Raw genomic sequence first — 41,155 nt, forward strand, 5'->3', positions numbered from 1 at the left:
ATGCCGGGGCGGGGCCGTCGGTCCCGTGCGGTGGGGGGCGTTTCCGGGGAAGTAACCGCGCCCCTCGGGTCACTTCGTCGGGGCCGCCGACGGCGAGAACGCGGAGCCGGGGGTGGTGCCGGCGGCCGCCCCCGGGGTCTGGGTCGCGGTCGGGCCGGGGGTGGGGCAGCCCGGGAGGGGCGTTGCCGTCGGGGTGCCGGTGGGCGTGGCGGTCGGCGACGGGGAGCCCGTCGGGGTGGGCGTGCCGGTGGGCGTGGCCGACGGGTCCGGGCAGGTGGTGGGCGTACCGGTCGGGGTGCCCGTGGGCGTGCCGGTCGGGGTGCCCGTGGGCGTGCCGGTCGGGGTCGCCGTCGGGGAGGTGCCGCCGCTCGGGGTGGTCGTCGGCGTCGCGGAGGGCGAGGCCGAACCGCCGGGCGTGGGCGTGGCGGTGGCGCTCGGGGTCATCGTCGGCTGGGCGCTCGGCGACTGCTCCGGGGCGGGCGTGACCGGTACGGTCGGCTGCGGGTCCGTACTGGGCGCGGTCGTGGTCGGGCCACCGCCCCCGGGGAGGCTCGGGAGCCCCGGCGGGTTCGGCGTGGGCAGCGAGATGGGCGGGACCGGGGACCCGGGGCGGTTCGGGACGGTGGTCACCGTGCCGCTGCCGTAGTGCGCCATCCAGTTGCGCACCGTCCGCAGGTACTCGCCCGAGTTGTTGTAGCTGAGCACCGCCCGGTCGAGCTGCGCCGGGTCGGCGAGGTCGCGGCCGCCCGCGCACAGGTAGCGGCCGGCCGTCTCGGCGGCGTCGAAGACGTTGTTCGGGTCGGCCTTGCCGTCGCCGTTGGCGTCCACGCCCCAGGAGGCCCAGGTGGACGGGATGAACTGCATCGGCCCGACGGCGCGGTCCCAGCGGGAGTCGCCGTCGTAGCGGCCGCCGTCGGTGTCGGATATCGCGGCGAAGCCGTTGCCGTCCAGCGCCGGGCCGAGGATCGGCGTCAGGGTCGTGCCGGCGGCGTCCACCCGGCCGCCGTTGGCCTGGCCGGACTCGACCTGGCCGATCGCGGCGAGCAGTTGCCAGGGCAGGTGGCAGCCCGGCGAACGCTGCGCCAGCGAGGCCTCGGCCCGGCGGTAGGCGGCGAGGACGGTGGCGGGCAGTGCGGGGCCGGTGGCCGCGAACGGGCCGGCCGAGGGCAGGCCGGGCAGCGTGCCGGGCGGCTGCGGGAGCTGGACGGTGCCGCCGCCGTCGGCCGGGATGCCGGTGCCGAAGGTGCCGGGGACGTCCGTCGAGGGGCTGCCGTCGGGCAGGGAACGGCCGACGCCCTGGCCGTCGGCGCCGTTCGCCGGACCGGCGTCGGCGACCGCGACCGGGGCGAGCCCGATGCCCGTCACCTGAGAACCGGTCAGCGCGGCCAGTGCGACGAAGGCCGCCGCCGTGCCCGTGAGCCGCTTGCCGATCCGGAGCTTCCGTCCGCCCTCGGCCTTGCCGATCCGCACCGTCATCCGCTACCCCTCCCCGTCGCCGCCCGGACCATCCCGGAACGGTTGAGCTGTCGTCATCGTGCCCGTCCGGCCGAGGGCCGGGCCCGCCGCCGGGACGATTAGTATCACGACGATCTGACAGGGACAGGGTGACCGGGAGGCCGACCGGGGCCCTCCGAGGGGTTAACTCGGCACTTCAGCGGGGGTGCGGCCGGGTGCCGCGCCGTTCCGGGGCCCCGTCGCCGGCCGCCCCCCTTCCGCCGTCCAGTGCCAACTCACCTTTCGGTGACGAAAGTTGACTGAAGGTCCACCGCGGTGGGACGGGCGCTCCCGGGCGCCGGAACGGCGGTTCGGAGCACAGGGGTGGTGCGTGCGCGGTGTTTCGGGCTCCCCGGCGGCGCCCACCGCCCGCCCTCCTGACCTGCCGGAACGTCGGGCGCCCGGCCCGGCGCCCCCTACCAGGGCGGGCGCCGGGGCGCCAGGGCGCCGCCCCGACTCGGCCCTGGACGGGTGACGTTCTGGTGAAAGTGGGCATGCCAGGAATCACCGCCCGGCATGCTGTGCCGCGTGATGATGCGGATGGAGGTCCAGACCGTGAGCGCGAACCTGCCGGAGACCCTCGCCGAGGGAGCGGTCGTCCTGCCGGCGCCCCCTCGGGTGGTGGACGACCTGGCCCGTGACCTGACCCAGGCCGCCGCGGCCGTCCGGGCGGTGTCGCGCGCCCGTCGCACCGGTGGGGACGTCGCGGTCGCCGCCTACACCGCCGTGGTGTGCACCGGGCGGTCGGCCGCCACCGTCCTGGAGGAGGCCGCCGCCTGGTGCCGGCAGGCCCCCGAGGCCGAGGTGCACTCGCTGGCCTGGGCGCGGGTGCCGGGCCACCGGGAGGACGTCCACGAGTACCGCGTCACCCTGGCCGTCAGCTTCCCCGACGGCGAGACCGGCGAGCACCTCGGCGACACCCACCACGCCTGCCGCTGACGCGTATGATCACCCCATGACTGTGGGGGACACGAACGAGATGGTGAAGAGCCCGACCGGCGAGGCGGACGACGCGACCGCGGGGGAGCGGGCCGACGGCCCGCGGGAGCTCTCGCGGCCCGCGGCCGTCGCGGTCACCGTGCTCGCGGCGGTGTGCGGTGCGGCGGTGCTGCTGGCCGTGTTCCACTGGCTGGGCTGGTCCGTGCCGTGGATCGGCTGGATCGTCGCCAAGGCCGGGATCAAGCTCGCCGTCGGGGGCTTCGCCGGGCTGGCGGTCGGGCTCTCCTGGCTCCGGGCCAGGCTGCGGTCCCGGCCCGGGAGTTGAGCACCCGGTTGGTCAACCGGCCTGCGGCGAGGGGCAGGTGAGGTCGCGAGCGGGCGCCTCGCCGTCCAGCAGGTACCGCTCGACCACCCCGCTGACGCAGGTGTTGGACGTGGGGTACTGGCCGTGGTCGCCGCTCCCGGTGACGGTGACCAGCCTGGAGCCGCGCAGCGCGCGATGCGCGCCGAGCGCCGCCTCGTAGTACGTCGCCGGATCGTGCACCGAGTTGAGCATCAGCGTGGTCGGCAGGTGGGCGCCCGTCACCTTGACCTCCGGCGCCGGGGCGACCGGCCACGCGGCGCAGACCGCGCTGAAGGCGAGCGTCCGGGCGCCGGCCAGCGGCCAGCGGGCGGTGTTCTCGGCGCCGCGCTCGATCCAGGTGTCCAGGTCCCTGGTCCACGGGGTGTCGTTGCAGGTCACGGCGAAGTACTCGGCGAGGAACTCCGGGGAGAGGTAGCTGCCGAAGACCTTCGCGGCCGCCGCCCTGGTCGCCGGGTCGAGGCCCTGCCAGTTGTCGACGGCGGCCAGGATCCGGGCCAGCTCCGGGAAGTCGGACGCCCGGTAGATCGCCGACATGGCGAGGCTGTCCAACTGGTTCGGGCCGATCGTCACCGAGCCCTCGACGATGGGGGAATCGTGCAGCGCGGCGCGCCGCTGCTCCCAGTGCGCCCGCACCTGCTCCGGCGTCGAGCCCCAGTGGTAAGTGGTGTCCCGCGCCGCGAGCCAGGGCACGAAGTCCTCGTCGAAGCGGCGCTGGAAGCTCATCGGCTGGCCCAGCTCGTACGTCTCCCAGGTGCCGTCGAAGCCGATGTTGCTGTCCAGCACCATCCGTTCGACCCGGTGCGGGAAGAGCGTCGCGTAGTAGGCGCCGATCATCGAGGCGTAGGAAGGACCGTAGTAGCCGATCTTGCGCTCGCCGAGCAGGCCGCGGAAGAGGTCGATGTCGCGGGCGGTCTGCTCGGTGGTCAGGTAGGGGATCAGGTCGCCGCTGCGCTCCTGGCAACTGGCTGCCAGTTTCCTGGAGTTGGCGATGACTCGGTCGATCGCGACGGGGGACTGGTCGCGGTAGTCGCCGGCCAGGAACTCCTGCATCTCCGCCTCGGTCTGGCAGACCGCCTTGGTGCTCTCGCCGACCCCGCGCTGGTCGAAGCCGACGATGTCGTACGCGGCGGCGACCGCCGGGGCGCCGGCGGCCAGATTGGCCGGGCGCAGCAGGCCGGTGCCGCCGGGGCCGCCGGCCGCCATCAGCAGGGTGCCCTTGCGCTCGGCCGGGCCGGTGGCGCGGTGCCGGGAGACGGCGATGGTCAGATCGGCGCCGACACCGGGGTGGTGCCAGTCGCGCGGGGCGGTCATGGTGGCGCAGTCCAGGGCGGGCTGCCGGGCGCAGGGCTGCCAGTTCAACGTCTGGTGGGTGTAGCGGGCGGGCGCCGGGGCGGCGTCGCCCGGGTCGCGGCCGGTGGCGGCGCCCGCGGTGGTGGGCACGGCCAGGCCGGCCAGGACGGCGGCCGCCACGGCCAGGGCGGCGCGACGGGCGTGCCGGGCGCGGGGCGGGGCGGCTTCGGTGTGCTGGGCTGCGGTCTTGGTCTTGCTCTTGGTCTCAGGCTCGGTCACGGGAACGATCCTGTCCGGCCCCGGCCTGATGATCGATCATCCCCACTACCGTCTTCGGGGTGGTGCTGGGTGCACCCCCGCCGTGGCGGGGGCTCCAGGCGGTCGAGCGCTCAGTAGGCGGCGGTGAACCGGGCCCGGCGGTGGACGGGCTGTTCGGCCTCGTCGAGGAGCGCGACGGCGAGGTCCTCCATGGAGATCGCCGAGTTGCCCTCGGCGTCGACCAGCAGGTCGTCGTGGCCGGTCCGGAACCGGCCGGTGCGCACGCCGGGTTCCAGGAGCGCGGCCGGGCTCAGGTAGGTCCAGTCGACGTCCGGGCCGACGGCACGGTAGAGGCCGAGCTGCTCGTCGCAGGCCTGGGCGATCGGCCGGATCTCGTCGGGGAAACCGGGGCTGTCGACCAGGGTGGTCCCGCCGCCGCCCGGGACGAGCAGGCTGCCCGCGCCGCCGACGGCCAGCAGCCGTACGCCGGTGCCGGCGATCCCGGCCAGCAGGCCCTTGGTGGCGACGGCCAGTTCGTGCTCGCTGCCGGGCAGCGGACGGGTGGCGGTGATCACCACGTCCTGTCCGGCCGCGATCCGGGCGACGTCCTCGGGGTCGCGGGCGTCGCCGACGACCAGGGCGGCGGCGGACGGCAGGCCGTGCGGCTTCGCCGGGTCCCGTACGACGGCGGTGACCTGGTGGCCGCGGGCCAGGGCCTCGGCCACGACCCGGCTGCCGACGTTGCCGGTGGCGCCGAAAACGGTGATGCGCATGGGGTACTCCCTGTAGGTGGTGGGGATCGGTGGTGGTGGGGAACGGTGGGATCGGTGGGTGCGGGAACGGTGTCGGTGGGACGGGGTCAGGCGTTCTCGCGGACGGGCCGCGGGGTGTCCGCCGGCCCGGTTCCGGGTGCCGGCTCGGGCGCGGTGCGGGTCCGTCGGGTCTGGGCGGCGATCAGTGAGCCGAGCACGACCAGCGCGCCGAACGCCTGGAGCGGGCTGAGGTCCTGGCCGAGCGCCAGCCAGCCGAGCAGGGTGGCGACCACCGGGCTGAGCAGCGAGAGGAAGGAGACCGAGGTCGGCGGCAGCGCGCGCAGCCCCCGGAACCAGAGCGCATAGGTGACGGCCGCGCCGATCAGGCACAGGTAGGTGTAGCCGAGCACGTTGGCGAGCGTGTAGTGGGACGGCGGCGCGCCCTCGGAGAGCAGCGTGACCGGCACCAGCAGCAGTCCGCCGGCCGTGAGCTGCCAGCCGGTGGTGGCGAGCATCGGCGCGGGGGAGACCCAGCGCTTGGAGAGGACGATGCCGGCGGCCATCACCACGGCGCCGCCGAGCGCGGCGAGCACCCCGATCGCGTCCAGCTGGGCGTTGGCCCGCAGCACCAGCAGGCTGACGCCCGCGACGCCCGCGATGCCGGACAGCACGGTGCGCAGGGTGAGCCGGTCGCCGAGGACCAGGGCCGAGAGCCCGGCGGTGACCAGCGGCTGGACGGCGCCGACGGTGGCCGCGATGCCGCCGGGCAGGCGGTAGGCGGCGATGAAGAGCAGGGCCTGGAACACTCCGATGTTGAGGGCGCCGAGGACCAGCGAACGCCACCACCAACTGCCCTGCGGCAGCCGGCGGGTGAGGGCGACGAGGAGCAGCCCCGCGGGCAGGCAGCGGATGACGGCGGCGAGCAGCGGGCGGCCGGGCGGCAGGAGTTCGGTGGTGACCAGATAGGTCGTGCCCCAGACCGCCGGGGCGAGGGCCGTCAGCAGGACGAGGGCGAGGCGATTTCTTAGCACTAAGGCAATGTATCTCAGCGCTAAGGCATTCTTCACCGCATCGAGTGAGTGATGTGGCTCACAGTTACCTCACCACTAAGGAATCCACTGGGGATCGCCTACCCTGAACCCGTGGCAGATCATGTGGACCGCGTCGTCGCGCAATGGGGTGCCGAGCGCCCCGACCTGGACGTCTCCCCGATGGAGGTGTTCGGCCGGCTCAAACGCCTCTACCGGCTGGTGGACGCGGCACTCAACCGCACCTTCGCCGAGCACGGACTGGACGCCGCCTCCTTCGACGTGCTCGCCACCCTCAAGCGCAGCGGCCCGCCCTACCGCCTCACCCCCTCCGGACTGATGCAGTCCGCGATGGTCACCTCCGGTGCCATCACCCAGCGGCTGGACCGACTGGAGGCCCGCGGCCTGGTCACCCGGACCCGCAGCGACCAGGACGGCCGCAGCCGCGAGGTCGCCCTCACCCCCAAGGGGCACGCCCTGATCGACCGCGCGCTGCCCGACCACCTCGCCACCGAGCACCGGATGCTGGCGGGCCTCGACGAGGCGCAGCGGACGGCGTTCGTCGAGGTGATGCGCACCCTGCTGGCGGACTTCGGGGACAGCCCGGAGTAGCCCGGCCGGTGCCCGTGCCGTCCGGCCCGCGTCCGTACCCGGTGGGGCGGTGGCTCCCGCGGGCGCGGTCGAGACCCCCGTCCACGACCCCGCCCGCGGGCTCCGCTCCGGCCCGAGCCCGTCCCGACCCGAGCCGTCCTGCGTGGCGACTACGGGGTGACCGCCACCGCCTTGAAGAAGGCGTAGTGGAACGTCCCGCCCGGCCCGGCCGCACGGCGCAGCTCCGCGATGCCCCGGTCGAAGTCCTCCGGGGTGGTCAGCCCGGCGGCCACCGCGTCCGCGCGGACGGACTCGACCATCGCGACGAAGGTCCGCCGGGTGAACCCCTCCACCAGAGCCGGGTCGGCCTCGTCGGCGTAGACCGTGCGCGGTCGGACCGACACCCGGGTGAAGCCGGCCGCGGTCAGCAGCGGGTGGAGGCGGCGGCCGAGCAGGCCGTCGCCGCCCGCCAGGGCCTGCAGCCGGACGAGGTGGTCGACGGTGCGCCGGGCCGCCGGGCTCTCCGGGTGGAAGAAGGCCGAGCCGTGGTCCCCCTCGATCACCGTGATCGTCCCGCCCGGCCGCAGCACCCGGCGCAGCGCCGCCAGCCCGGCCGTCGGGTCGGGCAGGTGCTCCAGCACGAAGCACAGGAAGACGTGGTCGAACGAGGCGTCCGGGAACGGCAGCCGGTGCAGGTCGCCGTGGTGCCAGGTGACGTCCGCGGCGGGTGCCTGTGCGGCGACCCGGGCGCGGGCCCGGGCCAGCGACTCCGCCGAGAGGTCTGCCGCCGTCAGCCGGATCCCCGGGTTGCCGGCCAGCAGGTGCACGGTCTGCGCCCCCACCCCGCAGCCCGCCTCCAGCACCCGGCTGCCGGCCGGGTACGCGGTGCCCGCGTGCAGCAGGTCGGCGAGGGTGTCGGCCTGGTCGCCGAGGCGCCGCGTCTCGGTCCGCGCGTAGCCGTGGACGTAGCCGGGGTGGTCGTCGGGGCGCTCCGATGCCGCTGTCCCCGGGGTCATGGGCGATTCCGTGGTCGTGGGCGTTTCCGTGAGCATGGGTGTTTCCGTGGTCATGGCCCCACCCTCGCCGCCACTATGGTCCGGTGAACAGGTCCAAAGCCGAGGCATTCGACCGGTCCAAAGAGGCCGGCGCCGACTTCCTGCAGCTCGACACGGCCGATGCCCCGCCCGGCGGGCTCACCGACTGGCTGACCCGCCGGCTGCGCGAGGCCGTCGCCGACGGGCGGCTTCCGGTCGGCAGCAGGCTGCCCGCCGGCCGGGTGCTGGCGGCCGAACTCGGGGTCTCCCGCGGTGTGGTGACCGACGCCTACCAGCGCCTCGCCGAGGAGGGACAGGTCGTCGGCCGCGGGCGGGGCGGCACGGTCGTGGTCGCGGCCCCCGCGGCGCCGCACCGGGCGCCCGCGGCGGAGCCACCCCGCCCGGCGCCCGCGCTGTTCCGGGCCGATCCCGACCCCGAGGTCTTCGACCTGCTGCGCGGAGCCCCCGCCCGGATCGACCTCACCCCCGGCGTGCCCGACCTCGCGGCCTTCCCCCGCGCCGCCTGGCTGCGCGCCGAACGCGCCGTCCTCGACGACCTGGCCGCCTCCGACCTCGGCTACGGCGACCTGCGCGGCACCCCGGCCCTGCGCCGGGCCGTCGCCCACTGGCTGGCCCGCAACCGGGGCATCCGCGCCGACCCGGACGAGGTGCTGATCGTCGCCGGCACGGCCCAGGCGCTCGCGCTGCTCGGCCGGGCCCTCGGACGGGCCGGCATCGGCGAGGTCGCGGTCGAGGACCCGGGCTCCCTCGGCGCCCGGCAGCACCTCGCCCACTGGCTCGCCGCCACCCCGCCGGTCCCGGTCGACGCCGAGGGCATCCGGGTCGACGCGCTGCGCGCCACCGGCGCCCCGGCCGTCCTGCTCACCCCCGCCCACCAGTACCCGACCGGCGTCGTACTGGGCGGTGACCGGCGGCGCGAACTGCTGCGCTGGGCGGGGGAGGGCGGCCTGGTCATCGAGGACGACTACGACGCCGAGCACCGCTACGACCGGCCGCCCGTCCCGGCCCTGCGCGCCGCCCTGCCGGACCGGGTCTGTTACGCGGGCAGCATCTCGAAGCTGCTCGCCCCGGCGTTGCGCACCGGTTGGCTGCTGGTCCCGGCCCGGCTGCGGGACGCCGTCCTGGACGCCAAGCGTTTCGCCGACCTCGGCAACCCGGTCCTGCCCCAGCTGGTGCTCGCCCGGCTGATGGAGTCCGGCGACCTCGACCGCCATCTGCGGCTGCTGCGCCGCCGCCACCGCCGCCGCCGGGACGCCATGATCGCCGCCATCCGCACCCATCTGCCGGGAGCCACCGTGCACGGCGCGGCGGCGGGCCTCCACCTGATGCTGACGCTTCCGGAGGCACCCGGCCGCACCGACACCGAGCTGGCCGCCGCCGCCCTGGCCGAGGGGGTCAAGGTGCAGCCGCTGTCCTGGCACGCCCGACTTCCGTACCCGCCGGGCCTGGTGCTCGGGTACGCGGCGGGTTCGACGGCGGAGATCGCCGAGGGGCTCGCCGTCCTGGGGCGGCTGGTCCGGCGTTCGTCGTCGGTGTGAGGACGATGAGGATATTAAGGCGGATTATCGGATTAATCTGGTGCAAGGGGGAGTGCCCCGCCGCACCCCTGGGTACGTTGACATGCCGAAGTCAAATGTCGGCCCGGGAGGCGTGATGGCCCTGTTCCGAAGTGTCGCCCAGTTCGGGGTGGTGCTGGCCGTGATGGGGATCGCGCTCGGTCCGGTGCCGCTCGGCGCGCCCGCCCGGCCGCACGGTGCTCCAGGCGTTGTGGGCACTCCGGGCGTTGCGGGTACTCCGGGTGCTCCGAACGAGAGGGGTGCGGCGATGGCCGGCCAGGAGCAGGAGGACGCGCGGGCGCTCGCCGGGCGGCGGATCGTGCTGTCGTACCCCGGTCCGACGCCGCCGGCCGGGGTGCTCCGGGCGATCCGGGAGGGCCGGGCCGCCGGGGTGATCCTGTTCGGTGAGAACGTCACGAGTCCGGAGCAGCTCGCGGAGTCGGTCGCGGAACTGAAACAGGCCGCGGCCGAGGCGCCGCACCCGCGCACCCTGCTGCTGATGACCGACCAGGAGGGCGGCAAGGTCCGCCGGCTGCCCGGTGCGCCCGAACTCTCCGCCCGCCGCGTCGGGTTGGCGCCGGACCCGCTCGCCGCGGCCGCGGAATCCGGGGCCGGCGCCGCCCGGACCCTCGCCGACGCCGGGCTGAACCTCAACCTCGCCCCGGTGCTCGACGTCTACGACAAGCCGGACAACTTCATCGACCACCCCGAGCGCTCCTACGGCCAGGACCCGGCCAAGGTGGCGGAGTTGGGCAGCGCCTTCCTCACCGCCCAGCAGGGCCTCGGCGTGGCCGCGACCGCCAAGCACTTCCCCGGCCTCGGCGCCGCGCCCCGGGGGGAGAACACCGACGAGCGCCCCGTCACCCTGAACGTCCCGCTGTCGCAGCTCCGCTCCCGGGGCGAGGCCCCGTACCGGGCGGCCGTCGCAGCGGGCGTGCGGCTGGTGATGGCCTCGTGGGCGGTCTACCCGGCGCTGGACCCGGACCACCCGGCAGGGTTCTCGTCCACGATCATCCAGGGCGAGCTGCGCGGCCGGCTCGGCTTCGACGGCGTGACCGTCACCGACGCCATGGAGGCGGAGGCGCTCGCCCCGTACGGCGGCACCGGCGACCGGGCGCTGGCCGCCGCCGAGGCCGGGATGGACCTGCTGCTCTGCTCCGCCCGGGACCCCCGGCAGGGCGAGGAGGCCACCGAGGCGCTGGCCGCCGCGCTGGACGACGGCCGCCTGGACCGGCACGCCTTCGCCGAGGCCGTGGCCCGGGTCGACGCCCTGCGCGGCTCGCTGGGGTGAGCCGACGGGGCCGGTCGGTGCCGTCCGGCACGGCGCCGCGAGGCGGGGCGGGGCCGGCCGCGGGGTGGGGTGGCGTCGGCGGGCAGGGGCGGCGGTGGTCCGCTCCCCGGGCTCCCGTCCGGGCGGGTGACGCCGGGGCGCGGAAGGCCCCGGCCGGTCACCGGTCGAGCAGGGTGCGCAGGTCGATGACGCGGTAGCCGCGGGCGCGGGCGCCGTCGAGGATGCGGGGCAGCGCCTCGGCGTCGAGGCAGGTGTCGGGTCCGTCCTCCTCCGAGGCGCCGACGTGCAGTTGGAGGACGGCGCCCGGGGTGAGCGCGGCGAGGGCGCGCTCGACCGCGCGGTCCGCCGTCATGCCGTGGGCGGGGCCCAGGTAGCCGTTGGTGTCGGCGGTGAATTCGAGGTCGGCGTAGCCGAGCCGGTTGACGGTGGCGATGCCTTCCGGCGTGGTCGCGCTGTACGGGAAGCGGAAGAACGGCAGGGGTTCGGTCCCGGCGGCGCGGCGGATCGCGGTGTCGGCGCGGCGCACCTCGGCGCGGGCCCGGTCGGCGTCGAGGGTGGAGAAGTCGGGGTGGCTGTAGGAGTGGTTGCCGAGGCCGTGCCCGGCGGCGGCGATCGCGCGGACGGCGCGGGGATGGCGGTCGGGAAGAAGGTGGCGGGGGCGTCGCGGTCGCGCAGGACGGCGAGGACGGTGTCCAGCCCGGTCTCGTTCCAGGCGGCGTTGAAGGTGAGGGCGAGGACGCGTTCCGCGGTGGGCAGGCGGCGGATCTCGGCGCCCATGAGCGTGGCCGGCGGCGAGGCGGCGGCCAGCAGCGCGAGGAGGACGAGGACGGCCGCGGCGGCGGCCCCGGTGGCGGTTCGGATGCGGTTCATCCGGGCTCAACGTGGGCGTTGCCTGGGAGGGTGCGGAAGTTCGGCCGTTCGAGGGTGATTGCGCCATCGAAGGTCTGCTTTCGGACGAGGCCTCGTATCCAAGGGTAAATCGGCGTCACCGCATAGGAATCGCATGGCAAAGTTCCTGTCGTGGGCCTATGAAATGTCATATGTGCCACGCCACCTGTCCCAGTCCGTCCGTCCCCTCCAAGGAGGAACCCATGAACCGGATCGCCCGGATCGCCGCCGGCGCCGTCGGTGCCGCCGCCCTGCTCTCGGCCCCCGTCCCCGCGTTCGCCGCGGCCCCGGCCGTCGCCACCACCACCGTCACCACCTGCGGCTCCTACAGCCTCCAGGCGGGCCTGGCCACGTACGCCTGCGCCGACGTGACCGGTGACGGCGTCGCGATCTACGGGAAGATCGGCCTGGCCGGTCCGCCGTCCCCGGGCACCCCGTGGCCGCCGGCGCCGAAGGAGCTGGTGACCCACCTGTCGGCCAACGTGACCGGCGGTGCCTCGCTCGGCACGGTGAACGGCCGCACGGTGTTCCAGGTGTCCACGGTGCGGGTCGACGGCATCTCGACCACCGTGCCGTGCGGGTCCACCGTGCACGTGTCCTTTGACGTCGAGGGGTTCTGGAGCGGCCAGGTGCCGGCCACGGTGGATGTGCCTGTAGTCTGCTGACGGCGCGTCACCGTGACTGCCGAGCCCGGGAGTTGGCAGCATCCCGGGCTCGGCTTCTGCATGTCGCGGTCCGGTCGGCGGGCGGTCGGGGGGAGCGCCGGGCGGCGGCCCGCCGAGGGTGGACCGGGGGTCTGTCGAGGGCCCGCCGGGGGTCTTGCCGGCGCTCGACGCACTGTGACGACTTGAAGAAATCTTCATCTGTCGCGATGATGCCTACCGGCCGCGGCATCGATCCCCGCCCGGCCGGACGACCACCGAGCCGGAACCGAGGGAGAACGCGGACGATGCCGGTGCCGCTGTACCAGGCCAAGGCGGAGTTCTTCCGCACCCTCGGCCACCCCGTGCGGATCCGGGTCCTGGAGCTGCTCCAGGACGGCCCCCGGCCGGTGCGCGAGCTGCTGGCGGAGATCGAGGTCGAGCCGTCCAACCTCTCCCAGCAGCTCGCGGTGCTGCGCCGCACCCAGCTGGTCACGGCGACCCGTGAGGGCAACACCGTGGTGTACGCGCTCAGCACCCCGGACGTCGCCGAGCTGCTGCGCGCGGCCCGCCGGATCCTGACCGAGCTGATCACCGACCAGGGCGCGCTGCTCACCGAGCTGCGCGCCTCCGGTGGCCGGCTCCGCTGAGCCGCGCCCGGCCCGTCCGCCCGATCCGAGGAGAAGCACCACCATGAGCGACAGCACGAGCGACGAGAAGAGGCGCCGCAAGGCGATGCTGATCCGCGCGGGCATCTACATCTTCGCCACGCACCTGTTCGCCGGTTTCGTGCTGCTGCTGTTCGCGCTCGGCGGCCGGAAGTAGCACACCGGGAACCGGTGGCTCACCGGCGCCGCCCGTGGTCCGGCACCAGGTACCGGTCGCTGGTGCTGGTCCAGGCCAGAACGCCGGCGACCAGCTCGCGGGTGCCGTCCAGGTACCAGCGCCCGGCCGGGTGGCGGCGCAGCAGGTCGCGGCGCAGCTCCTCGCTCTCCTGCTGCAACCGTGCCACCCGGGCGCGCACCGCGTGGACCGCCCGGCCGCGGGTCCAGCCGTGGGCCCGCTGGAGGGTGAGCACCGTGTTGAACGCGGGCCCGGCCTGCCGCTCCTCGCGCCGCAGTGAGTAGAGGTCGTTGATCAGTGTGGCGGCGTCGGCGGTGTTGGCGCGCAGCCGGTGCAGCGCGGGCTCCGCGTGCAGTGCGGCCGGGGCGTCGGCGCCGTGGACCCGTTCCAGTATGTTCATGAACGGGTAGAGGCAACTGCCGTGCCGGCGCAGCTTCATGGTGTCGGTGAGGTCGAGGCCGAGGGCGGGCACGGTGCCACGGGCGCGGTGGTCGGCCTCGGCGGGGAAGGTGGCCAGGCAGGCCCGCCACTCCCGGGCCGCCCGGGCCCGCCACTCGGGGGACGTCGAAGCGGTCTGCCGCTTCCACAACTCCCGCCAGGAGACCAGCATGTGGCTCTCGGACGGGCTCTCGCCGCGGGTTCCGCCGAGGACCGCGATCAGCGGGTCGACCACGGCGTGGGCCGCGGCGGGGTGGCGGCCGGGCGGGCCGTCGAAACGGTCGTCCAGGATGGTGAACCAGCCCAGCATGTCCACCAGGAGGTCGAGTTCGGCGCCCCGGACGCGGGGGAAGGCGTGGCCGATCAGCTTCTGCAGCCCGTAGGCCCGGTAGCGGGGCAGCTCCGACGGGGTGAGCAGGCCGCGGCGGACCACCCAGTCGGCGTGCCGGTCGGCGGCGAGGCGCAGCTCGTCGGACGGGCGGGGGCCCGCCGCAGCGACCGGACCCGCGGGGGAGGCTGGACCGGCCGGGGTGGCCGGACCCGAGGGGCCGGTCGTGGGGCCGGTCGTGGAGGCGGTGCCGGTGAAGGGACACCGGACCGGCGGCGGCTCACCGTGCGAGGAGGGCACTGCGGCCCCCGGTGAGGATGCGGCATCGCCCTCTCGGGAGGCCGCCGCGGTGCGCCCGCGTGGGGAGCGCGCGCCGCGCGGCGCGAGCCGCACCCGAAGGCCGTGCGCCTGGACCGTCGTCCACACCACCTCGCGGGCCCGCGCGCCCGGCACCGCCGTCGGCCGCCAGCGGCGCAGGATCGTCGCGGCCGCGACGGTCAGTTCCGCCCAGGCGAAGGCCTCGCCGATGCACTTGTGCTTGCCCGCCCCGAACGGCAGGAAGGACGGCCGCCCGGAGCCGCCGCGGTCCTGCCAGCGCTCGGGCCGGAAGCTCATCGGCTCCGGGTAGCGCACCGGGTCGCGGTGCAGCGCGGTGAGGCTGTACAGCAGCTCGGTGCCGGCCGGGACGCGGTACGGGCCGAGCTCGACCGGCACCCGGGCGGTGCGCATCAGGAAGGCGTTCGGCGCGTGCAGCCGCACCACCTCCTGGGTGACGCTGCGGGTGTAGGTGAGCCGGGCCAGTGCCTCCGGGGTGGGGACGGTGCCCGCGGGCAGGTGCTCGTCGAGCTCGGCGAGGATCCGGGCCTCCACCTCGGGGTGGCGCAGCAGCTCGTCCAGCAGCCAGGTGAGCGTGGTGGAGACCGTCTCGGTGCCCGCGCCGAACATGGTGATCGCCTCGGACCGCACGTCGGCCTCGGTGAGCGGGCGCCCGGTGGCCGGGTCGGTCGCGGCGCGCAGCAGGGCGGGCAGGGTGCGCCGGCCCGCTCCGGGGCCCGTGGTCGCGGCGCGGCGGTTGACGGCCTGGTCGACCACCCGGTTGAGCACCCGCACGGCGTCGTCGAAGCGCCGGTTGACGGGCAGCGGCAGCCGGGCGAGCGCCGGGTTCGGGTAGAGGGACTGGACGATCTGGCCCTTCACCAGGTCCGGCAGCGCCCGGTGGAACGCGACGGTGGCGTCCTCGCTGAGCCGGGCGTCGAACAGCGTGCGGGTGACGATCTCCAGCGCCAGGTGGTTCATCTCCTTGGCCACGTCGAGGACCTGCCCGGGGCGCCAGCGTCCGGCCCGCTCCTCGGTGACCTGCTGCATCACGGCCAGGTACTCGCCCATCCGGTCCGGACCGAAGGCCGGCTGGATGATCCGGCGGCGGTCGCGGTGGGCCTGGCCCTCGGACATCAGCAGGCCGTCGCCGAAGGCCGTCCTGAGGGTGTCCTGGACGGCCCCGCGCGGGCAGTCGTGGGCCAGTGCCACGAGCAGGGTGTGGACCAGCCGGGCGTCGGTGACCACGCAGACGGTGCGTGGTCCGAGCCGGATGCGGACCACCCCGCCGTGGCGGGCGAGCGAACCGAGGAAGCCGAGCGGGTCGCGCAGCAGGGCGCCGGCGTGCCCGAGGCCGGGCAGGGCACCGGGGGCCAGCGGCGGGACGGCGGCGCGGGCCAGCGGGGACGGGCCGGGAACGGTTCTCGGGGGGACGATCAGCTTCCGCGTTTCGGTCAGCAGGGACATGACACTACCTCTCAACCAGAGTGGCCGGTGCGGGCGATGCCGGGCGGCAACGGCGGGCCGGCCGGGAGCCGGGGGACCGCCCAGCGCGGGCCCCGCGCGCGCCCCCGGCGGGAGGGCGCACGTTGAGCAAACGCGCCGGTTTCCCGAGCGTTGCGCCGAATGTGCGGGGATCACTCCAACGGCCGAGTGGATCGACCCTTTCGTGCGTGCTCGAAACTCCGTGTTGACCTGCGCGGATGCGTCCGTCCGGGTGGTCCGCGGCTTGCCTGCGAGGCAGGGTCTTTGGACCCTCGCCGCACGGGCGTGCGAGGGACAGCATGGATGCGAAGAAGGAGGAACCTGATGACCCGTCTGCGCCACCGGCCGGCCCTCGACGTCCGGGTGGAGATCCGCGGCGAGCTGCCCCGCGAGGACGCCGAGTACGCCCGGGCCCGGGCGCTGGCCACCGCCACGGCGCTCGGCCCCGACACCCGCGCGCTGCGACTGCGGCTGACCCGCTCGCGCAACCGGTCGGTGACCCGGCCCGCGCTGGCCCAGGCGGACGTCGAACTGGCGGGCGTCGGACCGGTCCGGGTGCAGCTGGCCACCGGCACCGCACGGGAGTCCGTCGACCTGGTGCTCGGCACGCTGGCCGGCCGGGCCGTCCGACTGCGCGAGCAGGGCGACATCGGCTTCGCCGCCGCGTACGAGAGCGCCTACCGCCCGCAGTTCGCCGACCGCCCGCTCGCCCAGCGGCGGATCGCCCGGCACAAGGCGGTCGTGCCCGCCCGCCGCAGCCCCGAGCAGGCCGTGCTCGAACTGCTCGCCCTCGACCGGCGGTTCCACCTCTTCGCGGACGCCGCCACCGGCCGGGACGGCCTGGTCCACCGCTGCTCGCCGGGCGGCACGCCGGAGTTGTGCGCCGCGGGCACCAGCGCGATGCCCCCGCTCGACCTCGCCGAGGCGGCCCGCCGGCTCTGGCTCACCGGTCGCCCGTTCGTCGGCTGGACCGACCCCGGCGACCACCGGGCGCGGGTGCTCTACCGCCGCTTCGACGGCCACTACGGCCTGATAGCGCCGGTATCGGACGGCCGGATCGGGGCAGGAACCCTGTTGGCACAGGACTGACACCACGACGCAACGACCACACCACGAACTCTCCACGACAGGGGCCGGGACCATGGACTGCGACGAGGTCATGCTGACCGTCCGGATCACCGCCGCCGAGCGGGCACTGCTGCGCGACCTCGCGCGCGGGCACGGCGGCGACGTCTCCGAGGTGGCGGTGGACGGGCTGCTGGAGGTCATCCCCGCACTGCACGACGACGCCTGCGGCCTGCCGCTGCTGCGCGTTCTGGCCAGGCCGGCACCCTTCGCGCTCACCCTGTGGCTGCCCGCGCCGGTCGCGGACCTGCTGCCGCTGCTCGGCGAGCGGCTCGTACGGACCGGTGGTCCCGCGGCCGGGCCGGCCAGCGCCGCGCTCTCCGCGGCCTTGCGGCTCTGGCTCGCCGGGGACCGGGTCGTCCTGGCGGCCGGGCTGGCCCGGTTGCACGGGGGCTGCGGCGCCGGCGCGGTGGAGGCGGTGCGACCCGGAGCGGGTGCGGCGGTGCGCTCCGGGGTGGGCGTGGCGGCCTTCGGGGTGGAGCCGGTGAAGGCCGCGGCCTGACCCTTCGGTCGGCCTGACGAGCCGTCATATTCGGCTCGGTGGAGGCCAGTCCGGGTGCCTGCGCGGTGCCCCGGCCGCCGTCCGGGGCGGGTCCGGTGTGCCCGACCGCGGTCCGGCCGAACCGGGCGATCGAACCCGGCGATCAAACCGGACCGTCGAACCGGACCGTCGAACCGAACCGTCCGGGGAATTCTGCAAGAGGTTTCTGTTATTCCCGGTCGCCCCTCCCGCTCTCCGGAGTGTCGGAAGACCCGGGCCCCCTCCACCGCGGGGACGCGCGGGTCGTCGTCGCACGAGGAGGGAACGCGATGGGGCACCCGGGCGGCGGGCTCCGCCGGCGCAGGAGCGCAGGCTCACCCCATGCGGTGTCCATCAGCCAGATCGCGCCGAATTCCGCCGACCTGATGCGACGGGCCGCGCCCGCCCGGCACTCCCGGTCCGGCGCCCCGACCGGCAGCCGTGCGCCGACGCGGCCGCCCGGACGCGACCACCCGCCGAAGCCGGCCGCGGGGCCGCCCTCACCGCGGACGGCGGCGCGCCGGTGCCCGGGCCCGGAGCGCGGCGGTACCGCGGCGGCCGGCCGCCGGAGCCGTGACAGGCGAAGCGGCAGCCCTTACCAGAACTGGTCGCTGTCGAAGACCTCGTGAGCCGTTCGGGGTAAGGCTGTTCCTGTGAGCCCGTAAAACCGGTCGGCCCGTACGCCGGCCGACCCTTCGACCCGAGCCGCCGACGCCCGCGCGCCGCGAGGCCCGCAGGCCGGCAGGTCCGTCGCGCCCGGCCGTGGCGGCACCGAAGCCCCCGGGGCCCAAGACCGCTGGCGCGGTTACCCAGCGGACGCTGCCCCCGACACGGCACGCGGCCCCACCCTCCCACCCCCCCCGCCGACGCCCGCGCGCCGCGTGGCCCGCAGGCCGGCTGTCCCGTCGGCCCGGTACCGCCCGCCCCCCACCCAGCGGCAGCCGTTCCCGGCGCCGGCCGTTACCAGCGTCCCTGCCCCCCCACACCGCCCCGAGGACCCTCCCGTATGCGAACCCGCCCCCACCTCGCCGCCCTCGCCCTCACCGCCGCGGCCCTGCTGTCCGCGGCCGTACCCGCCGCCGCCCACGGCGACAGCGTCCACCTGGACGTCACCGGCCAGCAGAACGGCCGTGTCAGCACCGTTGCCACCTGGGAGAACGACCACGACCCGGTGACCGGGGAGTTCGCCGGCACGCTCCTCGCGACGGCCTCCGACGGCCGCACCGTCGGGCCCTGGCGCCTGGTCACCGTCCCCGGCCGCCCGGGGACGTACACCACCCGGGAGGTCCTCCCGGTCGGGCACTGGTGGGTGACGGTGGACTGCGCCTTCCCCGCCCTCGGGCACGGCGAGCGCGAGCTCGACGTCGACACCGTCGCGATCGCCGACCCGGCGCCCCCCACGGCGCTGTCCGAAGCCTCGCCGCGGTCCGCCGGGGTGACCCCCGCCCCGCACCGGGAGAGCACCGGTGCGGCGGGGACCACCGCCGCCCCCGTCTCCGCCCGGGAGGCCTCGCCCGGCCCCGCCCACGCGACCACCTCCGACGCCACCGCCTGGGCGGCCATCGGCACCGCCTGCGCGGCCGTCGTCCTGGTCGCCACCGGGCTCTGGCTGCGCCGTCACCGGGGCTGAGCCGCCCGGAACCGCCCGCCCCGGGAACGGGGACGCACCCGCGGTGGAACCGGCCGGGTGCGAACCGACGTCCCTTCCGGTCACCGGGCGCCACCGGGCGCCCGGACGACCGCAAGGGAGCGTCCGCGCATGAAGAAGGTCCTGATCACCGGCGGGGCGGGTTTCATCGGCAGCACCGTCGCCTCCGCCCTGCTCGACCGGGGGATCACCCCGGTCGTGCTGGACGACCTGTCCCGGGGCCGGACCGAGTTCGTCGCGGACCGGGTCTTCTACCGGGGCGACATCGCCGACGCGGCCCTGCTCGACCGGATCTTCGCCGAGCACCCCGACATCGACGCCACCGTGCACTGCGCTGCGAAGATCGTCGTACCGGAGTCGGTGGCCAAGCCGCTGTACTACTACCGGGAGAATGTCGCCAAGACCGTCGAACTCCTGGAGGCCCTCCAGCGCCACGGCTGCACCAGGGTCGTCTTCAGCAGCTCCGCCTCGATCTACGCCCCCACCCCCGATGCCCGGGTCGACGAGAGCAGCCCGGTCGACGCCGGGAGCCCGTACGCGCGCACCAAGCAGATGATGGAGCAGGTCCTCCAGGACTGGACCCGGGGCGAGGGCGCCGAGCGCCAGCGGGTCATCGCCCTGCGCTACTTCAACCCGATCGGCGCCGACCCGCAGCTGCGCACCGGCCTCCAGGACCTCCGGCCCACCCACGCCCTCGGCAAGCTGATCGAGGCGCACACCACGGGCACCCCGTTCACCGTGACCGGCACCGACTGGGCGACCCGCGACGGCTCCGGCATCCGCGACTACATCCACGTCCAGGACCTCGCCGAGGCGCACGTCGCGGCGCTGCTCCGGTTCGACGAGGTGATCGCCCCGGGCGTGGCGGACCGCTACCGGGTGATCAACGTCGGCACCGGGGACGGGACCACCGTGCGGGAACTGATCGCCGCCTTCGAACAGGCCGTCGGCACCGGCCTGGAGGTGCGGGAGGCGGGCCCGCGGCCCGGGGACGTGATCGGCTGCTACGCCGTCGTGGACACCGCACGGGACCTGCTCGGCTGGCAGCCGCGGCGCGGCATCGCCGAGGGGGTCGCCGACGCGCTGGCCTGGCGGAGGGTCTGGTCCGCCCGGATCGGCGTCAGCTGACCGCCGGAGGCTGTCAGGCCACGGCCTCGCCGGACTTCGACCAGTTGTCGCGCAGCCGGTCGAGGTAGGACTGCGCCTGGGAGCCGATCTTGACGCCCCGGGCGAAGGCCAGCATGTTGCCCGCGCCCGCGTTGTAGCCGAGGGCGACCAGCTCGTCCCGGGTGAGCGGCACGCCCGGGCGGGCGGGCAGCTGCGCGGCGAGGTCGTGCAGGTGCCAGGCGGCCGCCTGGACGGCCAGGTTCCGGTCGTCCGGGAGCTCCTCCCACTGCCGGGAGGCGAACGGGCGGCCGGGCTTGGTGTCGTCGAAGGCGGCCCGGTGCATGTTGGCGATGCCGAACGAGGCGTCCGGCTTGCCGCGCTGCCAGGCCCGTTCGAGTTCGGGGTCGTGCGGCTTGTACGCCTCGTTGTAGAGGATCGCCATCAGCAGCTGCGGGTTGACCCCGGCCTCGGCGGCGTACTGGCGGACCGGTGCCGCGTAGTCGGCCGGGTCGTAGCGGCCCGAGGGCTTCGAGGGTTTCGACGGCGGAGCGGAGGAGCCGGCCGACGGTGCGGCGCCCGGGGAGGGGCCGGAGGCGGCGGTCGGGGAGGGGTCGGCGGAGGCCGCGCCGTCGTGGCCGTTGCCGCGGACGAGACCCAGTCCGGCCACCACCACGACGCCGATCACCAGCCAGCGTCCCCGGCCGGACCCCTTCTTCTCCTCGCTCACGGCTGCCGCCCCTCCCCGTTCGCCCGTGCGCCCGTTCGAGCGCCGTGCGGCTGATCGCTCCCTGCGGCAGGTTACTCGGCGGGCTTCTGGTCGCCGTCGAGGTTGCGCAGGAAGTCCTTCGCCTTCTCGACGCCGGTGTCGATCTGCCCGCTGTACTTGCCGTCCGTGCGGTCGTCGATCGCGTCGCCGACCTTGTCCAGGCCCTGCCCGATCACGTCGCCGTGCTCGCGGGCGAGGTCGGTGGCCTTGTCCGCGAGGTTCTTCAGACTCTCAAACATGGTGACGCTCTGCTCCTCTGATGCGTTCCTGATGGTGTGCCGACGTGGCGGGGATCGTGACCATCCTAACGATGGCCCACCAGGCGGTTCGTCGCCGCCGGGTGACGGCGGATGACTTTGCTGAAATGGGTTCGTATGCTCAGGCCATCTTCTACAGCGATGTAGAGGGTGGGGTCCCCACCAGGACGCCACCAGGACCGAAGGCGTCCCGGCACGCGCGGCGGCGCGATCGCTCCGCCGCGGCCGCAACGATCGAGGGAAGTGCGCATGGCCGGTCAGCGGGCGAGAACGCCGTACCAGGACGCGGGACCGCGCACCGAGGACCGCGCCCTGCCCGCGCAGCGCTCCCGGGCGGCCGGTGCGGGCGGTCCGGGGAGCCCCGCGGGCCCCGCGGCGCCCGGGGCGGCCCGGACACCGCGCCCCGGGGCGGCCCGCCGTCGCCAGCAGGCGCGTCGTCGCGGCGGGACGGCGGCCGTGCTCTCGGCGGTCGGGCTGCCGTTGCTCGGGGCGGTCGCGGACGAGGTCGACGGACCGGGCGTCAGCCTCCTCTTCGCGGTGGGCTCGGTGCTCGGGACGGCGGCCGCCGCACTGCTGTGCAGCCGGACGGGCCGGTGGTGGGTGGTGACGGCCGCGCCGGTCGTGGTGCTGCTCACCGCCTCGGGCGTCGAGTACCTCGCGCACCCCGGGACGTACCAGGGGAAGAACCTCGGCACCGGCGCGCTGCGTTGGGTGGTCGGGGCCTTCCCGGTGATGGCCGCGGCCGTCGCGGTGGCGCTCGCCGTGGTCGCGGTCCGCGCCGTGCCGACCCGCCGCCGGGTGGTGCCGCAGCGCCGACGAACCGGCCGGACGGCCGCCCCGGTCGGAAGGGGCCGCCGTGGCTGAGCGCGGCAACAGCCGTACCGGCGGCCGCGGTCAGCGCGGGCAGGCCGCGCGCCGCGCCGCCGCCCCGCTGACCGTCGCCGGGCGCACCCTGGCCTGCACCGTCTCGGTCGCCGTGCTCGGCGCCAGCGGCTTCACCTGGTACGAGTACCGCAGCCTGGACGACGGCATGGTCAAGTCCTCCGCGCTGAGCGAGGCCAAGAAGAACGCCCCGCCGCACCTCGACAAGTCCGTCAACCTGCTGCTGATCGGCCTGGACAGCCGCAAGGACATGGACGGCAACGACCTGCCCAAGCAGTTCGTCGAGGACGAACTGCACGCCGGCTCCAGCGGGATCGGCGGGTACAACACCAACGCCCTGATCGTGCTGCACATCCCGGCCAACGGCGGCAAGGTCACCGCGCTCTCCGTCCCGCGCGACGACTACGTGCAGACCGTCGGCGCGGACGGGAGGATGCACAAGATCAAGGAGGCGTACGGCATCGCCAAGGAGGCCGCCGAGCAGAAGCTGGCCGGCAAGGGGCTCTCCAAGGCGCTGCTGGAGCGGCAGAGCCGCGAGGCCGGCCGCTCGGCCACCATCCAGACCGTGCAGAGCCTCCTGGACGTCCCGATCGACCACTTCGCGGAGGTGAACCTGATCGGCTTCTACGACATCGCCAAGGCGGTCGAGCCGATCCAGGTCTGCCTCAACCACCCGGTGGACGACCCGATCATCGCCCGGACCGCCACCCACGAGGGCGGCGGCACCGGCCTCAAGCTCCCGGCCGGGATCAGCTCCCTCAAGGCCGCGCAGGCACTCTCCTTCGTCCGCCAGCGCCACCACCTCACCAACGGCGACCTCGACCGCACCCACCGGCAGCAGGCGTTCCTCTCCTCCGTCGAGTACAAGCTCAAGCAGCAGGGCATCCTGAACGACCTCGGGCAGATGCAGAAGCTGTTCGCGGTGGTGAAGAAGGACGTGGTCATCGACAACGAGTGGAACATCCTCGACTTCGCCCAGCAGGCGCCCAACCTGACCGGCGGCAACGTGGAGTTCAACACCCTGCCGATCAGCGGCTTCAGGACGGTCGGCGGGCAGGAGGTCAACACCGTCAACCCGGACCTGATCAGGAAGATCGTCCGGCAGCTCTTCAACCACGAGCCGGCGCCGGCCCCGCCGGCCGCCGCGCCGCCCGGGGACGGGCCGGGGGAACCGGCCCCGTCGCCCTCCGCCACCCCGAGCACGGCGCCCAAGGCGGTGGTCGACGTCAACGCGACCGCGGGGGCGGGCGCGGCGGCCGACGAGTCCAGGGCGCTGGCCGAACTCGGCTACCAGGCGGGCCGGATCGGCGACGCCCCGGCCAGGACCCGGGCCACCACCGTCGCGTACGGGTCCGGGGCCAAGACCGACGCACAACACCTCGCCGCCCGCTACGGGGTGAACGCCTTCTTCTCGTCGGCCGTCCCCGCGGGGCGCATCCTGCTCACCCTCGCCGTCTCCCGCACCCCCGCGCCGACGGCCGTCCCCCCGGCCGCCGCGGCCGGCGATCCCTCCGCCGACCCGGCGGCGGGGCTGCCGATGCAGGGCCCGGCGGTGAAGGCGGGCGGGATCCCGTGCGTGGACTGAGTCCCGGCCGGCGGCGGGGAGTTCAGCCCCGGTCGGGGCGGGTGTCCCGGAGCGGCTCCCGGTCGAGGACCTCGACGTACACGATCCGCCCGCCGACGACGTCCAGGACGAGCATGCCGTGGGCCGGCGAGAGTGGGACGCACCGGTGGTCCGGGCCGTAGGGCTGACCGTCCGGGCGCGGTTCCGTCCTGAAGCTCTGGCAGAAGCCGTCACCGCAGCCGCACTCGGCGACCAGCCGCAGGCTCCGGGCGGCGACGGCCAGTTCGTGCTCGCCCTCCTCCTCCAGGAGGTCGACCAGTTCGCCGAGCAGGTCCGGGAAGACCTCCCGGAGCAGCGGGTGCTCCGGCGCCGTCACGGGCGGGGCGCCTTCACGCCGTGGACGGCGGCGTACTCGGCGGCGAGCCACGGGCCCAGGTCGTCGACCAGCACGGTGAGGGCGGCCCGGTCGGCGGTGGTGGCGGCGGTGCGGGCGACGGTGACGGCCAGGCGCGCCTGGGCGGCCCGCTCGGGGTAGTAGCCGGCGAAGACCTCGGCGGAGGCGGCGAGGTCGCTGGTCCAGCCGCCCCAGCGGGGCATGACCAGGGTGAGGCAGGTGCGGACGAGATGGCGGGAGACGGCGCGGGCGAGGCGGCGCAGTTCGGCCTCGGGGTCGGCCGCGGTGTCGGCGGCGGCCAGGCGTTCGCGCCAGCGCGGCAGGAACAGGGCGAGGTCCCCGTTGGTCTCCCGGGCGAGCAGCGGGGTGGGGCGGTAGCGGGGGAGCCGGGCGGCGAGGTCCTCGCCGAGCAGCGGGGTGCAGAGACAGGCGACGAACCAGCCGAGGTCGTGGCGTTCGAGCTCGCTCAGCAGGGTGTCCGTGCCGGCGAGCACCACGCCGACCCCGTTCACCTGCGCGAACTCGCCGTCGAGCGCGGCTTCGAGGGCGTCGGCCCCGGCCCGGTCCGCGGCGGTGGGCGCGTGGTGCAGGGCGAGCAGCAGGTCGAGGTCGGAGACGCCGGGGGTCGCGGTGCCGCGCGGGACGCTGCCGTAGAGGTAGGCGCTGTGCAGCCGGTCGGGGCCGAAGGCCGCGGCGATCCGCTCGCGGGCGGCGGTGACCACCGGCGCGAACGCGGGCGGCACGCGGTCCAGCGAGCCCTCCCGTGCGATGCAGCCGTCCCGGTCCAGCCCCTGAGTGGTGGTCATGGGGGCACTCTGCCCCACTCCCACCCGTGGTGACCAGCGATTATCCGACGGCCCGGCGGATTGTCAGTGGGGCGTGCAAGCATGCGACGCACACGAACACGAGAGGCGTGAGGGGATCGGCATGGGCACCTGGGACATCGGGCACTTCGACAACGACTCGGCGGCGGATTTCGGCGGCGGTCTGGACGACGCGGCGCCGGGCGAGCGCGAGGCGCTGCTCCGGTCCGCGCTGCTGTGCGCCGTCGGGGCGGAGGAGTTCCTGGACTCCGACGAGGCGGTGGAGGCGGTCGCCGCCGCCGCGCTGGTGGCGGCGCAGTGCCCGGGCGGGGCGGCGGTGACCACGGCCTACGGGCCGAAGGAGCCGATACCGCCGCTCGCGGCCGAGCTGCGCCCGCTCGCGGTGGCGGCGCTCGACCGGGTGGTGGCGGCGGAGTCGGAGCTCGCGGAGCTGTGGGACGAGACGGAGAGCGGTCCGGCCTGGCGCGAGGGCATCCTGGAGCTGCGGGCGGTCCTGGCCGCGGCGGCGTCGGCGGACGCGCCGGTGGCCGGGAGCTGAGCGGGCCCGGGGCGATCGGCCGTCACGTGCGGGCCGCCGTCCACCAGTAGCCGAGCGCGGTGAGGCTGGTGGCGGCGCCGAGCAGGCAGACGGCCGTCCAGCCGCCGTGGTCGTAGACGACGGTGGACAGGATCGCGCCCGCGCCGCACCCGGCGGAGTAGAGCAGCATGTAGCCGGCGGTCAGGCGGCTCCGCGCCTCGGGGCGGAGCTGGTAGAGCAGGTGCTGGTTGGCGACGTGGAGGGACTGCAGGCCGTAGTCGATCACCACCATGGCGAGCACCAGCCACCAGACCGAGTGCGGCAGCAGTGCGGCCGGGAGCCAGCCGACCAGCATGGCCACCAGGCCGATTCCGGCGGTGCGTTCGGCCCGGCCGCGATCGGCCTGACGGCCGGCGTACCCGGCTCCGAGCGCTCCGGCGGCGCCGGCGAGGCCGAAGAGCCCGATCTGGGTGTGGCTGAGGTTGAACGGCGGTGCGGCGAGCGGGAGCACCATCGGGGTGAGCAGCACGGTGACGGAGGTGAAGCCGAGCAGGGCGAGGACGGACCGGGTGCGGAGCACGCGCTCCTGGGCGAAGAGCGCGAACACCGAGCCGACCAGGCGCGGGTAGCCGATCCGCTCGGCCGTGCGGTGCCGTTCGGAGGGGACGGCGGCCGCGACGGCGAGGGCCATGGCGGCGGTCGCGACGGCGGAGACGAGGTAGACGGCCCGCCAGCCGGCCAGGTCGCCGATGGTTCCGGCGACGGTTCGGGCGAGCAGGATGCCGATCACGATGCCGCTGGTCACGGTGCCGACCACCCGGCCCTGGTCGGCCGGGGCGGCGAGTTGGGCGGAGTGGGCGACGACCACCTGGGCGACGACCGCGAGGACGCCGACGGCGGCCATCGCGGCGAGCAACAGCGGACCGGAGGGGGCGAGTGCGACGGCGAGGAGGGCGAGGACGGACAGGCCGAGCTGGGAGGTGATCAGGGTGCGGCGGTTGACGAGGTCGCCGAGCGGCACGAGCAGCAGCAGGCCCAGGGCGTAGCCCGTCTGGGTGAGGGTGCCGACCAGGCCGATGGTCGCCGGGTCGATGCCGTAGTCCCGGGCGATCAGGTCGAGCAGTGGCTGCGAGTAGTAGACGTTGGCCACGGCGAGGCCGCAGGCGACGGAGAGCAGCCAGGCGACGGCGGGTGACAGGCCGCGCGACGGGGCTCCGCCGGGGATGCCGGGCGTGTCCGCGGTGGTGGCCGTGGTGGAGGCGGTTGTGCGGGCGGGAGAGGTCATGGGCGGGCTCCCTCGAAGGGCACGGTGGTTTCAAAGTGCTACCGCGACACCATGGCATAGCCTGGTTTTAATAAGCAACCACGTCCTGGTCGGTAGGCTGGGCGCCGACCGGTGAGGGCTGAGAGGTGGGAGAAGTGCCGAAACGCACCACGCACGAGGAATCGGCCTGCCCGGTCGCCCGTCCGCTCGACGTCGTCGGCGACGGCTGGACGCTGCTGATCGTCCGTGACGCCTTCGACGGGCTGAGCCGCTTCGGGCAGTTCCAGCGGAACCTCGGCCTGGCCAAGAACATCCTGTCGACCCGCCTGGCCAACCTGGTCGCCAACGGCGTGTTCGACCTCGCGCCGGCCGCCGACGGCAGCCCGTACCAGGAGTACGTGCTCACGGAGAAGGGGCGCGCGCTGTTCCCGGTGATCACGGCGCTGCGCCAGTGGGGCGACCAATGGTTCTTCGAGGAGGGTGAGCCCCGGGCGCGACTGGTGGACCGTGACTCCGGCGCGCCCGTCGCGCCGGTCGAGGTGCACGCGGCGGACGGCCGGGTGCTGGGCCCCGAGGACACGAGGGTGCTGCTGCCCTAGGCGCGCCGCCGCCGCCGTCCCGTCCGCCGCTCCCGCCGCCCCGCCCGTCGCAACAGCGGGTGTGCGGGGCGTCGCCGAGCGTGCCCGCCGGTCGTCGGTCACCCTGGAAACCTCACCGGGCGCCGGCCGGGGGCTCGATCGGGCCGATCGAGCCCAGGCCCCGCCCGCCCCGGGCCCCGGAACGGCCCGCGAGCGACGAGGAGGCGGCATGCAGCAGCCCACCACCCGGGTCGCGGGCCCGCCCGGCGCCGTACGCGGCTGGCTGGAGGCGCTCGCCGTCGTGCTGGCCGGACTGGTCGCGATGGCGGCGGTGGCCGCGCTCGGCCTCTGGCTGGCCGGCGCCGACGACCTCCCGGACGGCGGCTTCCCCGCCGTACTGGCCGCGACGCTCGCGCTCGCGGTCGGGGGAACCGTCCGACTCGACGGCGGCGCGGGAGACTTCGCGGCCGTCGGGGCCGGGATCAGCGCGATGCCGCTGAGTGTCTCGGTGGCCGGAGCGGTCGCGATGGCCGAGGTGTTCCTGCGCGGGCTGCGCTTCCGTGCGGTCGCGAGCGGCGGTGAACTGCTCGGGCGGATCGGCCGGACGGTGCTGCTCTGGGCGCTCGCCCTGGTGCTGCTGACCCTCGGCGCCCGGCACAGCTTCGTCGTCCCGCTCGGCGGTGACCTGGCGGAGTCGATCGGCGGAGCGCTCGGGCTGACCCCGGAGGTCGGCTTCCACGCGGACGGCCCGACCACCGTCGGCATCGGGCTGGCCTGGCTGCTGCTGGTGCTCGCGCTCACCTTCGCGGTGTCCCGGCGGGCCCCGCTGCCGCCCGGGCTGGTGCGCCACCAACTCGCCGTCCGTCCGGCCGCCTCGGCGCTCTGGCTGGTCCTGCTGGCGTACCTGGCGATCGGTGCGGTGGCCGGGGTGCTGACCGCGATCGTGCACGGCGACGCCCGGCAGACCCTGGCCGTGGTGCTGCTCGCGCTGCCGAACCTGGCCTGGCCGGCCTTCGGCCTGGGACTCGGGGCCGAGTGGCACGGTCGGCTGGTCGGTACGCTCGGCCTGCCCGTCCCCAAGGCGCTCGGCGCCGTGCTGCGCGCCCCCGGGGGCGGGCAGGCGACCGTCGACCTCGACACCCTCGCCGAGCAGGGCGCCGCCAGCTGGTGGCTGCTGCCGCTGGCCGCCGTCCTGCTGCTCGCGGCCGCCTTCCTGGCGGCCCGCAGCGCGCCGCGCACCGTCCGGCTCCGCCAGCACGCCGTCCGGTTCGCGCTCGCCACCGCCGTCACCATGCTGCTGGTGGGCCTGTGGAGCCGGGTGGACGCCGCCTACGGGCTCTCCGTGCTCGGCGTCGGCCTCGGCCAGGGCGGTCTGGGAGACCTGCTGGGCGCCGTGCTCGGCGCCGACAACCCGCTGGCCGCGCTGGGCGGCGGCAGCCTCACCCTGCGCCCGGTGCTGTGGACGGCGGTGCCGCTCGCGGCGGGCTGGGGTCTGCTGACCGGCGCGCTCGGCGCCCTGCTCGCCACCCGGGTGCGACACCGCGGCGAGCTGCCGGCGGATCCGCGGTGAGGGGCGCCGGGCGAGGAGCACGGAAGCGGGGGGCGGCGATCTCGGCGGCGAGGGGGCGCCGGGTGAGGGGCTGCGCGGACCGGCTCAGAACAGCCGGTGGCCCTGCACCCACATGGTCTTCCGCCCGTTGGCCCGGATCAGCCGCAGTTTCTTGATGCCGTCGTGCACGCTCGCGCTGAACAGCAGCGAGGGGCCGACGATCACGCCCGCGGCGGCCAGGGCGAAGAGCATGCCGAAGTTGTCGACCGCCTGGTCGTCGCCCTCCTCGACGGTCCGGCCGCCCAGCTGGATCAGCAGGGGGACGGTGACCAGCAGCGAGAGCACCAGCAGCCAGCCCAGTGCCCGGTGGACCCGCCGCTTGACCCGCGCCCTGGTGGCGGTCTCCACCCGGACGGAGAAGGAGCGCCGGCAGCGCGGGCAGATGACGCCGATCTCCCGGTCGCCACCGGTGGGCCGGGGCGAGCCGCCCTCCGGCAGGTGGGCGATGCTCCAGTTGACCTTCGTCACGGAGGCCCCGTGCTCGACGCTCACCCGGCAGCCGAGGCTGACGACGTACCGGTCGCTGATCGGGATCCTGACCACTGCTGCCACCCCCAGCCTCCGCGACCGTCGCGGGGTAGGCGGATCGTAGCCCTTCCGGAGGGTCTCGAAACCGGTGGTGCGGCGTCAGAAAGCCTCGGCCAGAAGGATGATGGCCGCCGGGACGGCCTGACCGAGTGCGCCGCGCCACAGCTTCGGTTCCGAGGCGAACAGGGTGATCCCGCCCGCGACCATGAACGCGGCGACGTAGAGCACCACCGGTCGCCCGGCCCCCGGGTGCCCGGCGTGCAGCAGGACCAGTCCGGCGACCAGGCCGAGTGCCAGGAACAGGTTGTAGAAGCCCACGTTGACGCGCCAGAGCCGGACCTCCGGGGCGTCCGCCGTGCTGCCGGTCAGCACGCGGCGCACCCGCGGGTGCCCGTACAGGAAGCTCTCCAGCGGCCACACGATCAGGTGGATCGCCGCGGCGACCACGGCGAAGACCTGGCTCACGGCGTTCATGGCGGACGGCTCCCTCCTGGCGGGGCGACGGAGGCGGGTGGGCGGTGACAGTGGCTGGGCGGTGGCGCCGGGCGGCCGGATCGGCCCGGACGGGCGGCCGCGGCACCGCGGGCGGGCCGCTGCTCGCGCAGCGCCGGCGGCGGGTCGTCGAGGTGGGCCCGGGCCGGTCCGATCGGGCCCGATCCGGTGCCGGTGACCCGTGCGAGGGACGGCGCGGCGGGTGCGCCGGGACGCTTTCCCATGGTGCGCATTCTATCGCCGGTGCGGTCGCGGCGGCGGTCGAAGAGCCCTTCCGGAGTGCGGGATTGGACTGGACCACTGCCTCCGCGCACCACTATCGTTCGGCGTGCCCGCGGATCGCGCGTCGCCGGAACGCATCGCGCGTCGCCGGAAGTCGTCGAGTGCTTCGGAACGGAACCCATGAGCATCTGGCCGCAGTTGCGAAGATCCAGGACCGTCCGGGCCGGGCAGGCCACCGGCCGGGTGCTGCGCTGCGGACTGATGGACACCATGCTCGCCGACCTCGCCGTCTCGGTCGCGCTCTGCTTCGAGCACCCGCTGGACGACGACCGGCTCGCCGCCGGGCTGGCCCGTGCGCTGGAGCGGGTGCCGGTCTTCGCCGGACGCCTGCGCACCGTCGAGGGCGTCCTGGAGGTGGTCTGCGACGACACCGGCGTGCCGTTCGAGGTCTACACCGTGGAGGGCACGCTCGCCGAGGCGATGGGCCGGGTGACGGCGCCCGGCTCCGAACTGGTCGCCCCGCTGGACGCCCCCGCCGCGCGCGACGGCGGCGTCCCGCTGCTCACCGTACGGGTGACCCGCACGGCCGACGGCGGCACGGTGCTCGGCTGCTCCTGGCACCACGCGATCGGCGACCTGCACAGCTTCATGCTGCTGCTGCGGGCCTGGTCCGCGGCGGTCGAGGGGGAGCCGCTGCCGGAGGCCGAACTCGTGGACGACCAGGACGAGTTGCTGGCCGAGGTGCTCCCCGCCGAGGACTGCGGCCGGCCCGGCTTCCGGCTGCCCTCGGCGGAGGAGGCGGAGCTGCTGGCCCGCGAGGTGGCGGCCGGGCCGCGCGCCAACCGGCTCGTCCAGATCGCCTTCACCGATGCCGAACTGGCCCGAATGTGCGAGGAGTTCGGTGCGGTGGCCGGGCGCCGGCTCTCCTCCGGGGACGTGCTCTGCGCCCACCTCCTGAGCACCCTGCGGGAGCTGGACGGGGACGAGGCCGAACGGATGCTGACGGTGCCGGTCAACGTGCGCCGCTGGCTGGGCCTGTCGCCCGCGCTGATGGGCAACCTGCTGAGCGAGGTCCATCTGCCGCACCGGCCCGAGGACGGGCCTGCGGTGCTGGCGGGCGCGCTGCGCACGGCGCTGGAGGAGTTCCCCGCCGCGCACCTCAACCTCCGCGCCAACCTGTGGTTCCTGGCGACCCTCGGTCGCCCGCGGCTGCGCGACTGCGTGCCGCTGGGCTTCGACCCGGCGGCACGCCGGTTCAGCTTCTCCAACTGGAGCGGCTTCGGCGCCTATGCGGTGGGTTTCCAGGGGAGGCGCCCGGTGCTCTTCAGCCCTGCCGCCAACTATCCGATTCCCTGGGTCTGTTGGGCGGTGGAGGGGTTCCGCGGCGAGGGCCGGCTGGCCACCGTGGTGCTGCCGGCCCGGCTCGCCGCCCGGGTACGCGGGGCGGAGGGCCGGGCGGCTTTGCACCGCTACCGGCGGGCGGAGGATCAGCCGCCCGCGTCGGCGGCCGTCCTGCCCAAGGTGATCTAGGTGATCCGGGGTCTGTCCTGAAGGACTACTGGAAGGACTGCTCGATCGCCGTCCACAGGCCGAGCCGGGCGCGCAGCGCGGTGCGGACCGTCTCGGCGCAGGAGTCCCACTTGTCCTGGTCGTCGCCGCACAGGTCGATCAGCATCTGCATCGCCATCGGGGTGTGCTGCTCGCCGTCGACCTCGATGTGACGGGCCAGGTAGTCCTTGAAGACGGTGAGCGCGCCCTCGGGGTCGTCGATCCGGATGACCTGGGCGAACATGTCCGGGATCAGGTCCTCGCGGCCGAAGGCGAAGGCGGCGGCCCGGCAGTGCACCGGCGCGTTCTCCACGATCGACCAGGTGGTGGAGGTGAAGTCGAGGGCGGCCTGCGGAACTTCGGCCTTCTTCAGGGCCTCCGGAACGGTGCTGCCGGCGCCCAGCAGGGCCAGGAACTCCTCGATCGGGCGCGGGTCGGCACCGGCCAGCCGCATGCCCTCCACGTACAGCTCGAAGTGGCTGGTGTAGCCCTCGCCGAGCTCGTCGCTCTCCTCGACCAGGACGATCTCGTTGATCAGCCGGCGGCTGGCGGTCGGGCCGTTCGGGACCCACGGCACGTCCACACAGGTGAGGTCGCGCTGGAGGCTCTTGAGCAGCGACATGAAGTCCCAGACGGCGAACACGTGGCTGCCGAGGAAGGTGCGGACGCGCTCGATGCCGGTGAGCGAGCGGTACACCGAGTGCTCGACGACCTCGCGGCGCAGCGGGTCGATGGCCTGCTGAAGGCTGCTCAGGCCGGGGTGCGAACGGTCCCAGTGGTAGCGGTTCGTGGACAATGCGACTCCTTGGTGGGCTCGTTGGACAGTCAACGGGTCTACGGGGGTCTTGCGCGATCATCGTACGGTTTCTGGCGCGTACTCGTCAGTGATCTTTGTAATTCGATGCCGAACAGTTCGTGGGCGGGTGCGGTCAGCGGTGCTTCAGCACGAGGCCGAGCGCGTGCCGCAGCTGCTCGCGACCGGGCAGGACGGCGCGGTCCAGGGCCGGGGCGAAGGGCAGCACGGCGCCGTCCGGGCGGGTGATCCGGCGGGGCGGGGCGATCAGGCGCATCTCCTCGGCGGCGGTGGCCAGCACCTCGGCGCCGAAGCCGCAGCTGCGGTTGGAGTCGTCCAGGACGACCAGTCGCCCGGTGCGCTCCAGCGAGTCGGCGAGCGCCTGCCAGTCGAAGGGGTACACCGTGCGCGGGTCGAGGACCTCCACCGAGACGTCCGGCGCCAGCTCCTCGGCGACCGCGAGGGCGTCGTGCACCAGGTGCCCGAGGGCGACCACGGTGACGTCGGTGCCCGGCCGGTGGATCCGGGCCCGGCCCAGCGGGACGGGCACGAGGTCCCAGGTGACGGTCTCGCGCACCGGCATCGCGGCGGCGGGCGCGAACACCACGACCGGGTCCGGGTCGCGGATCGCCGAGCGCAGCAGCCCGTAGGCGTCGGTCGGGGTGGCGGGCACCACGGTCTTCACCCCGGCGTGCGCGAACAGGCTGTACGGATGGTCGGAGTGCTGCCCGGCCCAGCCGTCCCGGGAGCCCGAGCCGGGTACCAGGCAGGTCAGCGGGACGGCCGCCTGGCCACCGGTCATCAGCGAGAACTTGTGGGCCTGGTTCACGAGTTGCTCGAAGACCAGGAACAGCAGGGACGGGATCTGGAACTCCAGCACCGGACGCCGGCCGGCCAGCGCGGCGCCGACCGCCATCGAGGTGAAGGCCTGTTCGGACAGCGGGGTGTCGACGATCCGTCCCGGCCCGAAGCGGTCCAGCAGGCCGAGGGTCGGCCCGGCCAGACCGGCGCCGATGTCCTCGCCGAAGACGCAGACCGCCGGATCGGCGGCGAGTTCGTCGGCCAGTGCCCGGTTGAGCGCCTTGGTGTACGAGAGCCTGGTCACGGTGTCACCCCCGCCCGGGGCCGCAGCCCGTCGGCGTACAGGTGGTCCAGCGCCCCCGCCGGGTCCGGATGCGCCGAGGCGAGCGCGAACTCCTCGGCGGCGGAGAGCTGTTCGGCCACCGCGCGGTCCAGGTCGGCGACCGTCGCGGGGTCGAGCAGGGCGGCGGCCCGGGGGAGCGGGTCGCGCTCGCGCCAGGCCCCGACCTCCTCGGGGGAGCGGTAGCGCAGTTTCATCCGGCGTTCCATGGTGTGGTGGCCCTCGTAGCGGTAGGTGCGGCAGGCCAGGAAGCCAGGGCCGCGGCCGGTGCGGGCCCGTTCGACGGCGCGCAGCGCGGCGGTGCGAACGGCCTCGGTGTCCATGCCGTCCACCTCCTCGGCGGGGATGCCGAAGGCGGCCGCCCGGCCGGTGGCGCTGCCCGCGACGGCGGTGGCGGCGGGCAGGGTGGTGGCATAGCCGTTGTCCTCGCAGACGAACAGCACCGGCAGGCGCCACATCGCGGCGAGGTTGAGCGACTCCAGCAGGACGCCCTGGTTGAGCGCGCCGTCGCCGAAGAAGGCCACCGCGACCGGGGTCCGGCCCGACGCGGGCCGCCCGGCGACGGGACCGTCGGCTGTCACCCGTTCGGCCGCCGACCGTTCGGGGGAGGAAGCGGCCCGGGCCGCCCAGGCGGCGCCGACGGCGATCGGGGCGCCGGCGCCCACCATGCCGTTGGCGCCGAGGATGCCCAGCGAGAAGTCGGCGGCGTGCATGGAGCCGCCCCGGCCGCCGTTCGATCCGTCGACCCGCCCGAGGAGCTCGGCGAGCAGCCGGTGCGGCGCGGTGCCCCTGGCGAGCACGTGGCCGTGGCCGCGGTGGGTGCTGGCGAGCCGGTCGTCGGGGCCGAGCGCCGAACAGACGCCCACCGCGACGGCCTCCTGCCCGATGTACGGGTGGATGCCGCCGGGGATCGCGCCGGATTTGACCAGGCCGAGCGCCAGCTCCTCGAAGCCGCGGATCAGCCGCAGCATCCGGTAGCGCTCGGCGGGGGTGTCCAGCGGGGCGGGGCGGGCCTGTGCGCCGGGGCGGGCCTGTGCTCCGGGGCCTTTGGGCGGCCCGGCGCTCGCGTCGGTCGTGCGTGCGGGAGCGGTCACGGCCGTCCCCGCCAGACCGCCGGGCAGAACAGCGGGTCCGCGTAGTCCGGCCGGTCGTCGTCCGTGCGGCGCACCAGCACGTCGTGGTTGTACACCACCGGCTCGCCGTCCGGCCGGTCGTGCCGGCGGTACTCGTTGGCGCTGTCCTGGAGGTGCAGCGAGATCGCCCGGCGCGGGTGGGAGGCCAGGTTGGGGCCGCTGCCGTGGTAGGTGCGGCAGTGGTGGAAGGACATGTGGCCGCGCGGGATCAGCATCGGCACCTTCCGCACCCGCTGCCCGTTGTGGGCGGCGTTGGCGGCCAGGATGTCCTCCAGCTCGGAGCCGTCGCGGTCGGCGAAGTGCCGGGTGGAGTCCTCGCCGGAGGGCAGCTCCTGCCAGCGGTGGCTGCCGTCGACCATGGTGATGGTGCCGTTCTCCTCGCGGCAGTCGTGGAACGGGATGAAGGCGGTGAGCATCTCGTCCGAGGTGCAGGTCTGCCAGTAGTGCTTGTCGAAGTGCCACGGCACCCGGTTGCTGGGCTCCTCGGGCACCGGGGGCTTGTAGATGAGCGTCGACTGGAAGATCCGGATCTCCTGGGTACCGGCGAGCAGCGCGGCCACCGCGCCGATCAGCGGCTTGCGCAGGATCGCGCCGATCGCGTCGCTCTCGTAGTGCACGTAGTCGTTGTGCCGCTGGACCGGCCCGTCCTCGGGCCGCCAGGAGGCCAGCCGGGGCGGCCGGGCGGGCAGCTCGCGGTCGCGGTGGCCGGCGTAGTACAGCTCGGTGGCGGCCTGGAGGGTGTCCAGCTCCTCGTCGCTGAACAGCCTGCGGGAGAGGTACCAGCCGTGCTCGCGGTAGTGCGCCACCTCGTCGGGGGTGGGCAGCAGGGCGAGCTCGGCCTCGGTGAGCCGGAACTCGGAGGCTGCGGCCATCGGGAGGGCCTCCTTCGGATGTGCGGGGGAGGGCCGGCCGTCGGCGGTGGGCCAGGCGACGGCTGCGGGCCGGTCGTCGGCGGTGGGACTGTGCCGTTCGACGGCCTCGTAGAGGGCCTTGATGTTCGCGGTGCCGAAGGTACCCGCTCCCTGCCGCTCGATCAGTTCGAGGAAAAAGGTGCGCCGGGGGTGTGTCGAACGGGCGAAGATCTGGAACAGCTGGCCGCCGTGGTCCTGGTCGACCAGGACGTGCAGGTCGCGCAGGGTCGCCACCGGGATGGCCGTCCCGCCGAAGCGCTCGGTCAGGGCGTCGAAGTAGGCGTCCGGGGTGCTCAGGAACTCCACGCCGCGCTCCCGGGCGGTCCGGACGGCGCCGGTGATGTCGCGGGTGCTGAAGGCGAGGTGCTGGACGCCGGCCCCGCCGTGGGCGGCGAGGAACTCGTCGATCTGGCCGGGGCGGCGGGTGGTGTCGGGCTCGATCAGGGTGAAGGTGACGCCGCCGGAGGCGCTCTGCACCACCTTGGAGTCCATCGCCTGCTCGCCGACCTCGATGTACTCCTCGAAGATCGTGCGGAAGCCCAGGGCCGTCTCGCAGAACCGTACGGCGTCCGCGAGCGTGCCGGCCGGCAGGCAGATCGCGACGTGGTCGAGGTCCTCCAGCAGGCGGGGCTCCGGGGTGGGCCCGGCGTCCGGCAGCGGCACCAGGCGCAGTGCGGTGTCGCCGAAGCCCTCGATCAGGGCGCCGGCCCGGTCGAGCACCCGGGCGCCGTGCCGCTCGGCCCGTTCCAGCGCGGCGGCCGGGTCGGCGCAGCCGAGCGCGAGGACGGCGACGCCGTCCCCGTGCCGGGCGACGTACTCGGCCACCGGGTGCTCCGGGTCGGGGGCGGAGGTCAGCCGCAGCCGGATGGTGCCCTGGCGCAGCCCGACGGTGCGGGCGCCGTCGGGCGCGGTGGCCGGGGCGTCGACGGTGAAGCCGTGGTCGGCGTGGAGTCCGGCCGCGGTCTTGTCGGCGTCCGCGCAGTGGAACTCGACGTGGGTGATGGTCTGGATGGACAACGGGATCTCCCCCCGGAGGGAACGGTGGATCGGGGATCGGCGCGCGGGCCGCCGCGCGGCGGTGGGCGGCGGGCGGTCGCCGACGGGCGGCGCCCGGCCGGCGGCACTCGGGCCACCGCCGGTGGGCGGCCACTGTCGGGCGACCGTTACTGGGCGACCGCTATCGGCCGGCCCGGGTGGAGGCCGGGCCGAGGATCAGGCTGAGGTTGTGGCCGCCGAAGGCGAAGGCGTTGCTCAGCGCGGCGCGCACCGGGGCGGATCGGGCGGCGCCCCGGACATGGTCCAGGTCGCAGGCCGGGTCGGGATCGGTCAGGTTGAGCGTCGGCGGCAGCGTCCCCCGCGCCACCGCCAGGGCGGTCACCGCCGCCTCCAGCGCGCCCGCGGCGCCGAGGAGGTGGCCGGTGGCGCCCTTGGTGGAGCTGACCGCGGGCGGCTGCGCGCCGAAGACGGCGCGCAGCGCGGCGGTCTCGGCCACGTCACCGAGCTTGGTGCCGGTGCCGTGGGCGTTCACGTAGTCGATGTCGCCCGGGGCCAGGCCCGCGTTGGCGAGTGCGGCGCGCATCGCGTCGGCGGCGCCGGTGCCGTCGGGGCGGGGCATGGTCGGGTGGTGGGCGTCGGTGGAGGCGCCCCAGCCGAGGACGTCCGCGTACCCGGCGGCACCGCGGGCCTCGGCGTGCTCGGCCCGCTCCAGGACCAGGACGGCGCTGCCCTCGCCCAGTACGAAGCCGTTGCGGCGGGCGTCGAAGGGCCGGCTGGCCTGCTCCGGTTCATCCCAACCCTGCGCCAGAGCACGGGCGTTGGTGAAGGCGGCGGCGATGGTCGGGTGCAGCGAGGACTCGGTGCCGCCGCACACCACCACGTCGGCGTCCCCGGCCCGGATCAGCCGCAGCCCCTCGGCGATCGCCTGGGCGCCGGCCGCGCAGGCCGTCACCACGGCGGAGCTGTAGCCCCGGATGCCGTGCTTGATGGCGATCCGGGCGGCGGCCATGTTGGAGAGCATCCCGGGCAGCAGGTACGGGCTGACGCCGGGCCGGCCGCGTTCCAGCCGGCGGTGCGACTGCTGCTCGAAGGTCTCCAGTCCGCCGCCGCCGGTGGCCAGTACCACGGCGGTGCGGTGCGGGTCGGAGTCCCGGCCGACGGCCAGGCCGGCGTCGGCGAGCGCGTCGTCGGCGGCGGCCAGGGCGAGCAGCACGAAGCGGTCCACGCAGCGGGTCTCGGTGGGCGGCAGTACCTCCCGGCCGTCGACGGCGGGGGCGATCCCGGCGGCGGGCAGCCAGCCGTGCGCGGGGTGGCCCTCGGGGACGGCCCGCAGGCCGGAGCGGCCGGTGACCAGCGCCTCGAACACCTCGGCGGGTCGGCGGCCGAGCGGGGAGACCAGGCCGATGCCGGTGACGACGGCACCGGGGCGCGGGCTCATGCGCGGACCTCGTTCCGCTCGGCGGCCGCTTCGCGCGACGCGCACCCCTCGACGACGCGTTCGCTCCGCTCGCTCATGCGCCCACCGCCGCGAGGTGGATCTCCCGCAGCAGGACCTTGCGGACCTTGCCGGTCGGGCCGAGCGGGATGTCGTCGGGGGAGACCGCCAACACCTTGCGGACGGTCGCGGCGGCGGCCTCGTCCAGGGCGGCGACGACCGCCGCGGTGCGGTCGGCGGCCGGGTCGGCGTCCGCGGCGAGGAGCAGCAGCACGTCGGTGACCACGCGCTCGCCGTCCCGTACCGCGACCACCGTGCAGTCCAGCACGTCCGGGCAGGCGGCCAGCACCCGCTCCTCCGACATGGCCGTGAACAGCCGCTTGCCGCCGCCGAGTTCGACCGAGTCGACGGCCCGGTCCACGTGGTAGTAGTAGCCCTCCTCGTCCCGGTACATCAGGTCCCCGGTGAGGAAGCGGCCGCGCAGCCGGGTGCGGAAGGTGGTGGCCGAGTCGTTCCAGTAGCCGAGCGCCAAGGTGGGTGAGGCGGTGGCGAGTTCACCGACCTCGCCGGGGCCGAGCGGCTCGCCGTCCGGGCCGACCACCGCGCAGTCGACGAAGGCGTGCGGGCGGCCGACGCAGCGGCCGTAGCGCTCGGTGCCGGGGCCGTGGGTGATGAAGAAGTGCGAGTGGCCCATCTCGGTGGAGCCGAGGCCGTCCACGAACAGCGAGCCGGGCAGCCGGGTGCGGCCGGCCCGGGTGACGGTCTCCCGGCTGCCGGTGGCGATCAGGCGGCGGATGTGCACCTCGTGGGCGCAGTCGCCGGTGTTCCACCAGAGCGCGACGGAGTTCAGGTCGCGGGCGGCGAGGTCGTGCCGGGCGAGGTCGGCCCAGGTGGCGGCGAAGCCGATCACCCCGGTGGGCCGCCACCGCTCGACGGCCTCCAGTACGCCGTCGCCGGACTGCCGGGAGAGTACGGCGAGTTCGGTGTGCGAGCTGAGCGCGAGGTTGAGGGCGATCAGGGTGGCGGCGTGCGGGGCGGGCAGTGCGCTGAGCATCCGGTCCTGGCCCTGCGGGCGGGGCAGCCGCAGCCGGTGGCGGATCGCGGCGTACAGGCTCGCGTGCGAGTGGACGACGGCCTTGGGCATTCCGGTGGTGCCGGAGGAGTGGGTGATCGCCACCGGGTCGCCGGACCAGTGCCGGTACGGCTCGGGGGCGGCGTCCGGGTCGCCGGAGCCGAGGGTGGAGATCTCCGGCAGCAGCGGCGCGCCGGGGTCGTGGCCGGCCAGTGCGGCCAGGTGGGCGGGGTCGGCGAGGACGCCGGCCGCGCCGAGGCGGGCGATGTAGCGGGCGGCGCGCTCGCCGTCCAGGTTGGGGTTGAGCAGGGCCGGGACGGCGCCGAGCCGGGCCAGGGCGAGGAAGGAGAGCACGTGGTCGGCGGCGTCGCTCGCGTACACCACGACGGGGTCGCGCCGGGTGATGCCCAGCGCGTGCAGTGCGGCGGCGCGGGCCCGGACGGCGCGGTCCAGCTCACGCAGGGTGAAGGGCTGCCAGGCGGGGTGGTCGTCCACCGGGGTGTCGAAGCTGAGCAACGGCACGTCCAGGTCGAGCCCGAGCGCGATCCGGGCGGTCAGGACGTTGCCGGCGCCCACGTCGGGGTCGTCCGCGAGCTGGGTGCGGAGGCTGCGGATGGTCACGGGGGTGGATCCCTCCCTCGGGGCCGGTGGACGGCCCGGGCGGCTGATCGGGTGGCAGGGGCGGCCGCACGGGCGGCGGGTGCGGTCGGCCGCGCGTCGTCGGGCGGCGGATGTCGGGAGTGAGACGGAGACGGGCGGGGGCGCTGGTGTGCCGGGTGCGGCTGCGTCAGGCGCCGGGCCTCGATGATTGCTACGGCCAGGGGCGGGCGGCGGGTTCAGTCCGTTCGGGTTCGGTCCGTTCGGTTTCGGCCGGTTCGGTTTCGGCCCGTCCGGATTCCGTGGCCGGACCGGCGAGCAGGACGGCCGCGGCCAGGTCCCCGTCGGGCGTCTGCTCGGCGGCCACGGCCAGCACCCGGTCGGCGTCGCCGTCCTGGAGCAGCAGTGCGGCGAGTTCGAACGCCTCGGCGGGGACACGGCCGGGTTCGGCCTCGGCCGGGCAGATCGCCACGACCGGGCCGGTCAGGCCCCAGCGCGCGGCGATGTGTCCGAGGACGGCGTTGGGGTTGGACTGGAAGAACAGCAGCGGGCCGGTCCGCTGCCCGGGTTCGGCGCTGCGCTCGATGGCCCGCGCGGTTTCGAGGTCGCCGCTCGCGCTGGCGAGCAGCAGGGCGGTCCGCCCGGGTGCGGGCGGCTCGCCGTGGTGGGCGCGCAGGCAGCGTTCGGCGGTGTCGGCGACCAGCGGATTGAAGCCGGAGGCGGAGAAGCCGGGCAGTGGTGGCGGTGGCGGGGGCCCGTCCGGGCCCGGTGCAGGGTGGCGGGCCTCGGCGAGGATCCGCAGTCCGTGGGTGTGGTCGGCAGGGGTGGTCATGGCGGTGGCTGTCATCCCGGGGCCAGCAGCAGCGCGGTGTTGGCGCCGCCGAAGGCGGAGTTGAGGCTGAGGGCGTACGGGGGGCGGGCGGCGCGCGGGCCGTCCAGGACGAGGTCCAGTGCGACGTCCGGGTCCGGGCCGAGCCAGCCGGCGTTGACCGGGAGCAGTCCGGTGCCCAACGCGCCGATGGTGGCGGCGAGTTCGAGCAGCGCGGAGGCCTCCAGGGCGTGCCCGTGCACGGATTTGCTGGAGCTGACCGGCAGGCGGTCGGTGTGCGGGCCGAACACCCGCCGCAGGGCGTGGGCCTCGGCGCGGTCGGCGAGGGCGGAGCCGGTGCCGTTGGCGTTGACGTAGCCGATCTCGGCCGGGTCGACGCCCGCGCGGGTGAGCGCGGCCCCGATCGCCCGGATCGCCCCGCCGCCCTCCGGGTCCGGGCGGCAGACGTGGTGGGCGTCCCCGGCCCGGCCCCAGCCGGCCAGCCGGGCGAGGGCGGGCGCGCCGCGGCGTTCGGCGGCCGGGGCGGACTCGACCAGGACGGCCGCGGCCGCGTCGGCGAGCAGGGTGCCGGTGCGGCCGGCGCTGAACGGGCGCGCCTCGCCGTCCCGGGCCAGCGCCCGTCCGGCGTCGAAGACCGCGAAGACGCCCGGTTCGACCAGGTGTCCGGCGGCGACCAGGATCCGCTCGTGCCGTCCGGCGGCCACCAGGGCGCCCGCGTCGGCGACGGCGGTCGCGGCGGCCACGCAGGCGCCGTTGTACACCCGGGTGACGCCCGGCGCGCCCCAGTCGGCGCGGACCCCGGCGGCCACCGCGGCGGCGGTCGCGCGGGTGCGCTCGTCGCTGTGCC

At 75.2% G+C, this 41,155-nt stretch carries 40 protein-coding genes; 18 read left to right on the forward strand and 22 right to left on the reverse strand.

Going from position 1 to position 41,155, the window contains the following annotated elements:
- Window positions 1-69: 69 nt before the first annotated feature.
- Entirely contained in the window at window positions 70-1,476 is a 1,407-nt protein-coding gene (locus ACWGKU_RS18035) for a lytic murein transglycosylase (protein WP_452177687.1), read from the reverse strand.
- Between the two features lie 573 nt (window positions 1,477-2,049).
- On the opposite strand from ACWGKU_RS18035, the gene ACWGKU_RS18040 reads away from it, so the two are divergent.
- Window positions 2,050-2,433, forward strand: coding sequence for a hypothetical protein (locus ACWGKU_RS18040; RefSeq protein WP_359902661.1), 384 nt, complete (start codon window positions 2,050-2,052; stop codon window positions 2,431-2,433).
- Between the two features lie 16 nt (window positions 2,434-2,449).
- The gene (locus ACWGKU_RS18045; protein WP_380548841.1) at window positions 2,450-2,758 is read left to right on the forward strand and encodes a hypothetical protein; all 309 of its coding nucleotides are present in this window, start codon (window positions 2,450-2,452) and stop codon (window positions 2,756-2,758) included.
- A 12-nt stretch (window positions 2,759-2,770) separates the two neighbouring features.
- On the opposite strand, the gene ACWGKU_RS18050 is transcribed toward ACWGKU_RS18045, so the two are convergent.
- From ACWGKU_RS18050 to ACWGKU_RS18060, 3 genes are all read right to left on the reverse strand, one after another.
- Entirely contained in the window at window positions 2,771-4,366 is a 1,596-nt protein-coding gene (locus tag ACWGKU_RS18050) for an alpha/beta hydrolase (protein WP_452177686.1), read from the reverse strand.
- A gap of 110 nt (window positions 4,367-4,476) precedes the next feature.
- On the reverse strand, window positions 4,477-5,118 hold the full coding sequence (locus ACWGKU_RS18055) for an NAD(P)-dependent oxidoreductase (protein WP_401052675.1): 642 nt from the start codon (window positions 5,116-5,118) through the stop codon (window positions 4,477-4,479).
- 86 nt (window positions 5,119-5,204) lie between these two features.
- A complete protein-coding gene (locus ACWGKU_RS18060; RefSeq protein WP_380548833.1) occupies window positions 5,205-6,128 on the reverse strand; it encodes an EamA family transporter in 924 nt (307 codons plus the stop codon).
- Window positions 6,129-6,239: 111 nt separating this feature from the next.
- Here ACWGKU_RS18060 and ACWGKU_RS18065 point away from each other — a divergent pair, with 111 nt between their 5' ends.
- On the forward strand, window positions 6,240-6,737 hold the full coding sequence (locus ACWGKU_RS18065) for a MarR family winged helix-turn-helix transcriptional regulator (RefSeq protein WP_452177685.1): 498 nt from the start codon (window positions 6,240-6,242) through the stop codon (window positions 6,735-6,737).
- Window positions 6,738-6,886: 149 nt separating this feature from the next.
- Here ACWGKU_RS18065 and ACWGKU_RS18070 read toward each other — a convergent pair whose 3' ends face one another.
- Window positions 6,887-7,732 (reverse strand): methyltransferase domain-containing protein, encoded by an 846-nt coding sequence (locus ACWGKU_RS18070; RefSeq protein WP_452177684.1) that lies wholly within the window; start codon window positions 7,730-7,732, stop codon window positions 6,887-6,889.
- Between the two features lie 83 nt (window positions 7,733-7,815).
- On the opposite strand from ACWGKU_RS18070, the gene pdxR reads away from it, so the two are divergent.
- Together pdxR and ACWGKU_RS18080 are read left to right on the forward strand one after the other, a co-directional pair.
- Entirely contained in the window at window positions 7,816-9,309 is a 1,494-nt protein-coding gene (pdxR, locus tag ACWGKU_RS18075; RefSeq protein WP_452177683.1) for a MocR-like pyridoxine biosynthesis transcription factor PdxR, read from the forward strand.
- A gap of 286 nt (window positions 9,310-9,595) precedes the next feature.
- Entirely contained in the window at window positions 9,596-10,618 is a 1,023-nt protein-coding gene (locus tag ACWGKU_RS18080) for a glycoside hydrolase family 3 N-terminal domain-containing protein (RefSeq protein ID WP_401050773.1), read from the forward strand.
- A 157-nt stretch (window positions 10,619-10,775) separates the two neighbouring features.
- Here the strand turns inward: ACWGKU_RS18080 and ACWGKU_RS18085 are convergent, their stop codons facing one another.
- On the reverse strand, window positions 10,776-11,555 hold the full coding sequence (locus tag ACWGKU_RS18085; protein ID WP_452177682.1) for a polysaccharide deacetylase family protein: 780 nt from the start codon (window positions 11,553-11,555) through the stop codon (window positions 10,776-10,778).
- A 154-nt stretch (window positions 11,556-11,709) separates the two neighbouring features.
- Between ACWGKU_RS18085 and ACWGKU_RS18090 the strand changes: the two genes are divergently transcribed.
- The 3 genes from ACWGKU_RS18090 to ACWGKU_RS18100 all read left to right on the forward strand — a co-directional run bounded on the left by ACWGKU_RS18090 (window position 11,710) and on the right by ACWGKU_RS18100 (window position 12,972).
- Window positions 11,710-12,171, forward strand: a complete 462-nt coding sequence (locus ACWGKU_RS18090; RefSeq protein WP_359902635.1) for a hypothetical protein — start codon at window positions 11,710-11,712, stop codon at window positions 12,169-12,171.
- Window positions 12,172-12,455: 284 nt separating this feature from the next.
- On the forward strand, window positions 12,456-12,797 hold the full coding sequence (locus ACWGKU_RS18095; protein WP_359902632.1) for an ArsR/SmtB family transcription factor: 342 nt from the start codon (window positions 12,456-12,458) through the stop codon (window positions 12,795-12,797).
- 43 nt (window positions 12,798-12,840) lie between these two features.
- A complete protein-coding gene (locus tag ACWGKU_RS18100) occupies window positions 12,841-12,972 on the forward strand; it encodes a DUF6126 family protein (RefSeq protein ID WP_359902629.1) in 132 nt (43 codons plus the stop codon).
- A 19-nt stretch (window positions 12,973-12,991) separates the two neighbouring features.
- On the opposite strand, the gene ACWGKU_RS18105 is transcribed toward ACWGKU_RS18100, so the two are convergent.
- Complete coding sequence (locus tag ACWGKU_RS18105) at window positions 12,992-15,538, reverse strand: cytochrome P450 (RefSeq protein ID WP_452177681.1); 2,547 nt, start codon at window positions 15,536-15,538, stop codon at window positions 12,992-12,994.
- A gap of 342 nt (window positions 15,539-15,880) precedes the next feature.
- On the opposite strand from ACWGKU_RS18105, the gene ACWGKU_RS18110 reads away from it, so the two are divergent.
- The 4 genes from ACWGKU_RS18110 to galE all read left to right on the forward strand — a co-directional run bounded on the left by ACWGKU_RS18110 (window position 15,881) and on the right by galE (window position 19,977).
- The gene (locus ACWGKU_RS18110; RefSeq protein WP_401053922.1) at window positions 15,881-16,645 is read left to right on the forward strand and encodes a sigma 54 modulation/S30EA ribosomal C-terminal domain-containing protein; all 765 of its coding nucleotides are present in this window, start codon (window positions 15,881-15,883) and stop codon (window positions 16,643-16,645) included.
- Window positions 16,646-16,697: 52 nt separating this feature from the next.
- Entirely contained in the window at window positions 16,698-17,183 is a 486-nt protein-coding gene (locus ACWGKU_RS18115; RefSeq protein WP_401053924.1) for a hypothetical protein, read from the forward strand.
- A 1,024-nt stretch (window positions 17,184-18,207) separates the two neighbouring features.
- Entirely contained in the window at window positions 18,208-18,831 is a 624-nt protein-coding gene (locus ACWGKU_RS18120; RefSeq protein ID WP_452177680.1) for a hypothetical protein, read from the forward strand.
- Between the two features lie 129 nt (window positions 18,832-18,960).
- Window positions 18,961-19,977 carry a UDP-glucose 4-epimerase GalE gene (galE, locus tag ACWGKU_RS18125; protein WP_380552374.1) on the forward strand — a complete coding sequence of 339 codons (1,017 nt, stop codon included), beginning with the start codon at window positions 18,961-18,963 and terminating at the stop codon, window positions 19,975-19,977.
- Window positions 19,978-19,990: 13 nt separating this feature from the next.
- Here galE and ACWGKU_RS18130 read toward each other — a convergent pair whose 3' ends face one another.
- Window positions 19,991-20,683, reverse strand: coding sequence for a lytic transglycosylase domain-containing protein (locus ACWGKU_RS18130; RefSeq protein WP_452177679.1), 693 nt, complete (start codon window positions 20,681-20,683; stop codon window positions 19,991-19,993).
- Between the two features lie 71 nt (window positions 20,684-20,754).
- A complete protein-coding gene (locus tag ACWGKU_RS18135; RefSeq protein WP_359902610.1) occupies window positions 20,755-20,961 on the reverse strand; it encodes an antitoxin in 207 nt (68 codons plus the stop codon).
- Window positions 20,962-21,228: 267 nt separating this feature from the next.
- On the opposite strand from ACWGKU_RS18135, the gene ACWGKU_RS18140 reads away from it, so the two are divergent.
- Both ACWGKU_RS18140 and ACWGKU_RS18145 read left to right on the forward strand, forming a co-directional pair.
- A complete protein-coding gene (locus ACWGKU_RS18140) occupies window positions 21,229-21,843 on the forward strand; it encodes a DUF6542 domain-containing protein (protein WP_401047825.1) in 615 nt (204 codons plus the stop codon).
- On the forward strand, window positions 21,836-23,446 hold the full coding sequence (locus ACWGKU_RS18145) for an LCP family protein (RefSeq protein WP_452177678.1): 1,611 nt from the start codon (window positions 21,836-21,838) through the stop codon (window positions 23,444-23,446). Before ACWGKU_RS18140 ends, ACWGKU_RS18145 begins: the two co-directional genes overlap by 8 nt.
- A 22-nt stretch (window positions 23,447-23,468) precedes the next feature.
- Here ACWGKU_RS18145 and ACWGKU_RS18150 read toward each other — a convergent pair whose 3' ends face one another.
- Window positions 23,469-23,801 (reverse strand): hypothetical protein, encoded by a 333-nt coding sequence (locus ACWGKU_RS18150; RefSeq protein ID WP_401047830.1) that lies wholly within the window; start codon window positions 23,799-23,801, stop codon window positions 23,469-23,471.
- Window positions 23,798-24,625: a nucleotidyltransferase domain-containing protein gene (locus ACWGKU_RS18155; protein ID WP_401047833.1), complete on the reverse strand. Its 828-nt coding sequence runs from the start codon at window positions 24,623-24,625 to the stop codon at window positions 23,798-23,800. The genes ACWGKU_RS18150 and ACWGKU_RS18155 overlap by 4 nt, the downstream gene beginning before the upstream one ends.
- Before the next feature lie 121 nt (window positions 24,626-24,746).
- On the opposite strand from ACWGKU_RS18155, the gene ACWGKU_RS18160 reads away from it, so the two are divergent.
- Complete coding sequence (locus tag ACWGKU_RS18160; RefSeq protein ID WP_401047835.1) at window positions 24,747-25,181, forward strand: DUF4259 domain-containing protein; 435 nt, start codon at window positions 24,747-24,749, stop codon at window positions 25,179-25,181.
- 22 nt (window positions 25,182-25,203) lie between these two features.
- On the opposite strand, the gene ACWGKU_RS18165 is transcribed toward ACWGKU_RS18160, so the two are convergent.
- A complete protein-coding gene (locus tag ACWGKU_RS18165; protein ID WP_401047838.1) occupies window positions 25,204-26,445 on the reverse strand; it encodes an MFS transporter in 1,242 nt (413 codons plus the stop codon).
- Window positions 26,446-26,579: 134 nt separating this feature from the next.
- Between ACWGKU_RS18165 and ACWGKU_RS18170 the strand changes: the two genes are divergently transcribed.
- A complete protein-coding gene (locus tag ACWGKU_RS18170; protein ID WP_380552351.1) occupies window positions 26,580-27,023 on the forward strand; it encodes a winged helix-turn-helix transcriptional regulator in 444 nt (147 codons plus the stop codon).
- 208 nt (window positions 27,024-27,231) lie between these two features.
- A complete protein-coding gene (locus ACWGKU_RS18175) occupies window positions 27,232-28,572 on the forward strand; it encodes a streptophobe family protein (RefSeq protein WP_401047841.1) in 1,341 nt (446 codons plus the stop codon).
- Window positions 28,573-28,656: 84 nt separating this feature from the next.
- Here ACWGKU_RS18175 and ACWGKU_RS18180 read toward each other — a convergent pair whose 3' ends face one another.
- Together ACWGKU_RS18180 and ACWGKU_RS18185 are read right to left on the reverse strand one after the other, a co-directional pair.
- Complete coding sequence (locus ACWGKU_RS18180) at window positions 28,657-29,163, reverse strand: hypothetical protein (protein WP_401055092.1); 507 nt, start codon at window positions 29,161-29,163, stop codon at window positions 28,657-28,659.
- Between the two features lie 75 nt (window positions 29,164-29,238).
- On the reverse strand, window positions 29,239-29,613 hold the full coding sequence (locus ACWGKU_RS18185; RefSeq protein ID WP_387687483.1) for a DUF1304 domain-containing protein: 375 nt from the start codon (window positions 29,611-29,613) through the stop codon (window positions 29,239-29,241).
- 420 nt (window positions 29,614-30,033) lie between these two features.
- Between ACWGKU_RS18185 and ACWGKU_RS18190 the strand changes: the two genes are divergently transcribed.
- Window positions 30,034-31,383 carry an acyltransferase gene (locus ACWGKU_RS18190; protein WP_452177677.1) on the forward strand — a complete coding sequence of 450 codons (1,350 nt, stop codon included), beginning with the start codon at window positions 30,034-30,036 and terminating at the stop codon, window positions 31,381-31,383.
- 25 nt (window positions 31,384-31,408) lie between these two features.
- Here the strand turns inward: ACWGKU_RS18190 and ACWGKU_RS18195 are convergent, their stop codons facing one another.
- From ACWGKU_RS18195 to ACWGKU_RS18230, 8 genes are all read right to left on the reverse strand, one after another.
- Window positions 31,409-32,197, reverse strand: coding sequence for a DUF3050 domain-containing protein (locus tag ACWGKU_RS18195; RefSeq protein ID WP_401048942.1), 789 nt, complete (start codon window positions 32,195-32,197; stop codon window positions 31,409-31,411).
- Window positions 32,198-32,330: 133 nt separating this feature from the next.
- Window positions 32,331-33,299: an alpha-ketoacid dehydrogenase subunit beta gene (locus ACWGKU_RS18200; RefSeq protein WP_452177676.1), complete on the reverse strand. Its 969-nt coding sequence runs from the start codon at window positions 33,297-33,299 to the stop codon at window positions 32,331-32,333.
- The gene (locus tag ACWGKU_RS18205) at window positions 33,296-34,429 is read right to left on the reverse strand and encodes a thiamine pyrophosphate-dependent dehydrogenase E1 component subunit alpha (RefSeq protein WP_452177675.1); all 1,134 of its coding nucleotides are present in this window, start codon (window positions 34,427-34,429) and stop codon (window positions 33,296-33,298) included. The genes ACWGKU_RS18200 and ACWGKU_RS18205 overlap by 4 nt, the downstream gene beginning before the upstream one ends.
- On the reverse strand, window positions 34,426-36,396 hold the full coding sequence (hppD, locus tag ACWGKU_RS18210) for a 4-hydroxyphenylpyruvate dioxygenase (protein WP_452177674.1): 1,971 nt from the start codon (window positions 36,394-36,396) through the stop codon (window positions 34,426-34,428). The genes ACWGKU_RS18205 and hppD overlap by 4 nt, the downstream gene beginning before the upstream one ends.
- Window positions 36,397-36,556: 160 nt before the next feature.
- Entirely contained in the window at window positions 36,557-37,813 is a 1,257-nt protein-coding gene (locus tag ACWGKU_RS18215; protein WP_452191483.1) for a beta-ketoacyl-[acyl-carrier-protein] synthase family protein, read from the reverse strand.
- Between the two features lie 73 nt (window positions 37,814-37,886).
- Window positions 37,887-39,503 (reverse strand): class I adenylate-forming enzyme family protein, encoded by a 1,617-nt coding sequence (locus tag ACWGKU_RS18220; RefSeq protein WP_452177672.1) that lies wholly within the window; start codon window positions 39,501-39,503, stop codon window positions 37,887-37,889.
- A 190-nt stretch (window positions 39,504-39,693) separates the two neighbouring features.
- Window positions 39,694-40,311 carry a beta-ketoacyl synthase chain length factor gene (locus ACWGKU_RS18225; RefSeq protein ID WP_452177671.1) on the reverse strand — a complete coding sequence of 206 codons (618 nt, stop codon included), beginning with the start codon at window positions 40,309-40,311 and terminating at the stop codon, window positions 39,694-39,696.
- Window positions 40,312-40,322: 11 nt separating this feature from the next.
- On the reverse strand, window positions 40,323-41,155 hold an 833-nt coding region (locus ACWGKU_RS18230; RefSeq protein ID WP_452191484.1), incomplete at its 5' end, for a beta-ketoacyl synthase N-terminal-like domain-containing protein.

The sequence above is a fragment of the Kitasatospora sp. NPDC054768 genome (assembly GCF_053612025.1).

What these genes read in the sequence shown, in the direction of transcription:
- ACWGKU_RS18035 (WP_452177687.1), bottom strand. Translation starts at nt 1,476, where the DNA reads ATGACGGTGCGGATCGGCAAGGCCGAGGGCGGACGGAAGCTCCGGATC.
- ACWGKU_RS18045 (WP_380548841.1), top strand. Translation starts at nt 2,450, where the DNA reads ATGACTGTGGGGGACACGAACGAGATGGTGAAGAGCCCGACCGGCGAG.
- ACWGKU_RS18055 (WP_401052675.1), bottom strand. Translation starts at nt 5,118, where the DNA reads ATGCGCATCACCGTTTTCGGCGCCACCGGCAACGTCGGCAGCCGGGTC.
- ACWGKU_RS18070 (WP_452177684.1), bottom strand. Translation starts at nt 7,732, where the DNA reads ATGACCCCGGGGACAGCGGCATCGGAGCGCCCCGACGACCACCCCGGC.
- ACWGKU_RS18080 (WP_401050773.1), top strand. Translation starts at nt 9,596, where the DNA reads ATGGCCGGCCAGGAGCAGGAGGACGCGCGGGCGCTCGCCGGGCGGCGG.
- ACWGKU_RS18085 (WP_452177682.1), bottom strand. Translation starts at nt 11,555, where the DNA reads ATGGCGCAATCACCCTCGAACGGCCGAACTTCCGCACCCTCCCAGGCA.
- ACWGKU_RS18090 (WP_359902635.1), top strand. Translation starts at nt 11,710, where the DNA reads ATGAACCGGATCGCCCGGATCGCCGCCGGCGCCGTCGGTGCCGCCGCC.
- ACWGKU_RS18095 (WP_359902632.1), top strand. Translation starts at nt 12,456, where the DNA reads ATGCCGGTGCCGCTGTACCAGGCCAAGGCGGAGTTCTTCCGCACCCTC.
- ACWGKU_RS18100 (WP_359902629.1), top strand. Translation starts at nt 12,841, where the DNA reads ATGAGCGACAGCACGAGCGACGAGAAGAGGCGCCGCAAGGCGATGCTG.
- ACWGKU_RS18105 (WP_452177681.1), bottom strand. Translation starts at nt 15,538, where the DNA reads ATGTCCCTGCTGACCGAAACGCGGAAGCTGATCGTCCCCCCGAGAACC.
- ACWGKU_RS18110 (WP_401053922.1), top strand. Translation starts at nt 15,881, where the DNA reads ATGACCCGTCTGCGCCACCGGCCGGCCCTCGACGTCCGGGTGGAGATC.
- ACWGKU_RS18115 (WP_401053924.1), top strand. Translation starts at nt 16,698, where the DNA reads ATGGACTGCGACGAGGTCATGCTGACCGTCCGGATCACCGCCGCCGAG.
- ACWGKU_RS18120 (WP_452177680.1), top strand. Translation starts at nt 18,208, where the DNA reads ATGCGAACCCGCCCCCACCTCGCCGCCCTCGCCCTCACCGCCGCGGCC.
- galE (WP_380552374.1), top strand. Translation starts at nt 18,961, where the DNA reads ATGAAGAAGGTCCTGATCACCGGCGGGGCGGGTTTCATCGGCAGCACC.
- ACWGKU_RS18135 (WP_359902610.1), bottom strand. Translation starts at nt 20,961, where the DNA reads ATGTTTGAGAGTCTGAAGAACCTCGCGGACAAGGCCACCGACCTCGCC.
- ACWGKU_RS18140 (WP_401047825.1), top strand. Translation starts at nt 21,229, where the DNA reads ATGGCCGGTCAGCGGGCGAGAACGCCGTACCAGGACGCGGGACCGCGC.
- ACWGKU_RS18155 (WP_401047833.1), bottom strand. Translation starts at nt 24,625, where the DNA reads ATGACCACCACTCAGGGGCTGGACCGGGACGGCTGCATCGCACGGGAG.
- ACWGKU_RS18160 (WP_401047835.1), top strand. Translation starts at nt 24,747, where the DNA reads ATGGGCACCTGGGACATCGGGCACTTCGACAACGACTCGGCGGCGGAT.
- ACWGKU_RS18165 (WP_401047838.1), bottom strand. Translation starts at nt 26,445, where the DNA reads ATGACCTCTCCCGCCCGCACAACCGCCTCCACCACGGCCACCACCGCG.
- ACWGKU_RS18175 (WP_401047841.1), top strand. Translation starts at nt 27,232, where the DNA reads ATGCAGCAGCCCACCACCCGGGTCGCGGGCCCGCCCGGCGCCGTACGC.
- ACWGKU_RS18185 (WP_387687483.1), bottom strand. Translation starts at nt 29,613, where the DNA reads ATGAACGCCGTGAGCCAGGTCTTCGCCGTGGTCGCCGCGGCGATCCAC.
- ACWGKU_RS18190 (WP_452177677.1), top strand. Translation starts at nt 30,034, where the DNA reads ATGAGCATCTGGCCGCAGTTGCGAAGATCCAGGACCGTCCGGGCCGGG.
- ACWGKU_RS18215 (WP_452191483.1), bottom strand. Translation starts at nt 37,813, where the DNA reads ATGAGCCCGCGCCCCGGTGCCGTCGTCACCGGCATCGGCCTGGTCTCC.
- ACWGKU_RS18225 (WP_452177671.1), bottom strand. Translation starts at nt 40,311, where the DNA reads ATGACCACCCCTGCCGACCACACCCACGGACTGCGGATCCTCGCCGAG.